The following is a 56,722-nucleotide window of genomic DNA, read 5'->3' on the forward strand; positions in this document are numbered from 1 at the left end:
CAAGAGCCTCCGCGTCGACCGCCGCACCTACAAGGCGACCATCAGCATCAACATCCTCTTGCCAGGACCGACCAGCCCTTAACTTCACGGCCTTGTCCTTTAGGGCGGGGAGCACGTCAAGTGAACCGTATGCAGAGGGAGCCTTGGCATCGCACCGTCAGAAGGCGTACCAGCGCGTTTCCGTGTTCCCGTCCCGGAGGGACGCCACCCGGCGCCGGAACTCGGCGAGGGCCTGCGCACGGGTAGGGGCGTGCTGGGCGACCCAGGCGCAGCTCGCCGTCTCGCGGGCACCGCGCAGGACGGCGCAGCCCTCCCAGTCGCGCACGTCCCACCCGTAGGCGGCCGCGAACGCCCCGTACGCCGCGGCGGGCAGGCCGTACCGGTCCCGGGCCAGGGCCATGACGACCAGGTCGTGCTCCCGCAGGTCCGTCGACACGGTCTCCAGGTCCATCAGGACCGGGCCGTCGGGGCCGACGTGCACGTTGCGGGGGAGGGCGTCGCCGTGGATCGGGCCCGGTGTCAGGTGCGGGGTGAGAGCGGCGACCTGGGCGGCGTAGCCGTCGCGCCGGGCCCGCAGGTACGCGGCGTCCGCCGGGTCGACGGCGTCGCCGGCCAGCCGCAGCCACCGCTCGACCCCGCCCAGCAGGTCGCGGGCGGGCAGGTCGAACGGTGGCGCCGGCAGGGCGTGGATGCGGCGCAGCAGGACCGCCAGGTCCTCCGGTCCGGCCGGCCGGACCGCGCCCGGCAGCCGGTGCCACACCGTCACCGGGTGCCCGTCCACCAGCCGCGGCTCCGGCTCCGCGGCCCGCACCGCCGGGATCCCGGCCTCCTCCAGCCAGAGCGCCACGGCGAGTTCCCGCCCGGCCCGCTCCAGCAGGTCCGCCTCCCGGCCGACCTTGACGACGAGGGCGCCGACGCCGAACACCGCGTTCTCGCCCAGGGAGAGCAGTTCACCCGCCGCTCCTCCGGCAGCCGGACCGAAGCCCGCGGCCGCCAGCACCTGCCTGGCCCGTCCCTCGTCCATACGCGCTCGCGCTCCCTCTCGGCTCCGGATCTTCGTGAGTCCGGTCAGTCTCGCACCGCCCCGTCCGACCGTAAATGAATTGTACGAGACGTCTCGTCTCGCTATGGTGATCGCATGACCTCAGCCAAGCCCGCACACATCGCCATGTTCTCCATCGCCGCCCACGGGCACGTGAACCCCAGCATCGAGGTGATCCGCGAGCTCGTCGCCCGCGGGCACCGGGTCAGCTACGCCATCCCGGCCTCCTTCGCCGACAAGGTGGCCGAGACCGGCGCCACCCCGGTGATCTGGAACTCGACCCTGCCGACCGACGACGACCCCGAGGCCTGGGGCACCGAGCTCATCGACCACCTCGAGCCCTTCCTCCACGACGCCGTGCAGGCCCTTCCGCAGCTCGCCGCCGCCTTCGAAGGGGACGAGCCCGATCTCGTCCTGCACGACATCACCTCCTACCCGGCGCGCGTACTGGCCCACCGGTGGGGGGTGCCCGCGGTGTCGCTGTCGCCGAACCTCGTGGCCTGGGAGGGCTACGAGGAAGAGGTCGCCGCACCGATGACGGCCGAGCTGCGCGCCTCCGAGCGCGGGCGCGCGTACTACGCCCGGTTCTCGGCCTGGCTCGCCGAGAACGGGATCGACGAGCACCCCGACCCGTTCGTCGGCCGCCCGCGGCGCAGCATCGTGCTGATCCCGCGCGCCCTGCAGCCGCACGCCGACCGGGTCGACCCGGCCGTCCACACCTTCGTCGGCGCCTGCCAGGGAGACCGGGGCGCCCAGGGGACGTGGGAGCGGCCGGCCGGGGCGGACAAGGTGCTGCTCGTGTCGCTCGGGTCGAGCTTCACCAAGCAGCCCGCCTTCTACCGGGCGTGCATCGAGGCCTTCGGGGGAGTGCCCGGCTGGCACGTCGTCCTCCAGATCGGCCGGTTCACGGACGTGGCGGAGCTGGGCGACGTCCCGGACAACGTGGAGGTGCACCGGTGGGTCCCGCAGCTGGACGTACTGCGCAAGGCCGATGCCTTCATCACGCACGCCGGGGCCGGTGGCAGCCAGGAGGGGCTGGCCACCGCCACGCCGATGGTCGCCGTACCGCAGGCCGTCGACCAGTTCGGGAACGCCGACGTGTTGCAGGCGCTGGGAGTCGCCCGGCACGTCCCCATGGAGGAGGCGGACGCCCGTACGCTGCGGGAGGCCGTCGAGGCCCTCGTCGCCGACCCCGAGGTCGCCCGGCGGGCCGCGGAGATCCGGGCGGAGATGGCGGGGGAGGGCGGTACGCAGCGGGCCGCCGACCTCGTCGAAGCTATGGTTCGGGCATGACCACATACGCGGCCCTGCTGCGCGGCATCAACGTCGGCGGGAAGAAGAAGGTTCCGATGGCCGAGCTGCGCGAGGTGCTCGAAGGCCTCGGGTACGAGGACGTGCGGACCTACGTGCAGAGCGGCAACGCCGTGTTCGGCTGCCGGGATGCCGACGAGGGCGTGCTGGCCGCGGAGATCGAGCGGGGCATCGAGGAGCGGTTCGGGTTCTCCGCGGCCTGTCTCGTGGTCGACGGGGCCCGTTTGCGGGCCGTGCAGGAGGCCTGCCCCTATCCCGCCGAGGAGCTGGAGGGGAAGCAGCTGCACGCCACCTTCCTCTCGGAGCAGCCCGATGAGGGGCGGTTCGCCGCGATCGACCGGGAGGCCTTCCTGCCGGAGGAGTTCGCCGTGGGGGAGCGGGTCGTCTACCTGTACGCGCCCGAGGGGCTGGGCCGGTCCAAGCTGGCCGAGGCCCTGTTCCGGCCGGCGGTGTTCAAGGGCATCAACGCCACCACCCGGAACTGGAACACGGTGGTGAAGCTCGTCGAGATGACCCGCTAGCTCCAGTCGATGTCGGACAGGCGCTCCAGCGGGGCCCGGTCCTCCACGGCCCGGGGGACGGCCAGGGTGTCCGCGTCGGCCATCGCCGTGGCGAACCGGATGTGGGTGCGCGCCTGGACCTCGGTGAGCTTGACCTGGAACACGCGGAACTCGTCCAGGTCCAGCGCCTCGGTCAGCACCAGGTTCTGCGTCAGCAGGAACGCCTTGCACTTCAGGGTGTCGTGCTCGGAGAAGACCAGCACCTTCCAGAACTCGCGCGGTATCTGTACGCCCCGGAAGAGGCGGTCGTCCTCCTGGAAGACCGGCCCGCCGAACACGCTCACCCGCAGCCCGTCGACCTCGACCTCCTCGAACACCGCGTCCTCGAGGTGCCCCCATATCCCGTTGCGGGCGCTCTGGTTGAAGTCGTCCATCTGCGGCGTGATGTTGGTGTAGAAGAACGATTCCCGGTTGGCCTTCTGCGCCTCGGCCAGCGGCCCCCACAGCAGATCGGCGCGGCGCGCGACGTGCCCCCGGTCGAGCCGGTTCTGCGCACCGCCCTTGTACAGGTCGTTGTCGACCTGCGCCGACAGCGGCAGGCGCGGGTCGGTCTTGAACCTGATGCCCCTGCGGTCGAGCTTCTTCAGGTTGCCGCCGTCGATGTTCCAGGCCACCCAGAACGCGAACCGGCGGCTCGAACTCAGCGCCAGCGAGAAGTGGGTGTAGGGGATGACCTCGGACCCGCCGAGCCGGACGGCGTCGTCCTTGACGGACGGGTTCAGCTTCGGGGGCGCTATCGCCACCGGGAGGAAGGCCGGGTCGTAGCCGGGGGCGGGCTCCACCTCCGGAGCCGGGCGCTGCAGGGTGATCTTCAGCTCGTCGAAGACCGCCCGGGGGAAGCAGGCCAGCGCCCGCTCCTCGGTGTCGGCCTCGGACTCGCCGCCGAAGTGCAGTCCCGCGAGCACGTCGCTCGGCCGTCCGGCGCGCGTCTTGAACATCCACGCCGCCCCCGAGTCGCCCCGCTTGCTGATCTCGCCGTCGGTCGCCGGGTTGCCGGGATCCGGGCCTATCTCGAAGCACTCGATCTCCTTGATGCCCACGCCCGTGCCGTAGTCGATGCGCACCTTGGCGAAGGGGCGGGTCACCACACCGTGCGTGACGCCCGTCGTGCGGCCGCACTTGACGACCTTGTCGTCGATCTGCGGCTCGCCCAGTCTGGCCGGGGTCACGTCGAGGTCGAGGATGCTCGGATCGCAGTCGCGGTCCGTGACCGTCGACACGGCGCAGTCGCCGGCGACACCCAGATGGGCGCGCACCAGCCGGCCCAGATGGTTGAGGGCGGTACGACTGTCGTCCTTGGTGCCCGGCTGCACGACGTGGTCGCCCCGCACCCCCGTGAGGCCGTTGAGGACGTGCCAGTTGCTCAGGAAGCAGGTCGAGCCGTCGTTCCGGTCGAAGACGACGCAGCCCAAGGTGCCCGCGCTGAGGTTGACGTTGCTGACGCTCACCCCGGGTCGCACGGGGTCGATGCGCCGCTGCCGGTCAGGGGTCTCCCCCTCGGCCACTACGAGGAAGTGCGGTGCGTAGCTGCGCTGCACGATGTCCGTCGGCACCCTGACCCCGTCGACGTCGATGAACGCGGGTATCTCCGCACTGTCCAGAAGACCGAGGCCCTCCGGCTCGACCTTCCGGTCGACCGTGAACTGCAGGGCCAGCTCCTTGCTCCGTTTGCCGTTCTTCTCCTTGTAGCCGATGCCGATCGAGGACACGTTCGGGTCGCTGAGATAACTCGACCCCCGCGTGCGGATGAAGTGCTTGAGCGAGCTGATCAGTTCGTCCTGCTCCTTCGCCGAGGGCTTCGGCCGGGCGGACGTGCGCTTCGTGGCAGCCATCGAAGGCTCCCTTCGGACAGGGAGTTCCGGGTGTGGGATGCCCGCCGGATCGCCCCGCGGTGACACACCGGCAGGGGCTCCCCGCTCCGTGCGTGCACTTCCAGCGTACGGCCGCCCTACGGGGCGAGCGCGTCGAGGACTTCGCGTTCCCGAGACGTGAGACGGATGGTTGCCGCGTCAAGGTTTTCGGCCAGATGGGCGGGCGAACCGGTGCCCGGCGTCGGGCACAGCACCGGCGACCGGTGCAGCAGCCACGCCAGCGCGACCTGGCCCGTGCTGGCCCCGTGCTCGGCGGCGACGGCGGTCAGCGCGGCCGCGCTCTCCCGGGTCAGGGAGCCGTCGCCCAGCGGGCGGTAGGGCAGGAAGGCGATCCCGCGTTCCTCGCACAGCTCCAGCACCGGAGCCGACCGGCGGTCCAGGAGGTGGAAGGGGTTCTGGACGGCCGCGATCGGGGCCAGCCCAAGCTCCAGAACCTGCCGCAGCTCGGACGCGGTGACGGTGTCCAGGCCGATGTGCCAGATCTTGCCCTCGGCTTGCAACTCGGCCAGCGCACCGAGCTGTTCGGCCACCGGCACCGTCGGGTCGATGCGGTGCAGCTGGTAGAGGCCGATGCTGTCCAGGCGCAGGCGCCGCAGGCTCGCCTCACAGGCCTGCCGCAACTGTTCCGGACGGCCGGCCGGATACCACCGGTCGGGACCGGTGCGCACCACCCCGCCCTTCGTCGCGATGACCAGCCGGTCCCGATACGGGTACAAGGCCTCGGCGATCAGCTCCTCGGCCAGGTGCGGGCCGTAGTTGTCGGCCGTGTCGATGAGGGTGACACCCCGCTCGACGGCCGTGCGGAGCAGGGCCCGGGCCTCGGCCCGACTCCCGCGCGGCCCCCAGTAGCCGGGCCCGACCAGACCCCCCGTGCCGAGTCCGAGCCGCCGCAGGGGAAGGTCGCCGCCGAGCCGGAACACGTAGTCCACCATGCCCCGACGGTAACGCAGGCCGCCGGATGTGCCAGGCTCCGCACATGCGCTACATCATCATCGGCGCCGGAGCGATCGGCGCGACCATCGGCGGACGGCTCGCCGAAGCAGGCCTGGAGGTCGTCCTCGCCGCGCGGGGCGCACACGCCCGGGCCCTGCGGGCCGACGGGCTGCGCCTCACCACCGCCGAGGGGACCCGGGTGCACCGGCTGCCCGTCGCGCAGGACCCGGCGGAGCTCGGCGAACTCCGACCGGACGACGTCCTGCTGCTGGCCGTGAAGACCCAGGACGCCATCGCCGCGCTCGACCTGTGGGGCGCCGCGGAAGTGGCCGGCGGCGGGACGGCGGCCCAGCGGCTTCCCGTGCTGTGCGCGCAGAACGGCGTCGAGAGCGAGCGCCTCGCCCTCCGCCGCTTCGCACGGGTGTACGGGGTCTGCGTGTGGCTGCCGGCCACGTTCCTGGAGCCGGGTGCGGTGAGCGCCCTCGGCACGCCCCGGACCGGCATCCTGCACATCGGCCTCGCCGTCGGCGGCGCGGACGGGCGGGCCCGGCGGATCGCCGCCGACCTGGAGGAGGCCGGCTTCGACGCCCCCGTGGTCGAGGACGTGATGCGGTGGAAGCACGCGAAGCTGCTCGGCAACCTCGGCAACGCGATCCAGGCCACCACCGGGCCCGAGCCCGACCCGGCCAAGGCGGCGCTGCACCGGCGGGCCCGCCGCGAGGGCGCGGCCGCCTTCGCGGCGGCGGGCATCGCCTACGCGTCGGAGGCGGAGGAGGCCGCGGCCTGGGACGGGCGTGCCGTGCAGCCGCCGGTGCTGCGGGGCGGGTCGTCCTGGCAGAGCCTGCAACGGGGGACCGGGTCGATCGAGGCGGACTACCTCAACGGGGAGGTGTGCCTGCTGGGGCGGCTGCACGGGGTGCCGACCCCGGTCAACGAGGTGCTGCGGCACGCGGCGAACATCTTCGCCCGCGAGGGCATCGCGCCGGGCTCGATGTCCATCGCGGACCTCACCGCCCTCGCCGACGAGGCCGCCGCCCGCCCCCACTAGCCGCCCTGCCGCCGGGCGGGGCGGCCGGTCAGGCCGAGAGGGCCGCGGGCCCGAGGTGCCGGACCCCGGCCGGGACCGCGGCGGCGGCCTCGTACCGGCGCAGCAGCAGACGGGCCAACTGCGGGGCGGCGCCGAGAACGCCGGCCACCACATCTGCGCCGGCCTCCCGCGCCCCGTCGACGATCCGGTCCGGCAGCCGTCCCGGGGCGATGACGTACGGCGCCACGGCGACGCGCCGGACGCCCTCGGCCCGCAGGGCCCGTACGGCGTCCTCCGTCCGGGGCAGAGCGGCGGAGGCGAACGCAGGCCGCACGGCGCACCAACCGGTGTGCCGCCACTCCCGCGCGGTTTCAGCGATCACTGCGATCGCCTCCGGGTCCGATGAGCCGGCGGACGCGAGCACCACACCGGTGGTGGCGCGGTCCGCCGGGGTGATCCCCGCCTCCTGCAGCCGGAGCTCCAGCGCTGCCGTCAGCAGCGGAGAGGGGCCCAGTACGTCGGCGACGCGGACCGTGAGGTCCGGCAGCCGGACCAGGGCCTCCGCGAGCGCCGCGGGGATGTCCGCCTTCGCGTGGAAGGCGCGGGTGAGCAGCAGCGGCAGTGCGACCACGTCGTGCACGCGGTCGGCGTGCAGCGCGGACAGCACCTGCTCGACCCGGGGGGCGTTGAAGTCCAGGAAGGCCGTCTCCACGCGCAGCCCCGGCCGCAGCGCCCGCACCCGCCGGGTGAGGGCGTGGACGGTCGCCGCGTGCCGCGGGTCGCGGCTGCCGTGGGCGATGACGAGGAGGACGGGGGCGGGGGCGGGGACCACGGCGATCAGCTCCGGGCCAGCAGGCCGCGGCTGCGCAGCACCCACCGCTCGACCGGGCTGAAGATCAGCAGGTCGATGGCGATGCCGACGACGAGGATCAGGATGATCGCGAGGAACACCCCGGGAAGGTCGATGTTGTTGCGGCCGTTCTCCAGCAGCTGGCCCAGGCCCAGGCCGAGGTCGGGGGAGGAGGCGATGATCTCGGCGGCCATCAGGGAGCGCCAGGAGAACGCCCAGCCCTGCTTCAGGCCGGCCAGGTAGCCGGGCAGCGCGGCCGGCAGGACCACGTGCCGGACGCCCTTGACCCCCGTCGCGCCCAGCGTCCGGCCGGCCCGCAGGAACAGCGGCGGGACCTGGTCGATGCCGGAGACGAGGCCGTTGGCGATGGAGGGGACGGCGCCCAGCAGGATCACCGTGAACATCATGGCGTCGTTGAGCCCGAACCAGAGGACGGCGGGCGGGACCCAGGCCACCGATGGCAGGGCCTGCAGGCCCGACAGGATCGGCCCGATCGCGGCGCGCACGAACGTGACCCGGGCGACCAGCAGGCCGAGCGGGGTGCCGATGGCGAGGGCGAGCAGGAAGCCGAGCATGCCGCGCGAGACGGAGGTCCAGACGACCTCGAACAGGGTGCCCTTGAGCCACATCTCGGCCAGGCTGTCCCACACCGCGGACAGCGGCGGCAGCTTGCTCTCCTCGGTGACCCCCGCCGAGACGAGGACCTGCCAGACGGCCAGGACCAGGGAGACCGCGAGGACCGGTGGGAGGACCTTCTTGAGGAGGACCTCCTTGACCGGGGTGCGGCGGACCTCGACGGCGTCGAGCGCGTCGAGGCCGGCTTCCAGGCCCGCGAGGTCGTCCGTCTTCGCCTTCGTTTCAGTGCTGGCCATGGCGGCGGATCTCCCCACGCAGGTGTTCGGTGATCTCGAGGGACAGCTCCGCGACGTCCGGGTCCTCGATGCGGCGCGGCTGCGGGATGTCGACGGTCCATTCCTTCGCGACCCGGCCGGGCCGGGAGGAGAGCAGGACCACGCGTTGGGCGAGGCGTACGGCCTCGCGCACGTTGTGCGTGACGAACAGGACCGACACGCTGGTCTCTTCCCAGATGCGGGTGAGCTCGCCGTGCAGGACGTCGCGGGTGATGGCGTCGAGGGCCGCGAACGGCTCGTCCATCAGCAGCAGCCGGCTGTCCTGGGCGAGGGCGCGGGCCAGGGCGACGCGCTGGCGCATGCCGCCGGACAGCTCGTGGACGCGCTTGCCGTACGCGCCGCCGAGCCGGACCAGTTCCAGCAGCCGCTCGGCCTCCGGCTTGCGGTCGGACTTGGGTACCCCGCGCAGCCGCAGGGCGAGTTCGATGTTCTTGCCCGCGGTCAGCCACGGGAACAGGGCGTGCTCCTGGAACATCAGCGCCGGGCGGCCGCCGGGGGTCGAGATCGACCCCACGGACGGCTCGTCCAGGCCGGCGACCAGGTTCAGCAGCGTGGACTTGCCACACCCGGAAGCCCCCAGGATGGTGACGAATTCGCCCGGCGCGACATCGAGGCTGATGTCGTCCAGGACGAGCTGCGATCCGGCCGGGCCGGAGAAGGACTTCGAGACGTGCTCGATCCTGGCGGCGGGGGCAGCCGCGGCCACGGCGCCCTCGGCGGCCTTGGCAAGCAGGGTGGCCATGGTCGTCACCTCCTGGGGGTTGTTCGTGCGGATTTACTTGGTGCCGAGACCGGCGTCGGAGACCTCGGGCTTGCCGGCGGCCTTGAGCACCTTGTTCAGGAGCGTCAGGTCGTAGATGCCGGCCAGGTCGGGCTGCTCGATGAGCTTGGCCTTCACCGCGTAGTCGGCCTGCGCCTTCAGGGTGGAGGCCAGCGGGTCGTCGGTGACGAGGATGCTCTTCCAGGCGGGGTCGATGACCTTCGCGTCGAGCTCCTTGCCGGTCTCGGCCTTCAGGGCCGCGTTTGCGGAGGCCTTGGCCTTGTCCGGGTTGGCGGTGATCCACTCGTTGGTCTTCACGGTGCCGCGGAGGACGGCTTCGACGACGTCCGGGTGCTCCTTGAGGAACTTCTGCGACACGATGATGTTCGTGATCACGAACTTCTTGTCGGGCCAGAGGTCGGTCTCGTCGAGAAGGACCGCGGCGCCGTCCGAGACCAGCTTGGAAGCGGTCGGCTCGGGCACCCAGGCGCCGTCGATGGAACCCTGCTTGAAGGCGTCCGGGGTCACCTTGTTGTCGGTGCGGACGACGGAGACGTCACCCTTGCCGGATTCCGGGTCGACCTTCCAGCCCTTGTCGGCGATCCAGTTGAGGAAGGCGACGTCCTGGGTGTTCCCCTTCTGCGGGGTGGCGATCTTCTTGCCCTTGAGGTCGTCCAGGGTTTTGATCTTGTCCGGGTTCACGACGAGCTTCACGCCGCCGGAGGCGGAGCCGGAGACGATCCGCAGGTTGGACCCCTTGGACTTGACGTAGCCGTTGATCGACGGCGAGGGGCCGATGAAGCCGATGTCGAGGGAGCCGCCGTTGAGGGCCTCGATCTCGGACGGGCCGGCGTTGAACGCCTGCGGCTTGATCTTGGTGCCGCCGAGCTCCTTGGCGATCAGGCCCTCCTGGAGGCCGACCAGGGCGGTGGCGTGCGTCAGGTTCGGGAAGTAGCCGATGCGGACCTCGGAGGCCGACAGCGCCTTGCCGGCGTCGGCCGCGGCACCGGCCTTCGTGTCGTCGGTCTTCTCGGCCTGGGAGCCGTAGCCGCACGAGGCGAGTGCGCCGATCAGGAGCGGGAGGGCGGCCGCGGCGGCGAGGCCCTTGCGCAGGGTCTTACGGGTGGTGGTCCGGGTGGTGGCAGGCACGGGAGGGCTTCCTCTCGTGACGTCGTCTCATGACGCACGTCTTCGCTTGTGGAGCAGGGTCGGATCGAGCTCGCGGTACTCGTGGGGGGTGAGGGCGCGCAGGCGGTGCGCGTACGTCATCGCGCACATCGCGCCACTCCTCCCTGGCCGCTGCCGAGGAGACCGCTGCCCACGCGGCCGCCCTCCTTGGCGAAGGTCGAAAAGACGTCGGCGGGCATGGCTTAGAAGTCCCACCCTTCGGTGTCCTGTGCGGCGTCGGCGTCGGCGCCGACACCGGCCTTGGCGGAGAAGGCCTCGCCGGCCATGCCCGCCGCGAGGGTGGTGCCGTCGGTCGGGTCGATGAGCAGGAACGATCCGGTGCGGCGGGAGTCGGCGTAGGTGTCGAGGGCGAGGGGCTCGGCGGTGCGTACGATGACCCGGCCGATGTCGTTGGCCACCAGTTGTCCGGGGGTGGGGTGCTGGGAGAGGTCGTCCAGCGTCAGGCGGGACGGGATCTCCTTGACGATCGCTTTGACGGTGCGGGTGGTGTGCTTCAGCAGGACCCGCGCGCCGACGGTCAGGGGCTGGTCGGCGACGTGGCAGACGGTCGCGACGACGTCCTGGGTGGTGGGGGGGACGGAGGTGGTCGGGGCGATCAGGTCGCCGCGGGAGATGTCGATGTCGTCCTTCAGGCGGAGCGTCACCGACTGGGGGGCCCAGGCGATGTCGACGCTCGTGCCGAGCGCGTCGATGCCCTCGATGATCGAGGTGCGGCCCGACGGTAGGACGGTCACGGGCTCGCCGACGCGCAGCACGCCGGAGGCGATCTGGCCGGCGTAGCCCCGGTAGTCGGGGTGTTCGGCGGTCTGGGGGCGGATCACGTACTGCACCGGGAAGCGTGCCGGGCAGGTGGCCAGGTCGTGGCTGACCGGGACGGTCTCCAGGTGTTCCAGCACGGTCGGGCCGCCGTACCAGTCCATGTGGGCGCTGGGCTCGACGACGTTGTCGCCGGCGAGCGCGGAAATCGGGATCGCGGTGATTTCCGGGACGCCGAGCTCGGAGGCGTACTCGGTGAACTCCTTGGCGATCGCTGCGAAGACGGCTTCCTCGTATCCGACGAGGTCCATCTTGTTGACGGCGAGGACCACGTGCGGGACGCGTAGCAGGGCCGCGACGGCGGCGTGCCGGCGGGTCTGCTCGACGACGCCGTTGCGGGCGTCGACCAGGACCACGGCCAGTTCGGCGGTGGAGGCGCCGGTGACCATGTTCCGGGTGTACTGCACGTGCCCGGGGGTGTCGGCGAGGATGAACCGGCGGCGGGCGGTGGCGAAGTAGCGGTAGGCCACGTCGATGGTGATGCCCTGCTCGCGCTCGGCCCGCAGGCCGTCGGTGAGCAGTGCCAGGTCCGGGGCGTTGTGCCCGCGGTCGGCGGACACCCGCTCCACGGCCTCCAGTTGGTCTTCCAGGACCGATTTCGAGTCGTGCAGCAGGCGGCCCACCAGGGTGGACTTGCCGTCGTCGACGGAGCCCGCGGTGGCGAAGCGCAGCAGCGTCGTCGCGCTCAGCTGCTCGGTGGTGCTGGACATGGCTAGAAGTACCCTTCGCGCTTGCGGTCTTCCATCGCGGCCTCGGACAGCTTGTCGTCGGCGCGGGTGGCGCCCCGCTCGGTGAGGCGGGAGACGGCGATCTCGGCGATCACCGCGTCGAGCGTGGTGGCGTCGGAGTCGACGGCGCCGGTGCAGGACATGTCGCCGACGGTGCGGTAGCGGATCAGCCGCTTCTCGACCGTCTCGCCGTCCTTGGGGCCGCCCCAGTCGCCGGCGGTGAGCCACATGCCGTTACGGGCGAACACCTCGCGCTCGTGGGCGAAGTAGATCTCCGGCAGGGCGATGTTCTCGCGGGCGATGTACTGCCACACGTCCAGCTCGGTCCAGTTGGACAGCGGGAAGACACGGACGTGCTCGCCGGGCGCGTGCCGGCCGTTGTAGAGCTGCCACAGCTCCGGGCGCTGGCGGCGCGGGTCCCACTGGGAGAACTCGTCACGCAACGAGAACACCCGCTCCTTGGCGCGGGCCTTCTCCTCGTCGCGGCGGCCGCCGCCGAACACCGCGTCGAAGCGGTGGTCGTGGATCGCCTCGGTCAGCGGGACCGTCTGCAGCGGGTTGCGGGTGCCGTCGGGGCGCTCGCGCAGCGTGCCGGCATCGATGTACTCCTGGACGGAGGCCACGTGCAGCCGCAGGCCGTGCTCGGCGGCCGTGCGGTCGCGGTAATCGATGACCTCGGGGAAGTTGTGCCCGGTGTCCACGTGCAGCAGCGCGAACGGCACCGGCGCCGGGGCGAACGCCTTCAGCGCCAGGTGCAGCATGACGATGGAGTCCTTGCCACCGGAGAACAGGATCACCGGCTTTTCGAACTCGCCCGCCACCTCGCGGAAGATGTGCACCGCCTCGGACTCCAGGGAGTCCAGGTGCGACAGGGCGTACGGCGCGTCCGCGTCGGCGGCGTCGTTGTGCAGGTGCGCGGCGGTGGTCATGCCAGCCCCTTCTCGGTGAGCAGCGTGAACAGGGACGCCGCGGACTCCTGGACGGTCTGGGTGTGCGACTCGATGCGCAGGTCCGGCGCGGCCGGGGCCTCGTACGGGTCGTCGACGCCGGTCAGACCGGAGATCTCGCCCGCCGCCTGCTTGGCGTACAGGCCCTTGACATCGCGGACGGAGCACACCTCGACCGGGGTGGCCACGTGCACCTCCAGGTACGTGGTGCCGGCGGTGGCGTGCCGCTTCGCGACGGCCCCGCGGCTGTCGGCGTACGGCGCGATCACCGGGACCAGCGCCTTGACGCCGTTGCTGGCGAGGAGTTCGGCGACGAAGCCGATCCGCTGCACGTTGGTGTGCCGGTCCACGCGGGTGAAGCCCAGACCCGCCGAGAGGAACTCGCGGATCTCGTCGCCGTCGAGGACCTCCACCCGGTGGCCCTCCCGGCGTAGCCGCTCGGCCAGCGCGTGGGCGATCGTCGTCTTGCCCGCGCTCGGCAGACCCGTCAGCCACACCGTGGCTCCCCGGTCCGTCACGCTCATCTGCTTCTCCGTAGGTTCCGTCATCAGCCGTGCAGTCCGCACTCGGTCTTCGCCCGGCCCGCCCAGCGGCCGGCCCGGGCGTCCTCGCCCTCGGCCACCCGGCGGGTGCACGGGGCGCAGCCGACCGAGGCGTAGCCGTCCATCAGCAGCGGGTTGGTCAGGACGCCGTGCTCCGCTACGTAGGCGTCGACGTCGTCCTGGGTCCAACGGGCGATCGGCGAGACCTTGACCTTCTGCCGCTTCTCGTCCCAGCCGACCACCGGGGTGTTCGCCCGCGTCGGGGACTCGTCGCGGCGCAGCCCGGTCGCCCAGGCGTCGTACCCGGTCAGGCCCTCTTCCAGGGGCTCGACCTTGCGCAGGGCGCAGCACAGGTCGGGGTTGCGGTCGTGGAGCCGGGGGCCGTGTTCGGCGTCCTGCTCGGCCACCGTCCGGCGGGGGGTGAGGGTGATGACGTTGACGTCCATCACGGCCTCGACCGCGTCGCGGGTGCCGATGGTCTCCTCGAAGTGGTAGCCCGTGTCGAGGAAGACGACGTCCACCCCGGGGAACGCGCGGGACGCCAGGTGGGCGACGACCGCGTCCTCCATGGAGGAGGTCACGCAGAACCGCGCGCCGAAGGTCCGCGCCGCCCAGGAGAGGATCTCCAGGGCGGGGGCGTCCTCCAGGTCGCGGCCGGCCTGCTCGGCCAGCTCCTTGAGCGTCGTGGTGGTCATATGTCCTCCCCTCCGGCGGTCCCGGGCCGCAGACCGCGGGCCAGCAGTCCCAGGTACTTCAGCTGGAAGGCCCGGTTGCAGGACCGGCACTCCCAGGCCCCGTGGCCCTGCTCGTTCGGGAACAGGTCCTCGTCGCCGCAGTACGGGCAGTGGAACGGGGCTGCGCGCTCGCTCATGACAGGGCCTCCTCCGACGCCCGGCCCACCCACTGGGCGAACCGCTCGCCGTCCTCGCGCTCCGCCTCGAAGCGCTGGACGACCCGCTCGACGTAGTCGGGCAGTTCGGCCGAGGTGACCTTGAGGCCGCGGACCTTGCGGCCGAAACCGGCCTCGAGGCCGAGCGCACCGCCCAGGTGGACCTGGTAGCCCTCGACCTGGTTGCCGTCCTCGTCGAGGACCAGCTGGCCCTTGAGACCGATGTCCGCCACCTGGATACGGGCGCAGGCGTTCGGGCAGCCGTTGATGTTGATGGTGAGCGGCTCGGTGAAGTCCGGCAGGCGGCGCTCCAGTTCGTCGATGAGCGAGGCGCCCCGCGCCTTGGTCTCGACGATGGCCAGCTTGCAGAACTCGATGCCGGTGCAGGCCATGGTGCCGCGGCGGAACGGGGAGGGCTTGACCCGCAGGTCCAGCGCCTCCAGGGCGGCCACGGCCGAGTCGACCTGCGCCTCCTCGATGTCGAGCACGATCATCTTCTGCTCGGCGGTGGTGCGCAGGCGGCCGGAGCCGTGCCGGTCGGCGATGTCCGCGATCTTGGTGAGGGTGGCGCCGTCGACGCGCCCGACGCGCGGGGCGAAGCCGATGTAGTAGCGGCCGTCCTGCTGCTGGTGGACGCCCACGTGGTCGCGCCACCGGCCGCTGGGCTGCTCGGGCGCGGGGCCGTCGGCGAGCTTCCGCTTCAGGTACTCGTCCTCCAGGACCTGGCGGAACTTGGCCGCGCCCCAGTCGGCGACGAGGAACTTCAGCCGGGCCCGGGTGCGCAGGCGGCGGTAGCCGTAGTCACGGAAGATCGAGATGACGCCCTCGTAGACGTCCGGGACGTCCTCCAGGGAGACCCAGGTGCCCAGGCGGACGCCGAGCTTGGGGTTGGTCGACAGGCCCCCGCCGACCCAGACGTCGAAGCCGGGGCCGTGCGCGGGGTGGTTCACGCCGACGAAGGCGACGTCGTTGATCTCGTGCGCCACGTCCAGCAGCGGGGAGCCGGAGACCGCGGACTTGAACTTGCGGGGCAGGTTGGAGAAGTCCTTGTTGCCGACGATGCGGCGGTGGATCTCCTCGATGGCGGGCGTGCCGTCGATGATCTCGTCCTTGGCGATGCCGGCGACGGGCGAGCCGAGGATGACGCGGGGCGTGTCACCGCAGGCCTCGGTGGTCGACAGGCCGACGGCCTCCAGGCGGCGCCAGATCTCCGGGACGTCCTCGATGCGGATCCAGTGGTACTGCACATTCTGGCGGTCGGTGAGGTCGGCGGTCCCGCGGGCGAACTCCTCGGAGATCTCGCCGATGACGCGGAGCTGCTCGGTGGTCAGCCGGCCACCGTCGATGCGGACGCGGAGCATGAAGTACTTGTCGTCCAGCTCCTCCGGCTCCAGGATCGCGGTCTTGCCGCCGTCGATCCCGGGCTTGCGCTGGGTGTACAGGCCCCACCAACGCATGCGCCCGCGCAGGTCGTTGGGGTCGATCGAGTCGAATCCGGTCTTGGAGTAGATCGTCTCAATGCGTGTCCGCACATTGAGACCGTCGTCGTCCTTCTTGAACTGCTCGTTGCCGTTGAGGGGGGTGTGGTGTCCAACGGCCCACTGACCCTCGCCGCGGTGACGGCCGGGCTTGCGGCGCGCGGCGGCGGGTGTTTCGGGGGTGGCGGCCATGGCGGTACGTCCTTCTTCGGCGGCTCGAAAGCAAGGGCAGGGGGGAGTCGGCGGCGCGGCCCCCGTGACGTCGCTGACGCTGAGCAGGTGCGGCCGACCGCCGCGCGGCTCCGGTTGTGCCGGAGGTCAGGGCGGGTGGTCTGCCTCAGGGGACTGGCGGGGTGACGGCGCATCCGCGACGACGCTGGGCGGTGCGCTGTGCGGCGGTGGCTGGTTCTGTCAGCTCGCCGGACAGATGGCGCTGGACATGCGGCCGAGGTCGACGTGCCGCCGACTCACCAAGGCTGTTCCAGCTCCATTCATGGCCGAAGCGTGTCACGCGGCGATTGGAGGAGTCCACTACTGTCCATGATGTGGACGATGTAGTCCCGCATTTCGAGACAGGGTGACGGGGGTCACGTACGGACGGGGCGCACGGGGCCGGTGGGTCCGGCCCCGGGCGGCGTGCGGGGGCGTGGCGGACGGGCTGCGGGCGTGGCGTGGAGCCGGGGCTACGCGCCGGGCCAGGGGCCCGGGGTCGGGGTGTCCTCCTTCTCCTCCGTCTCGGTCCTGAAGACCCTGAAGCCGCGCCGGAGGTAGTTGTCCATCGCGGTCGGGCCGTCCTGGCTGCAGGTGTGCACCCACACCCGGCGCGTCGGCTCGCGCTCGGCCCAGCGGTCCGCCAGCGACCAGGCCGCGGCCACGCCCACCGACAGCAGGTGCCCGCCGATGCGCCGGCCCCGGAAGTCGGGCAGCAGCCCGAAGTACATGATCTCCACCACGCCGTCGGCCTGCGGGTCGAGCTCGATGTACCCGGCGGGCGTCCCGCGGTCGTACGCCACCCAGGTCTCCACCCCGGGCCGCGCCAGGTGCTCGACCCACTCGGCGCGGGTCAGCGACAGCCGGTCCGTCCAGTGGATGTCACCGCCCACCGACGCGTAGAGGAAGCGGCTGAACTCGGGCGAGGGGACCTCCGCCCGCTGGACACGTATCTCGGATCCTGGTACGGCGGCCGGGGCGAGGTCCTCCGAGGAGGTCATTTCCAGGGACCAGGTGGTCAGGGTGATGGTGCTCATGCACGTCAGGGAACCACGCCGGACCCCGAACGGCCCAGGCGGGCCCTGACCACGGCCGGCGCGGTGGAGTGCGGCAGCAGCCCCGCCGGGTCCGCGGGCCGGATCAGCTCCACCTCCACGTCCTCCGCGAACCGGTACGGGCGGTGGGCCAGGACCCCCGCCAGGTGCCGCCGCACCCGCGACACCTCCGCCCGGACCGTCACCGTCCGCGTCGGGTCCCCGAACAGTTCCTCCGCCAGCTCGGCCGCCGTACGCCCCCGCGGGTTCTGCGCCAGCAGGAACAGCAGCTCGGCGTGGCGCGGGGTCAGTTCCAGCGACCAGCTCCCGGCGGCCCCGTACACCGTCGCCGTCCACGCGCGCGGCCGGCTCAGGTCCAGCACCACCCGGCTCGCCGCCGCCCCGACCGGCGGCGCCTCCGCGATGCGCAGCAGCCAGCCGCCCGGCAGCGGCTCCACCGCGCACTGCCCGAGCTGCGCCAGCCACACCCGCCCCGGACCGAACGCCTTCGGCAGCGGCACCCGCTCGGGCGGGGCGAACCCGGTCACCGCAGCCGTCCAGCCGTGCGGGTCCACCACCGCCGCCCGCCCCGGGTGCAGCCGGGCCAGCAGCGGCGCCGCCACCGCCCGCAGCCGCTCCAACGACTCCAGGTGCCGCACCTGCAGCTCCCGCTCCGCGAGCCGGGCCACCGAGCTCACCCAGGCGAGGGTGGCCGGGTGCATGGTGGCCAGCGGGCCGCTGACGTCCACCACGCCCAGCAGCCGCCCGTCCCGCGGGTCGTGCAGCGGAGCCCCCGCGCACGTCCACTCGTGGTGGCTGGAGACGAAGTGCTCCGCCGAGAACACCTGGACCGGCCGCCGGGCCACCAGGGCGGTGCCCACCCCGTTCGTGCCGACCACCGCCTCGTCCCAGTCGGCGCCCACCCCGAAGCCGAGCCGGTCCGCCGCCCGCAGGATCGGCGGTGCGCCCTCCCGCCACAGCAGCCGCCCGTCCGAGTCGGCGACGACCATGATGTGCAGGGCCGTGTCCAGGGCCGGCAGCAGCCCCTCGCGCAGGACCGGCAGCATCTCCCGCAGCGGCGACCCCTGCCGCCGCTCCTCCGTCTCCGCCGCCGACAGCAGTCGCGAGCGGGCGTCCCGGTCCGGGTGCACCCCGCGCGCGAGCATCCGGCGCCAGGACTCCGCGATCTCCGGGCGGGGCAGCGCCGGTGGCCGCTCCCCAGCCAACGCGGCCGCACGCACCCCCTTCAGCAGCCGCGTCGCCTCCCGGGTCTCCATGGCCGAGATGCGCGCCACATCGACCGTGCCTCCTGCGGTGTCGGCCACCGGAACCTCCCCGTGCGGAACAGGACGTGCGAGGGAACCCGCCCGGGTCGTCCCGGGCGTGCCCTTCCCCTGGCACACCCGGCGGACGGTTCCGTCTCAGAGGGTTGCAACGGTATGCAACTCTCGCCAAGTCCCGGTCACCCGACCGAAACTGTCCGCGCGCCGCGAGCGGCGTGACAGCTCCTCCTCGGGGCTTTCGGGCCAGCGGTGGTGCCGAGTCGGCGCGGCGCCACCGCTGGCCCGGTCAACGGGTCCGGATCCCGGCGGTGGCGTGGTTTGGGGACCCGCCTACCCCGTGATCCGCGCCCGTTCCACCACCGCCCCCAGGTCCAGGGTGTGCGGCAGCGTGCCGAAGGCCGCGCCCCGGTCGCCGCCCAGCCGCCCCGCGCAGAAGGCGTCCGCCACCTCCGGCGGGGCCCACCGCACCAGCAGCGACGCCTGCAGCACCAGGGCCATGCGCTCGGCCAGCCGTCGTGCCCGGGCCTCGATGCCCGTCAGGTCCGCCAGCTCCGTCAGCAGCCCCCGGACGGCCGCGTCCAGCCGGTGGTCGGCGCCGCTGGCCTGCCCGATCTCCCGCAGGAAGGCGTCCAGTGCCTGCGGTTCGCGCCGCAGCACCCGCAGGACGTCCAGGGCCTGGACGTTGCCCGCACCCTCCCAGATCGAGTTCAGCGGGGACTCGCGCAGCAGCCGGGGCAGGCCGGACTCCTCCACGTAGCCGTTGCCGCCCAGGCACTCCAGGGCCTCCGCCACCATCGGCGTGCAGCGCTTGGTGACCCAGTACTTCGCGACGGGCACCGCGATGCGCAGGAAGGCCCGCTCCCGGTCGGTGTCGGCGTCGCAGGCGGCGGCCAGCCGCAGGGCGAGGGTGGTCGCCGCCTCCGACTCCAGGGCCAGGTCGGCGAGCACGTTCTGCATCAGCGGCTGCTCGATGAGCGGTGCTCCGAAAGCAGAGCGGTGCTCCGCATGGTGGACGGCCTGGGTCAGCGCCTGCCGCATCAGCGCCGCCGACCCGAGCACGCAGTCCAGCCGGGTCGCCGCGACCATCTCGATGACGGTCCGCACGCCGCGCCCCTCCTCGCCGACCCGGCGCGCCCACGTGCCGTCGAACTCGACCTCGGCCGACGCGTTCGACCGGTTGCCGAGCTTGTCCTTCAGCCGCTGGATCGCGAACGCGTTCCGCGTCCCGTCCGGCAGCACCCGCGGCACCAGGAAGCACGTCAGGCCGTCCCGCCCCGTCCCGGCCGCCGCCTGCGCCAGCACCAGGAACCCGTCCGACATCGGCGCCGAGCAGAACCACTTGTGCCCGGTCAGCTCGTACTCGCCGGGCCCGCCCAGCGGCCGCGCCGCCGTCGTGTTCGCCCGGACGTCGCTGCCGCCCTGCTTCTCCGTCATCGCCATGCCGAGGAGCGCGCCCGCCTTCAGCCCGGCCGGCCTGAGCCCCTCCTCGTACACGTGCGAGGTCAGCCGCGGCTCCCACTCGGCGGCCAGCTCCGGCTCCGCCCGCAGCGCCGGCACGGCCGCGTGCGTCATCGACACCGGGCAGCCGTGCCCCGCCTCGGCCTGCGACCACACGAAGAACCCGGCCGCCCGCCGCAGGTGCCCCGCCGGCCGGGTCCAGGCGTCCGTGAGCCCGGCGCCCACCGCGTGCCCCAGCAGCCGGTGCCAGGCCGGATGGAACTCCACCTCGTCGATCCGGTTCCCGTACCGGTCGTGCGTCCGCAGCCGCGGCGGGTTCTCGTCGGCCTGCCGGGCCCACTCCTGCACCTGCGCGGACCCCGCCGCCCGCCCCAGCTCCGAGAGCTCCGCGCGCACCTCGGCGAGCAGTCCGGGCGGCGCGTCGCCCAGGTGGCGCTCCACGTTCTCGATGAGGGCCCGGTCGCCGGCGTAGACGTCGTATCCCGCCAGGGGAGGAGCCTGATTCGTCACGGTGTGGGTGGTGGCTGCCATGCGGATACCGTAAGGACGTGCAGCCAGCAGAAGAAACTCCCGGGCGGGTCTCCGGGCGACTCCACCGGGCCCGGGCCCTCTACCGCAACGTCTCCAAGCGCAAGATGGCGTGGCTGCTCCTGAAGGACACCGTGAACTCGTGCATCGAGTACCGGATCCTGGGACTGGCCGCGGAGGCGGCGTTCTTCACGCTGCTGTCGCTGCCGCCGCTCTTCCTCGGCCTGCTCGGCGTCCTCGGCTACGTCGACGGCTGGACCGGCGGCACCTTCGTGGCCTCCATCGAGGAGAACATCCTCCGCGCCGTCGGCACGGTCCTCTCCGACCGGGGCGTCAGCGAGATCGCCAAACCGATGCTGGACGACGTGACCTCGCGCGGCCGCCCCGACATCATCTCCCTCGGCTTCGCCTTCGCCCTGTGGTCCGGCTCGCGCGCCGTCAACGTCTTCATCGACACCATCACCGTCATGTACGGGCTCGACGGCCACCGCGGCATCGTCAAGACCCGGCTGCTGGCCTTCCTGCTGTACGTGATCGCCCTGGTGATCGGCGCGGTCGTGCTGCCGCTGATGGTGGCCGGACCGGACGCCGTGGTGCGGTGGGTGCCGTGGAGCGCGGAAGTGATCGCCGTGCTGTACTGGCCCACCGTCACGCTGTTGTCCATCGTCTTCCTCACCACGCTCTACCACGTGTCCGTGCCCGTGCGCTCGCCGTGGATCGAGGACGTCCCGGGCGCGCTCGTCGCGCTCGCCATGTGGGTGCTCGGCTCGTTCCTGCTACGGCTCTACCTCATCAACACCGTTGAGGGACCCACCATCTACGGATCGCTGGCCGCCCCGGTCGCCGTACTGCTGTGGATCGGCGTCTCCGCCTTCGCGGTCCTCGTCGGCGCCGCCGTGAACGCCGCCATCGACCGGGTCTGGCCGTCCGTGGCGACGGCCGCCGCCCGCGAGGCCAACGAGCGGGCCCGGGAGGCCGAGGCCGCCCAGCTGATCGCGCGGGCCGCCGCCTGGCGGGCGCTGGCCGAGGGGGAGTCCGAGGACGAGGACGAGGAGGACGGGGATGAGGACGGGGACGGGGACGGCGGTACCCCGTCGGAGTTCCCGGAGCGCTGGTCGAACTTCCTTCCGCCGGAGGACTACACGGCCCGCCTCCGCAAGCACTGACCTCCGCGGGCGAGCCGCACCGGAAAGCACCCCGGAAAACCAACACCGGAAAACAATTGGTGCGGCCGCTCGGGCACTTGCTACGGTGGTCCCGTTCCCGCCGCCCGGTGCGGGACCGTCGGCTCGTCGTACGACCAGGAGGTGAGTCCATTGATGACTGTCGCTGCGCAGAGTGCTGCCCGCACTCAGAAGACCATCAATGCCACCCCCGTGGTCTCCGGCTGACCTCACACCTCCTTCGCGCGCCACAGGCGCCTGCGCGGCCGGGGCCACCCTGTGAAGGGTTCCCCTTGACTCTCTCTTCCTTTCCCTCTTCTCCTTCTTCTCCGGCTTCTTCCGATTCCGCCGCTGCCGCCGCTGCCGCCGCTTCCTCCGAGCTGACCGCCCTCGGCTGGGACGCGGCCTGGGAGGCCGAGTTCGCCCCGTACGCCGCACAGGGCCTGCTGCCCGGCCGCGTCGTCCGCGTCGACCGCGGCCAGTGCGACCTCGCGACCGCCGGGGGCACCGTCCGCGCCGACACCGCCTTCGTCACCCCGCACGACCCCCTGCGCGTCATCTGCACCGGCGACTGGGCGGCGGTGGAAGCGGCCGGAAACCCGCGGTACGTCAAGGCGTACCTGCCGCGCCGCACCGCCTTCGTGCGCTCCACCTCCTCGCAGCGCTCCGAGGGGCAGATCCTCGCCGCCAACGTCGACCACGCGATCATCGCGGTGTCCCTCGCCGTCGAACTCGACCTGGGCCGCATCGAGCGGTTCCTGGCCCTGGCGTGGGAGTCGGGGGCGCAGCCGCTCGTCGTGCTGACCAAGGCCGACCTCGTACCGGACCCGGTCGCGCTGTCCCACCTGGTCCAGGACGTCGAGGCCACGGCGCCGGGCGTCCAGGTCCTGACCGTCTCCTCCCACACCGGGGAGGGCACGGACGTGCTCGCGTCGATCGTCGCCGACGGGACGAGCGTGCTGCTCGGCATCTCCGGCGCCGGGAAGTCCACCCTGGCCAACGCGTTGACGGGGGCCGACGTCATGGAGGTCCGGGCGACGCGCGACGTGGACGGCAAGGGCCGCCACACGACCACCACCCGCAACCTGCTCGCCCTGCCGGGCGGGGGCGTGCTGATCGACACGCCGGGGCTGCGCGGTGTGGGCCTGTGGGACGCCGGGACCGGTGTCGGGCAGGTCTTCTCCGAGATCGAGGAGTACGCCGCCGAGTGCCGCTTCCACGACTGCGCCCACGAGGCGGAGCCGGGGTGTGCGGTGCTCGCGGCCGTCGACGCCGGGGAACTGCAGGTGCGCCGCCTGGAGAGCTACCGCAAGCTGCAGCGGGAGAACCAGCGGATCGTCGCCAAGACGGACGCGCGGCTGCGGTCCGAGATCCGCCGCGACTGGCGCCTGAAGTCGGCCGAGGGGCGCGCCAACCACGCGGCCAAGCGGGGCCGCAGCATCTGACCGGCCGGCCCGGGCGGGCCGGACGGGGTGGAGCGGGGCGGTGCTGCCCTGCCGGTATCCGCCCCGCCCGGCCCCCTACGGGGCGTCCAGGCCCCAGGCGAAGACCCGGTCGGGGTGGATGCGGATCACCTCCGGGCTGAAGTGCGGGCCCAGGTCGTGCGGGCCGACCTCCAGCGTGGCGTGGCCGCGGATCTCGATGCCGCGGACCCGCCACGGACGGGTGCTCACCAGGTCGTCGACGACCAGCGCCAGCCGCGGGTTCCCCTGCAGGTTCCGCCACTTCTTCGTGGTGCCCATGGCGAGCCCGCCGACCAGGACCGTGCCGTCCTCCTGGGGGAAGAACCCGACCGGATTGGCCTGCGGCTGGCCCTTCGCGTCCACCGTCGCCAGCCGTCCGAGCCGCTGCGACCGGAGGTACGCCAGCTCCGCCTCGCTGAAACCCTTGAACTCCCTCATACGGCCACGGTCCCGCATCCGGCCCCGCGCCGCATCGGACCGAAGGTCCGACCGGGGGCAGCAGGACCCGCGGTACCGGTCCGTCCCGCCACCGCCCCCTTCCGCCGACCGGGCGACGGAGTCAGCCCGCCACCACCGTGCCCACCCACGCCCCCATCACCATCAGGCAGGCCAACAGCTCCACCAGCACGCTCGTCCCCACCGCCCGCATCACCGCCCGCACCGACGCCCACGCCTCGCCGTGCGTGCCGAGCCGCAGCCGCTCGCACAGGTAGATGCCGCCCACGAAACCCGGGACCGCGCCCACCACCGGCACCAGCACGAAGCCGAGCAGCGCGCCCACACCCGCGTACACCGCCATCCGGCGGGTCACCCCGACCCCCTGCAGCTGCCGCGGCGGCAGTTGCCACTTGACCACTTGCACCACCAGCAGCAGGGCCGTCGCCGAGACCAGCAGGGACCAGGCCGCCGCCGACCGCTCGCGCAGCGCCCACCACAGCACTCCCGCCCAGACCAGCCAGGTTCCGGGAACGCCGGGGACCAGCACCCCGGCCACCCCGAGCAGCAGCACCAGCCCCACCAGGAGCAGCTGTGGTAGATCCACGTGCTCAGCGTGCCCGACCGGGGCCTACCGGGCCACCCAGCCCCGCTCGCGCGCGTGCCAGCCCAACTGCAGCCGGGTCGTCACCCCGGCCAGCTCCATCAGCCCCTTGACCCGCCGCTGCACCGTCCGCAGCCCCAGCTCCAGGTGCTTGGCCACGCTCGCGTCCGTCAGCCCGGCCAGCAGCAGCGTCAGGATCTCCAGGTCCGTGGCGTCCGGCACGCCCGCCGACGCCTCCGCCGCCCCCGTCGCCCCGAGCCGCAGCGGCACCGCCTCCCGCCACACCGCCTCGAACAGGCCGACCAACGAGTCCAGCAGCCCCGACGCGTGCACCACCAGCGCCGTCGGCTCCGCCCCGCGCGCCGTCAGCGGGACCATCGCCAGGGACCGGTCCGCGATCACCAGCTTCGTCGGGACCCGGTCCGTGACCCGCACCTGCTCCCCGCGCGCCAGCGCCGTCGACGCCTCCCGGATCCCCGTCGGCCCGCCCAGTACGTCCTGGTCGACCACCACCCGGAACACGACGCCCCGCGCGGCGGCGGCCCGCTCCTCCTCCTCGTTGTCGGCCGCCGTCACCGCGTGCGGCCTACCGGTGACCAGCGCGCACACCTCGTGTGCCGCGCCCAGCTGGAGCTGCCGGAACCGGTGCGCCACGGCGCTCGCGCCCGTCACCACCTCCAGCAGGTCGTGCACCGTCGGCTCGGCCGCCTCCCCCCGGTACTCCTGCGCGAGCAGGGCCGCCGACAGTTCCGCCTGTTCCAGTTCGTGCCGCTGCCGCGCCAGCAGCGCCGCCAGCGCCACTCCCGGCGGGGCCGCCACCCAGCGTCCGGGCCGGGCCGAAGACTGTGCGGCCAGGCCGTGCCGCTCCAGATGGCGCAGCGCCCGCTCGGTCTGCGGCACCGGCAGCGCCAGCCGGTGCGCGAGATCCGGCACCTCCGACGCCCCCAGCGCCACCAGCGCGCGGTACGCCGCCTCCTGGCCCTCGTCCAGGCCTATCGCACTCAGCAACCCGTCCACCCCCCAGCTCTCGGCCCGCCGCCCCTGGCGGGAAGCGGCCACGGCGCAAACCCGCCGCGGACATCATCGCCGCAGCCGTTGCCGCAGCACCAACATCCGCCGCTCGGACGCGACGTGTGTGCACTGCTGCCCGGAAACCTCCGGGAGGGGGGTGATGCATCCGTTTCGTGGGGCGTGCGGTTCCGCCGTGGGAAGGCCGAGGGTGAACCGCCCCGGCGGTTCCGGAGGCCGGGCGGGCATACGGATGTGCGGAACGCGACGGGGCGTGCGAAGGGAGCGGAAGGGGACCCCATTTCGTGTATTCCGCGTTTTCCGCGGCAGCGGGGGGCCGAGAATAGCGGCATGAGTCAGCAGGGCGCGGACGACTGGTGGCAGAGGCTGTACGGGGACCCCGACGCGGGCGCGGCCCCCGACCCGGGGGACACCCTCGAAAGCCGCTATGACTCGGCGGCCTCCTTGACCTCCCCGCCGCCCCCGCCCGCACCGGTGGCGGCGCCGCCCGGGGTGCCGCCGCAGCCGGGCCCGCCGGACGAGGTGGCCCCGCCGGCGCGACCCGGTGCCGCGGCGGCCGGGCAGCGGACCCCCGCCGCGGGGCCGTCGCCCGCGGCCCCGCCCGGGACGGGGCTGCCCTCGCCGGGGGAGTCCGCCGTGGTCCCGGCGCAGGCGCTCCCGCCGGATGCGGCAGCCCCGCCGGCGCCGCCCGTGTCGGTACGGCCCGGGCCGCAGGCGCCCGCTCCCGTACCGCCCCCACCGGTACCTCCGCGCACCGTGCCGTCCCAGCCGGTTCGTCCGGACGGGGCGGCCGCCGGGCCCGGGTCCGGACGTGGCGGCCGGGAGCCGGACGGGCCGGTGGGGGCCGGGGGGTTCGGTGTGGCCCCGTGGGCCGGTCCGGGGCTGCCCCGGCCGCGGGATCCGCGCGAGGGCGGGACGACCGGATACGGGCTGGGCGACGTGACCGTGCCGCCCGTCCCGGCTGACGCGGACGCGCCCGCGACCCCGCCGACGCCCTCGTCCGCACCGCCGCCTCCGCCGCAGCCCGTACCGGAACCCCCGCGGCCCCCTGTCGCCCCGCCCGCCCCGCAGGCCGCCCCGCCCGCCCCGCAGGCCGCCCCGGCGACGTCCGCCCGGCCCGAGGTGCAGCACCTCGGGGACCGGGCGCCCACCTACGCCGCCGAGCCGGGCGCGCTGCCCCTCGCCGACCCGGCCGCGCTCGACACGCTGGTCCCGGACACCGTCCTGGAGGGCGCCCGCCACGGGGCCTGCACCCTGCGCGCCGCCTCGGTCCGCGGGGACTCCGCCCGCTACCGCGGCGAGGCCCGCCGGGACGTCCTGCTCACCGCCCGCTTCGGATCCGGCGACGACGCCCTCGTCCTGGTGGCCCTCGCCGGCGGCGACCGTGCTGCCGCCGGAGCCGCGGAGGCTGCGGCCGAGCTGTGCCACTGGATCGGCGCCGCCGTCGGCCGCAGCCAGCCGCGGCTGGCCGACGACATCCGGGCCGGGCGGCGCGACGCCCTCCGCTCCGGGCTCCAGCGACTCACCGACCGCGGCTACGGGCGGCTGCGGGCCCGCGCCGCCGAGCTCGGCCACCCGGAGGACGCGTACACGGCCGGGCTGCGCGCCCTGCTCCTGCCCATCGACCCCGAATGCCGTACCCGCGTCTGCTTCGGCGCCGGCCCCGGCGGGCTGTTCCGGCTCCGCTCCGGCGCCTGGCGGGACCTGGAGACCGCCGAGCCGCCGCCCGTGCCGGCCCGGCCCGACGGGGAGCCAGGCCCCGAACCGGGCCCCGACTTCCGGTTCCGCGCGGCCGTCGCCCGGCCCGGTGACGCCCTGCTGCTCTGCTCGGGCGGCCTGGCGGACCCGATGCGGGAGGAGGAGCTGCTGCCGGCCGAGCTCGCGGCCCGCTGGTCCGACGGGGAACCGCCCGGCCTGGCCGCGTTCCTCGCCGACACGCAGCTGCGCGTCAAGGGGTATGCCGACGACCGGACGGCCGCCGCGGTCTGGGAGTCGTGAAGCGCGTGCGTGTCCGACGCACGCACCGGACGGGCGGAACCGATGGGAGATTTCCTCACCCTCGTGCAGTACGGCCTGCCCGTCAAAGTAGTCCTGTTCGGTAACTCATCACCCGGAACGACCGCGTGGGGAATGCCGCTTTCCGGCCTTTCTGCGTACGGCCCGTGAACCGCCGCCCGGGCCGGGCGCGTCCTCGCGGGCACGGTTTCCGGACCCGGAGCGCCGTTCGTTCCACCGAACACCGGGGACGGGACGGTGACCGGATTCGGACTGTCCGACGGCGAGCAGGTGCTCGACGGCGGCGCGGCCGGGTGATCCGGATGGCTCGATCCCACCCCTGCGACGTGATGCGGGCGTGAGCCCGCAGGAGTGCGGGATACCCCGGCGGGCATGCATTCCCGTAGACCTGTTCGAGATCCAGGGATACGGGGGAGGGGCATCGCCGTGCGGGTGGAGGCGAAAACCGGGAAGCAGTGGCGCAGAGGGCGACCCCTCCAGCGGGAGCCGTCCGCCCCGGAGGCCGCGGTGACGGGCAGGGAGGCGGCCCTGGAGCTCCGCCGCAGTGTGCGCCGCGCCGACCTCAGGGCCGTCGGCGACGTCCGTAGGGCGCTCAGGGAGCTGATGCGGCACCGCTGCCGGGCCGACACCGCCGAGGCGGCCGAGCTCCTGGCCACCGAGCTCGTCACCAACGCGCTCGTCCACACCGACCAGGGCGCCGAGGTGTCGGCCCGGCTCTGCGCGGGCCGGCTGCGGGTGGAGGTCCGCGACCACGCCCCGGGCCGGCCCCCGCGCCCGTACGTACCGGCCGCCGACGACGGTACGCACGGGCGGGGACTCATGCTGGTGCAGGCGCTCGCCGACGCCTGGGGCGTGGACACGGCGGGCGCACCGGCGGCCGGCAAGGTGGTGTGGTTCGAGCTGCACGGTGTCGCCGAAGCCTGAACGGCGGAGGGCCCGCCTTGACCAGGCGGGCCCTCCGGGCTGTCCGGCCCCGTGCCCGACGACGGGCCGGCGGGGCCGGGGCGGGTGGCAGGAGCGTCAGCCGAACTGCTGCTCCAGGTCCTTGAGTTTGCGCTCCAGGGAGTCGAGCCGGGGGATCGTCTGGGTGTCGTCCTCGGCGGTCAGGTCGACCGTGCGCGGGCCGGACACGTCACCGAGGTCCGATCCGGTCACGGCCTGCAGGGAGAGGCGTCGGCGCGCGGCGGGCAGCTGTCCCTGATCCGCTATGGCCGGCTCCGCGCCGACCGGCGCGGAGCCCGTCGCGGAGGCCAGCCCCGCCATGTCCACCTGGCGCCCGCGCGAGCGCCCGAACACGAAGGTCCGGTTCTGCCGGCCCAACGCCTTCAGCCGGGCCCGGTTCAGCCGGTTCTGGTCCCGCCTGCGGTGGCGGTCCAGCTCCTTCTCCCGCTTGTCCTCCCGCACCTCCTCGACGGCTTCGTCCAGGGTGCGGACGCCCTCCAGCAGCATGAGCGACCACGCGCCGAACGTCTCGCGCGGCGCCCGCAGCCAGCGGACCATGCGGATCTGCGGCAACGGCCGCGGGATCAGGCCCTGCTCGCGCAGTGCCGCCCGGCGGGTCTGCTTGAGGGCCCGGTCGAACAGGACGGCCGCCGACAGCGACATGCCGGCGAAGAACTGCGGTGCCCCGTCGTGGCCGAGGCCGCGCGGCGCGTGCACCCAGTTGAACCAGGCCGCCGCGCCCGCGAACAGCCAGACCAGCATGCGCGAGCCGAGGGCCGCGTCGCCGTGGCTCGCCTCGCGCACGGCGAGCACCGAGCAGAACATGGCGGCGCCGTCGAGGCCGAAGGGGACCAGGTACTCCCAGCCGCCGGAGAGGTTCAGGTTCTGCCGGCCGAAGCCGACCAGCCCGTGGAAGGAGAGGGCGGCGGCCACCGCCGCACAACAGAACAGCAGGACGTAGGAGGCGGTTCCGTAAACGGCCTCCTTGCGGCGGCGCCGCTCCTCGCTGCGCTCCCAGGAATCCTCGGCCGCCGCCTTGTCGTTCTCCCGCTTGCCCCGGGCCAGTACCGCAACTGCCGCAAGTACGCCCAGGATCAACAGGCTGCCGGGCAGCAGCCAGTCCAGCGATATGTCGGTCAGTCTCATGCGGATGTCCCTCGCCTTTGCATCGACTTGCGGCCTACCGGGGCCATGGTGGCGCAGGAGATCGGCTCGGCATGCGGGTTTCCGGGCAAGTGGACGCCATCGGGGGGCCCGGCCCGCCGGATAGGGTGTTGTGGGTCGAACTCCCTTCCGCGTAGCGGGAGTTGTGTTCGATTACGGTCAGTCGGACGGGTGGGTTGGTGCGCGATCCGCTTGACGGCGCCGGGCGACTACGCCTCGGGGAGGAGTTCCCCTTCGAGGACGGTCTCCTCGATCAGGGGCCGGTTCCAGAGGGCGAGGAGCTCGTTGGCGACGGCCACCACGGTCCCGCGGTCCTGGCCGCGCTCCCGGACGGCGGCGGCCGACAGGCTGCGCGGTACGGCGCCGGCGTCCAGGAGGACGCGCCATTCCTGCGGCCCGAGCTCCAGGAACTCCAGCCCGGTGAGCTCTGCGATCTCCAGGGGGTCGGCGAGCGTGCCGGGGTCGGCGGTGAGGGTGCGCAGGCGCGGCAATCCCGTGAGGGGGGCGAGGCTGAACGGCGCGCCGTCCCCGGCCGCGATGGACAGGACTTCGAGCGCGGGATGGGCTGCGGCCCGGACGGTCGCCAGATCGCCGTCGCCGTCGCCGCCGACCTCGGCCACGGCCGGAAGACCCTCGTGGCGGCCCCGCGGCTGCTCCCGCGTCCGGCCCAGGACCAGGTCGGTGAAGGAATCGGCGACGAGTTCGGCGCCGAGGCTCCGCTCGTGGTCGACCAGGATGACCTGCCCCAGGTGTCCGCCCGGGCCGGGGGTCAGGTCGACCGCGATCTCGTCGCCGCCGTTGCTGCCGAAGACGATCCAGCCGGGCGAGCCGGCCAGACCCTGCACCGCGGCGTCGGGCGGGGTGACGACGGCGTCCTTCCCGTCGAGATTCCAGCAGGAATGGCGGGTGCCCGGCTCGACGCTGTTCAGGGACTCCAGGTCGCAGGCGTCGTAGTCGCCCGCGGTGGAGGTGCGGTCCGCCGCCTCGTAGTTGTCGCCCCAGTCCTCCCACCGGGCCCGGGTCACCCGGTAGAACACCTTGAGCTCGTCGGGGAGCGTGACGCCGAGACGGGCCTCGGCCGCGGCTATTTCCTCCTCCGTCGCGCCGATGGCGTCGGGCATCTGCTCGCGGAGCGTGCGTTCCAGCAGCTCCAGGTCGACCGAGGGGGCCGGGACGGCCCCGGGCACCGGATCGGGGAGGCGGCGCCACGGTTCGGGCACGGAGCCGTCGACCAGGACGAGCACCCCGAGGTCCGGGTAGCCGATGGCCGGTTCCACGGCCGGGCAGGGCCAGACCAGGCGGAGCGTGGTCCGTCCGGTCGGCTGGATCTCCGCCGAGAACGCGACCTCCTCGACACCGCCGCGCGCGAGCGCCCGCTGGACGTGCTCCACCGCCGCCGGCCGCTCCGACGACATCCCTCCTGGCAGCCAGAGGCTCCAGCCGGTCCGGCCGATGCGTCCCGCCACCCGGGCGGACCCGTCGGGACGGATCTCCGGGTAGCCGGCCAGCAGGAGCCGCAGCACGGGACCCCAGGGGGCGAACTCGTACAGGGAGGACAAGGGAGGGCGTCGATCGATCATGAGCAGACCGTACGTGCCGCCACTGACGCCCGACGCCGCCCGACGCCGCCCGACGCCGCCCGACGCCGCCCGACGCCGCCCGACGGCGCCGGGCGTCACATGGCGGACGCTCAGCCGGCGGCAGCGGCGCGGGCCGTGAGGCGGCTGACCCGGTCCGCGTCGCAGGTCCGGGGGCAGGTCACGCAGGTCTCCTCGGGCCGGATCGTGTAGAAGAGGCAGCAGCTGACCCGGTCCCGGGTCGCCAGCGGCTCGCCGCCCGGGCCTGTGAGCGTACGGAACCCGGCGCCCCCGGTGTACGGGGCCGTCGTGCCCGGGAGCAGGGCCTGCAGCTCGGCGATGGCCCGCTGCTCCTCGTCGAGCAGCTTCGCCGCGTACCACAGGCCGGCGACGAGCGAGTCGGTCGCCAGGCCCCACAGGGCGCGGTGCCTGCGCCGCGTGCGCGGGCCGAAACCGTCCAGCACCGGTTCGAGGTGCTGCGCCACCGCAGCGCGCACCTCGGCCCGCAGGGCCTCCCCGTCGGGCACGACCCGGGCCCCGGGGAGGACCGCCCCCGGATCGTCCGGCAGGCAGGCGAAGGACTCGGCGCGGACGCTGATCCGCCCGAGGGGCCGGTGGACGGCCACGTCCGCCGGGGTCAGCCGGGGCACCCGGCGCTGGAGGAACCACGGGACGGTGGTCAGCAGGCAGGCGCGCCACGCGTACCGGTGCAGCCCGAACGTGGCGACCACGTCGGGGCGCGCCTCGCGCCCGTAGTCCTGCAGCACCTGGGCCTTGTCCCAGGCCAGGAAGGCGTCCAAGGCCGGTCCGCCGGCCGCGAGCTCGTCCGCGCCGACCCACCCCGCACCGCGAGGGGCGGGTTCGTGCGCGGCGCGCTCGACCACGTGCAGGCCTTCGTACACCGCTGTCAGCCGTGCGTACGCGTCCGCCAGCGGGGAGGCGGGGGGCGCGGGTACGGGATCGGGGGCCGGGGCGGCTGCGAGGACGGGCGCGGGCATGCGTCATCACCGATCAGAGGTCGTGATCGACATAGGTAAGGCTTACCTTACCCGATCTGGGGCCGTCTGTATCAACACTTCCCGGACGGATTCAACTATTCTCCCGACAGGCCGAGACCCACAGGAGGACCGAGTGCACAAAGCGGCCCGTGTCGGGGTGTCGGCCCTGATCCCGACCCAGAAGGTGCTGCGCCACTCCGTACGCGGACAGGTGCTGGAGGCGCTGCGCGCCGCGCTGGTCGACGGCGAACTCGTACCGGGGGAGATCTACTCCGGGCCCGCACTGGGGGAGCGCTTCGGCGTCTCCGCGACGCCGGTGCGCGAGGCGATGCAGCAGCTGGCCCTCGAAGGGGCCGTGGAATGCCTGCCGAACCGTGGTTTCCGGGTGCTGGAGCGGACCCCGCGGGCGCTGGCCGAGCTCGCCGAGGTACGGGCGCTGATCGAGGTCCCGGTGATGCTGCGGCTGGCCCGTACGGTACCGGCCGGGACCTGGTCGGCCCTGCGGCCGGCGGCCGCCGCCACGGCGGAGGCGGCCGCGGCCGGGGACCTGGCCGGGTACGCGGAGGCCGACCGGGCCTTCCACCGGGAGGTGCTGGCGCTGGACGGCAACGACCAGCTGGTCCAGGTGGCCGAGGAGCTGCACCGGCGCTCCCAGTGGCCCGTCCCCGGCGCCCCGCGGACGCGCCGCGCGGACCTGGTCGCGGACGCCGCGGAGCACTCGGCGCTGCTGGAGGCGCTGATCGCGGGCGACCTCCCGGTGATCGAGTCGCTGGTCCGCGAACACTTCGCCGGCTCCGCCGCCGCCTGACGCCTGCCGTCGGCCCGCCGCTCGGGCGGGGGCCGGTCCGGCGGGCGCCGGTCCGGTCGGCTCCGCGCCCGACCCCTGGTTCACCCGTTCGTGCGCAGGCGCGCCGCCGCTTCCGGGGGCCTGCCCCTGCACCCCCGCGCCTCAAATCGCCGGCGGGGCTGGAGGTCGGCCGGTCGCCGTCGCTGACATGGGCGGAGCCCGGGTCGGGAGGCGGGGCCGCTCAGGTGGCCGGGGTCGGTTGGAGCTGGTCCGCCAGCCAGGTGGGGACGCCGCCCAGCAGGCGGAACAGGCGGCGGGCCTCGGCGCGGAGCCGGCTGGCCTCCGGCTCCGGTTCGACCTCCGCCAGCGCCGCCAGGGCCGGAGCGGTTCCGACCAGGAAGCCGAGCTCTTCGCGGATGCGGAGCGACTCCGCGAAGCCCTTGCGGGCCTCCGCGACCTCGCCGTCCCGCAGCGCCAGCGCGGCCAGGTGGCGCCACGTGAACGACAGCAGCAGGGTGTCCCCGTGCGCCGACGCCCCCGCATGCGCGCGCCGGTACGCCGGCCGCGCCGACTGCGGGGCGTCCGCCAGGTGCTCCGCGACCAGCCCCCGCCGCAGGTCCAGCAGCGGGCGGGTGCGAGAGTCCGGCGACAGCAGGGCGGCCGCGCGGCCGAGCGCCGCGCGGGCCTCGTCCGCCCGGTCGCGGACCCCGAGCACGGTGGCCGCGTACGCCAGGTGACCCCGCTCGCAGGCCGCCGCGCCGCGCTCGTCGTCGTCCGCGGCCACCGCCTCGGCGACGCGCAGCGCGTCCTCGGCCTCGGCCCAGCCCTGCCCGGTGAACAGGCACCGCTCGATCAGCAGCGCGGTGCGCTGCACGGCGGCGCCGGCGTCGTCGTCGACATGCGGGGCCAGCAGGGCCGCCGCATCGGTCCAGCAGCCGCGCGAGCGCAGCCGCCATATCGCCCGCTGGAGGGGGTCGTCCCCCCCGGTGGTTCCGGCACCGGACATGGCGGTGTCCGCCACATTGCCCTCCCCAAAGCAACAAGCAGCAAGCACGTCTTCGAGCCCTGGGGCGAAATGAGAGCACGGATCGGCAGGTTCGGCCAAGGGGTCGGGTGAACTCTTTCACAAAGTCCGGACGCTGCGTCAGCGCTTTGTGAACACGCCCCTCCCGCCCGTGTGACGGAACCGCTCAGCTCATCCGCAGTGCCAGGAAGAAGTCGAGCTTGTCCTCCAGGCGCGACAGGTCACGCGCCGTCAACTGCTCGATTCGCCCGACCCGGTAGCGCAGCGTGTTGACGTGCAGGTGCAGCCGCGTCGCGCACCGCGTCCAGGACCCGTCGCAGTCCAAGAACGCCTCCAGCGTCGGGATGAGCTCGGCCCGGTGGCGGCGGTCGTAGTCCCGCAGCGGGTCCAGCAGCCGCGCGGTGAACGCGCGCCGCACGTCGTCCGGCACGAAGGGCAGCAGGAGGACGTGCGAGGCCAGCTCGTGGTGCCCGGCGGCGCACACCCGCCCGGGGCGTGCCGCGGCGACCCGGCGGGCGTGCCGCGCCTCCTCCAGCGCCCCGCGCAGCCCCTCGGCGGAGTGCACGGCCGCGCTGACGCCCAGGGTGAGCCGGCCGTCGCCGTCCAGCCCCGCCTGCAGCGGGTCGCGCACGGTGGCCAGCAGCTCGTCGGCGTGCAGGGCGGCGTCCGGGCCCTTGTCCTCGCCCGGCTCCCCGGGGCGCGAGGGCAGCGGCACCAGCGCGATCGCCTCGTCGCCGGTGTGCGCGACCGCGATCCGGTCCGAGGGCTCCGGACCCGAGGCGGACGGGTCGACGAGGATCTCCTCCAGCAGCGACTGGGCCACCGGCCCGCCCGGGATGTCCCCGCCCTCCCAGTCCACCCGGGCCACGACGACCTGCCAGTGCGGGGCGGCGCCCAGCCCCGGCAGCAGCACCGGGGCCGCCACCCGCAGGCGCGCCGCGATCTCGGCGGGTGCGGCACCCGTCTGGACCAGCTCCAGCACCTCCTGCGCCAGCCGGCGGCGCACCGTGCGGGCCGCGTCGCGCCGGTCCCGCTCGACGGCGATCAGCTGGGTCACGCCCTGCAGCAGGTCCAGCCGCTCGGCCGGCCAGTCGCCCGCGTCCGCCTCGACCGCCAGCAGCCAGTCCGACAGCACGCTCTCGCGCACGTCGCGTCCGCCGGGGCCGGCCGGGCCGCGCCCCGCACCCCTGATCGGGAACAACGAGTAGGTAATACCCTGGATGGAGATCCGGTGCGGGCCCCTGCGCCCGGTGCGGACCGCCGCGAGGTGCTCGCCGGCCAGAGCCGCACAGATGCCCGGTGCCAGGGGTTCTCCCGCTCCGGCGATCTGCCGGCCTGTGGGGGACAGCACCCAGGCGCGCAGATCGAGGTCGGTGGTGAGCAGATCGAGCACCACGTCCGGTCCGCCGCCCGCGGGACCCGAGGTCATCAGGCGGCGGTGGCGGTCGACGACGGCCGCGAGGTCGCCGGCGCGCTCCCCGGAGACCTGCCGTACGACGTACTCGGTGATCGTGGCGAATGCAACGTCCTCGTTCACGGCGAACAGCGGCAGGCGGTGGCGTTCGCAGGCCGATACGAGATCGTCCGGGATGTCGCCCAGCTCGGCCTCGCCGGCGGCGAGCCCGGCGACGCCCGCGCTCGCGAGGATTCGTACGAACGGCTCGGAGTCGGCCGAATTTCTTCGCCACGCCAGGCCGGTGAGGACGAGTTCGCCCCCGGTGAGGTATCGGCTGGGATCCCTCAGGTCGGTCGTCATGACGCCGCGGACCGTCCGGTCGAGTTCTTCCTCGCCGCCCAGCAGCCGCAGCCCCAGCGCCTCGGTTTCCAGCAGTGCGCGCAGCCGCATGGTGTCGCCGCCGATCTGTCTCGAATGTTGCCGTTGGAAATCGGGCAGGTCGTGCATCCTGCCTTTCATACGAATCTACAAGACGAGGGAGGGCGCCAGCCAACTCCTTCATGGTTTCGGTGACTGCACCCGGGGGACGCCCGGCTTGTGTACTGGCTCCACACCGCGTTAACACCACGTGAACGACCAGTCGAGGGCCCGTCCGCCTCCTGGCTTGAAGTGAACGACCCGATTACAAGAAGAGAGCCACATATGGACTTCCTTCGCCCCGCCAGCTGGGAGGAGGCGCTCGCCGCGAAGGCCGAGTACCCGACAGCTGTGCCGATTGCGGGTGGCACCGACATCATGGTCGAGATCAATTTCGACCACCGCCGTCCGGAGTACCTCCTCGACCTGAACCGCATCGACCTGCTGCGGGAGTGGGAGGTGGGCGAGGAGGTCACCAGGCTCGGCGCCTCCGTCCCGTACACCCAGATCATGGAGAACCTGCGGGAAACACTGCCGGGTCTCGCGCTCGCCTCGCACACGGTCGCGTCCCCGCAGATCCGCAACCGCGGCGGTGTCGGCGGCAACCTCGGTTGCGCCTCGCCCGCCGGTGACTCCCACCCCGCCCTGCTCGCCGCGGGCGCCGAGGTCGAGGTCGAGTCCGTACGCGGCACCCGCATGATCCCGATCGACGCGTTCTACACCGGCGTCAAGCGCAACGCGCTCGCTGCGGACGAGCTCATCAAGACGATCCACGTCAAGAACGCCACCGGTCCGCAGCAGTACTCCAAGGTGGGCACGCGCAACGCGATGGTCATCGCGGTGTGCGCGTTCGGCCTGGCCCTGCACCCGCAGACCCGTACGGTCCGCACCGGCATCGGCTCGGCCGCGCCGACCCCGATCCGGGCGAAGGCCGCCGAGGAGTTCCTCAACGCCGCGCTCGAAGAGGGCGGGTTCTGGGAGTCCGGCAAGGTCATCACCCCGTCGATCGCCAAGCAGTTCGGTGAGCTCGCCTCCGGCGCCTGCAACCCGATCGACGACGTTCGCGGCACGGCGAAGTACCGCCGTCACGCGGTCGGCATCATGGCTCGCCGTCAGCTGGTCTGGACGTGGGAGCAGTACCGCGGCAGCAACGGCCGCTCGCTTGAAGGGGCTGCGTAACCATGCGCGTCAATTTCACCGTCAACGGTCGTCCGCAGCAGGCTGACGACGTCTGGGAGGGCGAGTCCCTCCTCTACGTCCTGCGTGAGCGCCTGGGCCTGCCCGGCTCCAAGAACGCCTGCGAACAGGGCGAGTGCGGTTCCTGCACGGTACGCCTCGACGGCGTGCCGGTCTGTTCCTGCCTCGTGGCCGCCGGCCAGGTCGAGGGCCGCGACGTCGTGACCGTCGAGGGCCTCGCCGACTTCGCGAAGCAGCGCGAGGAGCACGGCCACTCCTGCGGCACCGGCGCGTGCGGCGGCGGCGCCCAGGGCGTCTCCACCGACGAGGCCAGGCAGTGGACCGCCAAGGGCACCGACTCGCAGACCGGTGAGGGCGTGGAGCTCTCCCCGATCCAGCAGGCGTTCATCGACGCCGGCGCCGTCCAGTGCGGTTTCTGCACCCCGGGCCTGCTGGTCCAGGCCGACGCGCTGCTGGAGAGCAACGCCGACCCGTCCGACCAGGACATCCGTGAGGCCCTGTCCGGCAACCTCTGCCGCTGCACGGGCTACGAGAAGATCCTCGACGCGGTCCGCCTGGCGGCCGCCCGCCAGGGAGAGGCGGTCTGACCATGGCCAACACCCGCACCGCCCCGTCCGGTACGCCGACCAACGTCTCCCAGAAGCACAACCAGGGCGGCATCGGCGAGTCCACGCTCCGCCCGGACGGCACCCTCAAGGTCACCGGCGAGTTCGCGTACTCCTCGGACATGTGGCACGAGGACATGCTGTGGGGCCAGACCCTGCGCAGCCCCGTCGCCCATGCCGAGATCGCGAGCATCGACATCTCCGAGGCGCTGGCCATGCCCGGCGTCTACTCGGTCCTCACCTACGCGGACCTGCCGGCCGCGATGAAGAACTACGGCCTGGAGATCCAGGACACCCCGGTCCTCGCCAACGGCCGCGTACGCCACCACGGCGAGCCGGTCGCCCTCGTGGCCGCCGACCACCCGGAGACCGCCCGCCGCGCCGCCGCCAAGATCAAGATCGACTACCGGGAGCTGCCGGTCGTCACGGACGAGGCCTCCGCCCTCGCCCCCGGCGCGCCGCTCATCCACGAGGGCCGCGACGACCACCACGCCGGCCACGTGCCGCACCCGAACATCGTGCACCGCCAGCCGATCGTCCGCGGCGACGTGGAGGAGGCCCGCAAGCGGGCCGACGTGATCGTCGAGGGGGAGTACACCTTCGGCATGCAGGACCAGGCCTTCCTCGGCCCGGAGTCCGGCCTCGCCGTGCCCGGCGAGGACGGCGGCGTCGACCTGTACGTCGCCACCCAGTGGCTGCACTCCGACCTCCGTCAGATCGCCCCGGTCCTCGGCCTGCCCGAGGAGAAGGTCCGCATGACGCTCTCCGGCGTCGGCGGCGCGTTCGGCGGCCGCGAGGACATCTCGATGCAGATCCACGCCTGCCTGCTGGCCCTCGCGACCAACAAGCCGGTCAAGATGGTCTACAACCGGTTCGAGTCCTTCTTCGGCCACGTGCACCGCCACCCGGCCAAGCTGTACTACGAGCACGGCGCCACCAAGGACGGCAAGCTCACGCACCTGAAGTGCCGGATCGTGCTGGACGGCGGCGCCTACGCCTCCGCCTCCCCGGCGGTCGTCGGCAACGCCTCCTCCCTCTCCGTCGGCCCGTACGTCGTCGACGACGTGGACATCGAGGCCATCGCCCTCTACACGAACAACCCGCCCTGCGGCGCCATGCGCGGCTTCGGCGCCGTCCAGGCCTGCTTCGCGTACGAGGCCCAGATGGACAAGCTCGCGGCCAAGCTGGGCATGGACCCGGTGGAGTTCCGCCAGCTCAACGCGATGGAGCAGGGCACGATCATGCCCACCGGCCAGGTCGTGGACTCGCCCGCCCCGGTCGCCGAGCTGCTGCGCCGGGTCAAGGCCCGCCCGCTGCCGCCGGAGCGCCAGTGGGAGTCGGCCGGTGAGAGCGCCGACGTCCGCGCGCTGCCCGGCGGCCTGTCGAACACCACCCACGGCGAGGGCGTCGTCCGCGGCGTCGGCTACGCGGTCGGCATCAAGAACGTCGGCTTCTCCGAGGGCTTCGACGACTACTCCACCGCCCGGGTGCGCCTGGAGGTCATCGGCGGCGAGGCCGTCGCCATGGTCCACACGGCCATGGCGGAGGTCGGCCAGGGCGGTGTCACCGTGCACGCCCAGATCGCCCGCACGGAGCTCGGCGTCACCCACGTGACCATCCACCCGGCCGACACCCAGGTCGGCTCCGCCGGTTCGACGTCCGCCTCCCGGCAGACGTACATGACCGGCGGCGCCGTGAAGAACACCTGTGAGGCCGTGCGCGAGAAGGTCCTGGAGATCGGCCGCCGGAAGAACGGCTCCTACCACCCGGCGTGGGCCACCGCCGAGCTCCTCCTGGAGGGCGGCAAGGTCGTCACCGACGGCGGCGAGGTCCTCGCGGACATCGCCGAGCTGCTCGAGGGCGAGGACGCCATCGACATCGAGCTGGAGTTCCGCCACCGGCCGACCGTCGCCTTCGACCTGGTCACCGGCCAGGGCGACGGCCACGTCCAGTACACCTTCGCCGCGCACCGCGCGGTCGTCGAGGTGGACACCGAGCTCGGCCTGGTCAAGGTCGTCGAGCTGGCCTGCGCCCAGGACGTCGGCAAGGCCCTCAACCCGCTCTCCGTCGTCGGCCAGATCCAGGGTGGCACCACCCAGGGCCTCGGTGTCGCGGTGATGGAGGAGATCATCGTGGACCCGAAGACCGCGAAGGTGCGCAACCCCTCCTTCACGGACTACCTGATCCCGACGATCCTCGACACCCCGAGCATCCCGGTCGACTACCTGGAGCTCGCCGACCCGAACGCGCCGTACGGCCTGCGCGGTCTCGGCGAGGCCCCGACCCTGTCGTCCACCCCGGCCGTCCTCGCGGCGATCCGGGCGGCGACCGGCCTGGAGCTCAACAAGACGCCGATCCGTCCGGAAGCCCTCACCGGCACCCTCTAGGACGGCGTTCTCCGGGGGGGCCGGCGCGCCCCCCCCCCCCCCCCCCCGGGCGGTGCGACAGCGGAACGTCACACCTTCGGCGAAGCACCGCCCGGAGCACGGAGTCCGGAACGGGGGACCGCACCGCTCGCGGTCCGCCCCACCGGCAGTACCCCCGATGAGAAGAAGGCGGCGCCAGTACCCCGGCACCGTCACCAGTACCGCAAAACCCCCGCAGTACCCGCAGTACACGCATCGTGCAATCGCGTCGCCTCGGGCCGTCACCCCGGGTCGTGCAGCCAACGGCATTTCCCAAATCCCGCGTCCGAAAGAAATTGTGCGGGTGCCCCTTTGAACCTTGGGAGTTAGGCACCATGACCCAGTCGTCTGTGAAGCCCAAGACCACCGCGGAGGAGGCCGGCGACGGCTCTCGCAATCCCGCCGGGCGTTCTTGGCTCGACCGGTATTTTCACATCACCCATAGAGGGTCGAACGTCGGCAATGAAGTGCGTGGCGGAGTCACGACCTTCATGGCCATGGCGTACATCCTCCTGCTCAACCCGCTGATCCTCTCCGGCAAGGACGTCGCCGGGGACACCCTGAGCCAGAAGGCCCTGATCACGGCCACGGCGTTCGCCGCGGCCCTGACCACGTTGCTGATGGGCTTCATCGGCAAGGTCCCGCTCGCGCTGGCCGCCGGTCTCTCCGTCTCCGGTGTGCTGGCCTCGCAGGTCGTCCCGCAGATGACCTGGCCGCAGGCCATGGGCATGTGCGTCATGTACGGCGTCGTGATCTGTCTCCTGGTCGTCACCGGCCTCCGGGAGATGATCATGAACGCGATCCCGCTCGCGCTCAAGCACGCGATCACCATGGGCATCGGCCTGTTCGTCGCCCTCATCGGCCTGGTGAAGGCCGGCTTCGTGCACGAGAACCCCGCCCCGGGCGGCGGCCCGGTGGTCCTCGGACCGACCGGCGAGCTCGCCGGCTGGCCCGTGCTCCTGTTCTCCGTCACCCTGCTGCTGATCTTCATGCTCCAGGCCCGCAAGATCCCCGGTGCCATCCTGATCGGCATCATCACCGGCACCGTGCTCGCCGTCGTCCTCAACCTCATCGCCGACATCGACGACAAGGTCTGGGCCAGCGGTCCGCCGGTCCTGGAGGGCTCGGCCGTCTCGATGCCCGACTTCTCGCTCTTCGGCCAGGTCGAGTTCGGCGGCTGGGGCGAGGTCGGCGCGATGACCGTCGGCATGATCGTCTTCACGCTGGTGCTGGCGGGCTTCTTCGACGCGATGGCCACCATCATCGGTGTCGGCACCGAGGCCAAGCTGGCCGACGACAAGGGCCGCATGCCCGGCCTGTCCAAGGCCCTGTTCATCGACGGCGCCGGCGGTGCCATCGGCGGCTACACCGGCGGCTCCGGCCAGACCGTGTTCGTCGAGTCCGCGACCGGCGTCGGCGAGGGTGCCCGAACGGGCCTCGCCTCCGTGGTCACCGGCCTCTTCTTCGCGGCCTGCATCTTCTTCACCCCGATCACGCAGATCGTTCCCGGTGAGGTCGCCGCCGCCGCCCTGGTGGTCATCGGCGCGATGATGATGCAGAACGCCCGCCACGTGGACTGGGCCGACACCGCGACCTCGATCCCGGTCTTCCTGACCGTCGTGCTGATGCCCTTCACGTACTCGATCACGGCCGGTGTCGCCGCCGGTGTGATCTCGCACGTCGCGATCAAGATCGCGCAGGGCAAGGCCCGCGAGATCGGCGGATTCATGTGGGGACTGACGGCTGTGTTCATCGTCTTCTACGCACTGAACCCCATCGAGGGCTGGCTCGGGGTCCACTGACCCTGACCGAAGAGCACCGACCCTCCACGCACCCGATACTGGAACCCGAACCTCCGAGGAGGCCGCAATGCTGGACATCGCCGAAGAACTGAACCGGTGGGTCGAGCAGGGACGTGACTTCGCCGTCGCCACCGTCGTGGCGGTCGGAGGCAGTGCACCCCGGCAGCCCGGAGCGGCCCTCGCCGTCGACAGCGAGGGCACGGCCATCGGCTCGGTTTCCGGCGGATGCGTGGAGGGCGCGGTGTACGAGCTGTGCCGCCAGGCGCTGGAGGACGGCGAGACCGTCCAGGAGCGCTTCGGCTACAGCGACGACGACGCCTTCGCGGTCGGCCTGACCTGCGGCGGCATCATCGACATCCTCGTCACCCCGGTCCCCGTCGGCTCGCCGGGCCGCGAGGTGTTCGCCGCCGCCCTCGCCGCGGCCTCCCGCGGCGAGGCGGCGGCCGTCGCCCGGATCGCCGAGGGCCCGGACGAGCTCAAGGGGCGCGCCGTACTGGTCCGCGGCGACGGCGGCTTCGAGGGCGGCCTCGGCGGCCACCCCGAGCTGGACCGCACCGTCGCGGAGGAGGCGCGCGCCATGCTCGACGCCGGCCGGACCGGTGTGCTGGAGATCGGCGCCGACGGCCGGCTCTGCGGGGAGCCGCTGAAGGTCCTGGTCGAGTCGAGCGTGCCGCCGCCGCGGATGATCGTCTTCGGTGCCATCGACTTCGCCTCCGCCCTGGTGCGGATCGGCAAGTTCCTCGGCTACCACGTGACGCTGTGCGACGCGCGGCCCGTGTTCGCGACGAAGCAGCGTTTCCCCGAGGCGGACGAGATCGTCGTGGACTGGCCGCACCGCTACCTGGAGAGCACCGAGGTCGACGGCCGGACCGTGCTGTGCGTGCTCACGCACGACGCCAAGTTCGACGTCCCGCTGCTGCAGCTGGCCCTGCGGCTGCCCGTCGCGTACGTCGGCGCCATGGGCTCGCGCCGCACCCACGAGGACCGCAACCGGCGCCTGCGCGAGGTCGGCGTGACCGAGCTCGAACTCGCCCGCCTGCGCTCCCCGATCGGCCTGGACCTCGGCGCCCGCTCCCCGGAGGAGACCGCGCTGTCCATCGCCGCCGAGATCGTCGCCAACCGGCGCGGCGGCACCGGGGCGGCGCTGACCGGCGGGCACATCCCGATCCACCCCGACACCTCGAACACGGTGGTCGGCAGGATCGGCTCGGTGGCTTGAAGGGGCGGCCACCGGATCCCGAGCGACCGCCACCGGGTCGGCGTCCCGCAGGCGTGAGGTAACGGGCGCAGCCACAGGGGTTGCGTCCGTTCGCTGTACCCCCTATTTTACCCGCCGGTAACAGCGCCTGCCTGCAACGGAGTTGAGCGTATGTCCCGGACGAACCGCCCCGCCCGCACGCCCGTGCGCCGTACGCCCGTGCGCCGTATGCCGGTGCGCCGCACGCTCCTCGCCGGGTGCGCGCTGGCCGCGGCCGCCCTCGCGGCCGGCACCGCGACTCCGGCGGCCTCGGCGTCCGCGACCGCCGGCGCGGCCCCGGCCTCCGCCACCGCACCGGCGGAGCTGCGCGAGGTGCTGTTCGTGGGCAACAACTGGGAGGGCACCGCCGATGTCCTCGCCTCCACCGGCAACCTGGACCGCATCGGCCGGATCAACGTGATCCCCGACAAGGAGGAGCGCCTGCGGGAGATCTACCTGAACCCGATCAAGCTGGCCTTCTTCCTCGGGGTCCGGCACTCCGCCGGCGAGGGCCACGACCAGTTCGTCGACGACATGTACACCACTCCGGACGGCACCGCCGTGGTCGTCTCCCGCCCCAGCTTCGCCGACGTCGTCTCCCTCGACCTGCGCACCGGCCGGATCAACTGGCGCTTCCCGGTCTCCGGGTACCGCTCCGACCACATGGCGGTCTCGCCCGACGGCACCCGGGTCGCGGTCTCCGCGTCCACGTCGAACACCGTGCACGTCCTCGACATCGCGACCGGCCGCCAGGTCGGCTCCTTCGCCACCGGCGACAAACCGCACGAGAACACCTTCAGCCGCGACGGCCGGCTGATCTGGAACGCCTCCATCGGGGAGGTCAACACCGCCCTGGACGCGCCCTGGCTGGACTGGACGAAGGGCGACCGGAAGTTCACCGTGGTGGACGCGCAGACCTTCCGCACCCTGCGGGTCATCGACATGCGCGAGCGCCTCGACGCCGCCGGCCGCTCGGACCTGTCCGACTCGATCCGGCCGAACGCCTTCACCCCGGACGAGTCGAAGCTGTACTTCCAGGTCTCCTTCTTCAACGGCTTCGTCGAGTACGACGTCGCCGCCGACCGGATCACCCGGGTCAAGACCCTCCCGCAGAACCCCGCCACCAGCAGCGACCGCACCACCTGGGTCAACGACTCCCGCCACCACGGCATGTCCATGAGCCCCGACGGCAGCAAGCTGTGCATCGCGGGCACCATGGACGACTACGCCACCGTCGTGGACCGGGCCACCCTCGCCGAAGGCCCGCTGGTCCCCGCCGACAAGCCGTACTGGGCCACCGTCGACGGAGACGGCACCGGCTGCGTGATCTCCGAGAGCGGCTCCGACCGGGTCACCGCCATCGACTTCGCCACCGGCGCCAAGCGGGTGTCCGTCCCCGTCGGCGACCACCCGCAGCGGGTCCGGATCGGCCACGTCCCGGCCGGCTGGACGGGCCCTGCCAGGTGACCCCGGAGACCCCGGACGGCTCCGCAGGCCCCGGACGCCACTGACGCCGGTCCGGGGCCGTCCGCCCCCACCGCGGCGCGGCCAGGCCGGCCGCGGCGGGGTCAGGCCGGCCGCGGCGGGGTCAGGCCGGCCGCCCGACGGCGGCCGCCGACGCCCCGAACGCCGGCAACCCGAACGAGGGGCGACCCGGACCGGCCGGCACCCCGGCCAGGGCGGCGGCGCGGCGCAGGTCCTCCTCCCCGTAACGGCGCACGCTGCGGTGCCAGTGGAGGACGGCCGCCATCCAGTCCTGCAACTCCCGTACGTACGCGTCGAGCGAGGCCCGCGCCGTCCGGTCGAGGCCGTGGTCCTCGCACAGCACCGGGAGCTGGTGGTCGCGGATGTGCTCGAACTCCCGGATGCGCTGGTCGAGCAGGTCGGAGACGATCCGGAACGCCTGCGGGTAGTCGATGTCGAAGAAGTTCTGCGTGACGAGGACGTGGTTGTGCAGCTCGCCCTCGAACTCGATCTCCTTCTGGTACGAGAAGAGGTCGTTGACGAGGCACCCGACATCGACGGCGGCGCTCTCCAGCGAGCGCATCGCCCCGTTCCGCCAGAGCTCCGGCGGGACGCCCCCGTCGTCCTCGCGGCCGGCCCTGGCCAGGAACATCGTCAGATGGCTGCCGAAGGTGAAGCGGCGCATCTCCGCGTAGTCGACCGGGTCGGGGATCCGGTTCACGGCGGTGTTGCCGATCTCCCAGACCCAGCTGTCCAGCATCCCGGCGAGGTGGCGGCGGAACTCCTCCCGGGCCGCCCCGCCCAGCCCGGCCGCCGTCCGGGCCCACAGGTCCCTCAGGCTCCGCTCCATCACGGTGACCGGTTCCGGCGCGGCCTCCTCCGGGCGGAGCGGAACCATGGCGAGCAGCCGGTCCGTCGCCGCCCTGGCCGCGCCGGGCGACTTCGCCCGGCCGAAGGCCCTGGGGTAGTAGTCGTCCGCGTACGTGCCCCAGGCCAGCCACTGCGCGCTCAGGCACAGCGCCTCGGCCGTGGCATCGGGGTCGATGCCGGCCGAGCACAGGGCGAAGTCCGCGCCCTCCAGCACGTCCTGCGTCCAGACGGCCGAGCCCGGGTCGCCGGGCTGCGGCTGCAGCAGGCCCATGTCCCGGCACCAGCGGACCAGTTCGCGGCGGGCCGTGTCGAGGTGCGGGCTCAGGGTCAGCGGGAACGGCAGGGCGAGGTCGGGCAGCAGCGACGGGCCCACCTTCCGGTACGGCACGTGCGTGAAGCTGCGCCACCGCAGGCCCTCCGAGCGGGGTGTGAGGACGGAGCGCCGGTCGAGGGCGGCCGTACCCGGACCGCCGGGCAGGAACGGCAGGGCGAGCGGCCCGGCGCCCCGCGCCCCCTCGTTCATGTACCGGCTGGAGACCGTGTGCCACGCGTGGCCGCCGGACTGCCAGTCCTGTAGGCCCTTCGCGTACGCCAGGACCGCGGCCGCCTCGTCCGGGCCGAGTCCGTGCTGCACGGCGAGGGCGGGCACCTCGGCGAGTGCCGTGTACTCGAACTGCTGGAGCCGGGACGTCAGCAGGTCGTTCGACAGGTCGGCGGCCTCCTGGGTGGAGCAGCCGAGGAAGGTCTCCAGCACCAGCACGGCATTGGAGAGTTCGCCCTCCTGCTCCACCTCGCGCTGGTAGGAGAAGAGGTCGTTGCGGATGTGCACCGCGTCGGCGAACGCATCGCGCAGCACCTGGAGCGGGCGGGCGTGCGCGACCCGGGCCGGCACCTCGGCGGTCGCGTACTCGACCAGACCGGCGGACCAGGGCGCGCCGCCGACCTTGCGGCGCATCTCGATGTACTCCAGGGGGTTGGCCACCCGGCCCATGTTGATGTTGTGGAGCTCCCACATGGACTCGTCGAGGAGGTTCCGCGTGGACTCGGAGAACCGTTCCCTCCAGTCCAGCGACATGGTGGGCACGGTCCGCGTCCACAGGTCCTTCAGGCCCGCCTCGACCGGGTTGGACGGCTCGGGGAACCCGTCCGCGAGGTCCATCGGCATGAACGCGGCCAGCCCGTCGAGGTACTTCCGGGCGCCCTCGCGGTCCTGGGTGCGCTTGTAGACCTCCAGGAAGTGGTCGTCGAAGAAGAACACCCACACGTACCAGTCGGTGACCAGGTCCAGCACGTCACTGCCGCAGTCGGGGTGGGTGTGGGAGCACAGCAGCGCGTAGTCGTGCGCGGCGAGGTCCTCCTGCGTCCAGACCCCCGAGCCCTCCAGCATGCCGAAGTCGCGGGCCCACCGCGTGCTGTGGGCCCGCGCGACCTCCAGGTGCGGGTTCAGTCGGGCCGGATGGGGCACGTAGAAATCCGGCAGTCGGAACGGCTGCGTCACGGCGGGTCAGGCCTTTCGGTCCGAGGGCGCGGGAGGCCCGGACAGCGGCCCCCGCACGAGATCAGCACGGGCCTACCCGCGTTCTCCCCGGGACAAGGGCGAGTTCACCGCTTCAGGTGACGCGCCCGCCGATGCCGTGGCACGCCCCACCCGCGGAGGGTAGGCGACCGCCACCCGCAGGGCCGCGCATCCTCCGCGCGTCCGTGCGTCCGTGCGTCCGTGCGTCCGCGCGTCCGTGCGGCCTCCGCGGCGCGTACGCGGCACACCCGGGCGGAAGCTCCGGCGGAGTCGTCGCCCGACCGGGGACACGCCGCAAGCGCACGGCGCCCGGCCCACCGCGGGGTGGGCCGGGCGCAGGGTCGTCGGGCGGAGGGCGCGGGGCGGGTTACTCCGCCTCGGACTCCAGGTTGCCCTCCGTGTCCAGGTAGACCTGGCGCAGGGCCTCCAGGACCTGCGGGTCCGGCTTCTCCCACATGCCGCGGGACTCCGCCTCCAGCAGCCGCTCCGCGATCCCGTGCAGGGCCCAGGGGTTGGCGTCCTCCAGGAAGGCGCGGTTCTCCGGGTCCAGGACGTAGGTTTCCGTCAGCTTGTCGTACATCCAGTCCGCGACCACGCCCGTCGTGGCGTCGTAGCCGAACAGGTAGTCGACCGTCGCCGCCAGCTCGAAGGCGCCCTTGTAGCCGTGGCGGCGCATCGCCTCGATCCACTTCGGGTTGACCACGCGGGCCCGGAAGACGCGGGACGTCTCCTCCACCAGGGTGCGGGTCTTGACCGTCTCCGGGCGGGTCGAGTCGCCGATGTACGCCTCCGGCGCCGTGCCGCGCAGTGCGCGGACCGTGGCCACCATGCCGCCGTGGTACTGGAAGTAGTCGTCCGAGTCGGCGATGTCGTGCTCGCGGGTGTCCGTGTTCTTCGCGGCGACCGTGATGCGCTTGTACGCCGACTCCATCTCGGCCCGGGCCGGGCGGCCCTCCAAGCCGCGCCCGTACGCGTAGCCGCCCCACACCGTGTAGACCTCCGCGAGGTCGGCGTCCGTACGCCAGTCGCGGGAGTCGATCAGCTGCAGGATGCCCGCCCCGTACGTGCCCGGCCGCGAACCGAAGATACGGGTCGTCGCGCGCCGCTCGTCGCCGTGCTCGGCCAGGTCCGCCTGCGCATGGGCCCGGACGAAGTTCTGCTCCGCCGGCTCGTCCAGGGACGCCACCAGCCGCACCGCGTCGTCCAGCAGGCCGATCACGTGCGGGAAGGCGTCCCGGAAGAAGCCCGAGATGCGCAGCGTGACGTCGATGCGGGGGCGGCCCAGCTCGTCGAGCGGGATCGGCTCCAGGCCGGTCACGCGCCGCGAGGCCTCGTCCCAGACCGGGCGGACGCCCAGCAGGGCCAGGGCTTCCGCGACGTCGTCGCCCGCCGTGCGCATCGCGCTCGTACCCCACAGGGAGAGGCCGACGGAGGCCGGCCACTCGCCGTTGTCCGTGCGGTAGCGGGTCAGGAGGGAGTCGGCCAGCGCCTGCCCGGTCTCCCACGCGAGGCGGGACGGGACGGCCTTCGGGTCCACCGAGTAGAAGTTCCGACCGGTCGGCAGCACGTTCACCAGGCCGCGCAGCGGCGAGCCGGACGGGCCCGCCGGGACGAACCGGCCGTCGAGGGCCGCCACCACGTGCGCGATCTCGTCGGTCGTGCCCGCCAGCCGCGGCACCACCTCGCGGGCCGCGAAGTCCAGGACCGCCGCCACGTCCGCCGAGCGGCCTGCGGCGACGGTGGCCACCGCGGCCGGGTCCCAGCCGGCGTCCTCCATCGCCTGCACCAGTGCCCGGGCCGTTTCCTCCGCCTCGTCGGCGGACGTACGGGTGGCCGCGGACTCGTCCAGGCCGAGCGCTTCGCGCAGGCCGGGCAGGGCCGTCGTACCGCCCCAGATCTGGCGGGCGCGCAGGATCGCCAGGACCAGGTTGACGCGGGACTCGCCGGCCGGGGCGCCGCCCAGCACGTGCAGGCCGTCGCGGATCTGGGCGTCCTTCACCTCGCACAGCCAGCCGTCGACGTGCAGCAGGAAGTCGTCGAAGCCGTCGTCGTCCGGGCGCTCCTCCAGGCCCAGGTCGTGGTCCAGCTTCGCGGCCTGGATCAGCGTCCAGATCTGCGCGCGGATCGCGGGCAGCTTCGCCGGGTCCATGGAGCTGATCTGGGCGTACTCGTCCAGGTGCTGTTCGAGGCGGGCGATGTCCCCGTACGACTCCGCGCGAGCCATCGGCGGCACCAGGTGGTCGACCAGGGTGGCGTGCACGCGGCGCTTGGCCTGGGTGCCCTCGCCCGGGTCGTTGACCAGGAACGGGTAGACGAGCGGCAGGTCGCCGAGCGCGGCGTCGGGCGCACACGCCGCCGACAGGCCGGCGTTCTTGCCCGGCAGCCACTCCAGGTTGCCGTGCTTGCCCAGGTGGATCATCGCGTCGGCGCCGAAACCGCCGTCCTCGGCGCGGGCCTGGATCCACCGGTACGCGGCCAGGTAGTGGTGCGACGGCGGCAGGTCCGGGTCGTGGTAGATCGCGATCGGGTTCTCGCCGAACCCGCGCGGAGGCTGGATCAGGATCAGCAGGTTCCCGCGGCGCAGCGCCGCGAGGACGATGTCGCCCTCCGGGTTCTGCGAGCGGTCCACGAACATTTCGCCGGGCGCCGGACCCCAGTGCTCCTCGACCTGCTCGCGCAGCTCGGCCGGCAGCTCGGCGAACCAGCGCCGGTAGTCGGCGGCCGGGATGCGGACCGGATTGCGGGCGAGCTGCTCCTCGGTCAGCCAGTCCTGGTCGTGGCCGCCGGCCTCGATCAGGGCGCGGATCAGCTCGTCGCCGTCACCGGAGACCAGGCCCGGGATCTCCTCGGCGGGGCCGAAGTCGTAGCCGGCGTCGAGGAGGGCGCGCAGCAGCACCATCGCGCTGGCCGGGGTGTCCAGGCCGACCGCGTTGCCGATCCGCGAGTGCTTCGTCGGGTAGGCGGAGAGGACCAGCGCGATCTTCTTGTCGGTGCGGGCGATGTGCCGCAGCCGGGCGTGGCGCACGGCGATCCCCGCGACCCGGGCGGCCCGCTCGGCGTCCGCGACGTACGCGGGCAGGCCGTCCTCGTCGAATTCCTTGAAGGAGAACGGGACGGTGATCAGACGGCCGTCGAACTCGGGGACGGCGACCTGCGTCGCGGCGTCGAGCGGCGACAGGCCCTCGTCGTTCTCCTCCCAGGCGCTGCGCGAACCGGTCAGGCACAGGGCCTGCAGGACCGGCACGCCCAGGCGGGCGAGCGCGCCCGCGTCCCAGGACTCGTCGTCGCCGCCGGCGGAGGCGGTCGCGGGGCGGGTGCCGCCGGCCGCGAGCACGGTGGTGATGACCGCGTCGGCCGCCTCCAGGGTGGCCAGCAGCTCCGGCTCCGGGGTGCGCAGGGAGGACACGTACAGCGGCATCGGAGAACCGCCCGCCGCCTCGATCGCGTCGCACAGGGCGTGCACGAAGGCCGTGTTGCCGCTCATCTGGTGGGCGCGGTAGTAGAGCACCGCGATCCGCGGGCCGGCTGCCACCTCGCCCGACGGTTCCGGGCGCTCCAGGGCACCCCAGGTGGGGGCGGCGGCGGGCGGCTCGAAGCCGTGCCCGGTGAGCAGGACGGTGTCGGAGAGGAAGCGGGCCAGCTGCTCCAGGTTGGCGGGGCCGCCGTGCGCGAGGTACGCGTGCGCCTCGGCCGCGATGCCGATCGGCACCGTGGACGCCTCCATCAGCTGTGCGTCCGGGGCCTGTTCGCCGGTCAGGACGACGACGGGGCGGGTCTGCTCCGGGGCCAGCAGCAGGTCCAGGCCGTCCTGCCAGGCGCGCAGCCCGCCGAGGAGGCGTACGACGACCAGGTCGACGCCGTCGAGGAGGCCGGAGAGGTCGTCGAGGGGAAGGCGGGAGGGGTTCGCGAAGCGGTACGGCACCGGGCCGTCCGCGGCCGCTCGGGCGCTGAGCAGATCGGTGTCGGACGTCGACAGCAGCAGGATCATGCGGCGGCAGGCCTTCCTCGGGGTTTCCGCGCCCCGGGCAGTGAGGACGGCGGGAGTTCCTGGCTCACCCGGGTCGGCGGCTGCTCTGCCGGGTTCACAGTGGCGGGACCGCGCCGGAATCGCACCGGGCTTCCTCCCCTGTCGCCGTCCTCGGCGATGAGCGGGCCGAATGGCACGCCGAAGGTCATCTTAGGTGCCGCCGCCCCCGGCCGGGAGTGGGGGTCGCAGCGCGGGCTGCGGCCGGGCCGGGGAACCCCGCGAGGCCTGACGTCCCTGGTGACCGGGGGTACGGGCGGCCCCTGACGGAGCGCGCGGCGGCGGATCCGGCGGGCGTACGCCGGGGGTGCGGCGGGAGCGGAACGGGGCGCGAGCCGGCCGGGGCGGGGGCGGGGGCGGGGCGGTGGTTGCGGGGGCGGGGTGGGGGCGGGCGGACATCCGGGGGAGCAGCGGCCGGGCGTACGGCGGGGGGCGCGGGGGCGCGGGGGCGTGGGGGCGTGTGGCGGTCCTGGCGGGGGAGTAGGGACGTGCGCGGGGCGGCGGCGCGGCGGGCATGTCGTGGGGCAGCGGCCGGAGATGGGCCCGAGGCCGGGCGGGGGAGCCGGGTGGGGGTGCCGGGCGGGGGTGCCGGGCCGGGTCGGTGACAGCCGCAGGTCGGGGGTGGTGACGGCCACAGGTCGGGGGTGGTGACGGCCACAGGTCGGGAGCCCGGATTCGTGGGTATGCTCGCCGCCATGCCCACACCCCCCTCCGCCCCCGCAGCACGGGACGAACCCGTCATACGGGAGCGCGGTGACGCCTGCCCCGGCGCACTGCGCCTCCACGCGGCCGACGACGGGTACCTGGCCCGGGTGCGGATCCCCGGTGGCATGCTCGGCGAGGACGCGGCCCTGCTGCTCGCCGACGCCGCCGACCGGCTCGGTGACGGACACATCGACCTCACCTCGCGCGGCAACGCCCAGCTCCGCGGGCTCGGGGCGAGCTGCGGCGGCGAACTGGCCGGGGTGCTGGACCGCGCCGGGCTGCTGCCCGCGCCCACCCACGAGCGGGTCCGCAACATCGTTGCCTCGCCGCTGACCGGCCTGGACCTGCCGGCGTTGCCGGACGTGGCCCCGTGGGTGGCCGAGCTGGACCGGCTGCTGTGCGCCGACCCCGACGCGGCCGCCCTGTCCGGCCGCTTCCTGTTCGCCCTCGACGACGGCCGCGGCGACGTGGCCTCACTGGACGCGGACGTCACCGTCATCGCCCGCGATGCCGAACGTGCCCTCCTGTACGTCGCGACCCCGCCGGCTGCGCCGACCGTGCCGACCGTGCCGACCGCCCCGGTCGCGCAGACCACCGACCGAGCCGCTGCCGACCGTGCCGGTGCCGGCGGTGCGGTGTCCGGCGGTTCGGCTGTCGACCGTGCGGGTCGTCCCGTCGGCGAGTCCGGAGAATACGGAACGGCCGGCGGTCCTGCGGGCGTTGCCGGGTCGGCGGTGGTCGAGGCCGACAGCGGTCCGGGGTCCGGCGTCGGGGGGCAGAACGGTCCGCTCGTCGGCTCCGCGGTCGGGGACGGGTCCGGAACGGCCCACAGGTCCGCGGGCAGTGCGGCGCAGGCGGTGCTCGTGGCCGCGGCCGATGCGCCGCGTGCCGCAGTGGCCGCTGCCCGGTACTTCCTCGACGCGGCCCGCGCGGCCGGTACACGGGCCTGGCGGGCCGTGGAACTGCCGGCCGAACACGCCTTGAACGCTGCCGACCTGGCGGCCCGTCTGGAGGAAGCCGGGATCCCGGCCACCATCGTGCCCGTACCGGCCGCCGCCCCGGACCAGGCCCCGGCCCCGGACCAGGCCCCGGACCAGGCCCCGGCCCGGGACCAGGCCGCGGCCCGGCCGGACGGGCCGGGGCCCGAGCCCGGGATCGTAGGGGGTCCCGGCGGGGCCGCCGCGCTCAGCGTCCTCGCGCCCCTCGGGCGGCTGACCACCGCTCAGTGGCGGCTCCTGGCCGGGCTGACCGGCCGGATGCGGCTCACGCCCTGGCGCGGGGTCGTCGTTCCCGGGCTGCCTGCCGACCGGGCCCCGCAGGCCTTGGCCGGGCTCGCCGACGCCGGGCTCGTCACCGCCTCCGACGACCCCTGGCGCTCCGTCACCGCCTGTACCGGACGCCCCGGTTGCGCCAAGTCCCTGGCCGACGTCCGCGCCGACGCCCGGGCCGTCGCCGCCCGCGCGACCGGACCCCTGCCCGTGCACTGGTCGGGCTGCGACCGCCGCTGCGGCCACCCCCGCGGCGCCGCGTGGGTCGACCTCGTCGCCACCCCCGCCGGCTACGACCTCTCCGCCCCCGGCTCCCCACCGCAGCGCGGCATCGAGACTTCCGACCACCTGGCCGCGGCCCTCGCGTCCGCACGCCGCACCACCTCCCACGACGACGCAGCGAAGAAATGAGCGAGTACACGGTGTTTGAGTACGAGAAGGACGGCGCGGAGATCTACCGCCAGTCCTTTGCCACGATCCGAGCCGAGGCGGACCTCTCCGGGCTGCCCGCTTCCGTCGCGCAGGTCGCGGTACGCATGATTCACGCCTGCGGAATGACCGACCTGACCCGGGACCTCGGCTACACGCCGGACGTCGTCCTGCGCGCTCGCGCCGCCCTGCGCGCCGGGGCACCCATCCTCTGTGACGTGCAGATGGTCGCCAGCGGCGTCACCCGCAAGCGGCTGCCCGCCGACAACGAGGTGGTCTGCACCCTCTCCGACCCGGCCGTCCCCGCCCTCGCGCAGCGCATGGGCACCACCCGCAGCGCCGCCGCCCTCGAAGTGTGGCGCGACCGCGGCCTGCTGGAGGGCTCCGTGATCGCCGTCGGCAACGCGCCGACCGCCCTGTTCCGGCTGCTGGAGATGATCGAGGAGGGCGCCCCGCGCCCCGCCGCCGTCATCGGTGTGCCCGTCGGCTTCATCGGCGCCGCCGAGTCCAAGGAGGCCCTGGCCGTCCACCCCTCCGGCCTCGACCACCTCATCGTCCGCGGCCGGCGCGGCGGCAGCGCCATCGCGGCCGCCGCCCTCAACGCGATCGCGAGCGAGGAAGAATGAGCACCACCGGCACCACCGGCACCAGCAGCGCCAACGGCCGCCTGTACGGGGTGGGGCTCGGTCCCGGCGACCCGTCGCTGATGACCCTGCGGGCCGTCGAGGTGATCGGCGCGGCCGACGTCGTCGCCTACCACAGCGCCCGCCACGGCCGTTCCATCGCCCGGTCCATTGCCGCCCGCCACCTGCGCGCGGACCACATCGAGGAGCCGCTGGTCTACCCGGTCACCACCGAGACCACCGACCACCCCGGCGGCTACCAGGGCGCGATGGAGGAGTTCTACGAGGCCTCCGCCGCCCGCCTGGCCGCCCACCTGGACGCCGGCCGGACCGTCGCGGTCCTCGCCGAGGGCGACCCGCTCTTCTACGGCTCGTACATGCACATGCACAAGCGGCTCGCCGACCGTTACGAGGCCGAGGTCATCCCCGGCGTGACCTCGGTCAGTGCCGCCGCCGCCCGCCTGGGCACCCCGCTCGTGGAGGGCGAGGAGGTGCTCACCATCCTGCCCGGCACCCTGCCCGAGGAGGAGCTCACCGCGCGCCTGGCCGCCACCGACTCCGCGGTCGTCATGAAGCTCGGCCGGACCTTCCCGGCCGTGCGCCGCGCCATGGAGGGCAGCGGCCGCCTCGGCGAGGCCCGCTACGTCGAGCGCGCCACGATGGAGGGGGAGCGGACCGGCGTCCTCGCCGACACCGACCCGGACACCGTCCCGTACTTCGCCGTCGCCGTAGTGCCCAGCCGGGTCGGCAATCCGGGCAGCGTGCCGTCCGGGCCCGGTGAGGTCGCCGTCGTCGGTACCGGGCCGGCCGGGCCGCTGTGGCTCACCCCCGAGACGCGCCGGGCGCTGTCCGACGCCGAGGTCCTGATCGGCTACACCACGTACCTGGACCGCGTCCCCGCCCGGCCGGGGCAGATCCGGCACGGCTCCGACAACAAGGTCGAGTCGGAGCGCGCCGAGTTCGCGCTCGACCTGGCCCGGCGCGGCAAGCGGGTCGCCGTGGTCTCCGGCGGCGACCCGGGGGTCTTTGCCATGGCCACTGCTGTTTTGGAAGTCGCCGCGCAGCCCGAGTACGAGGACGTCCCCGTACGGGTCCTGCCGGGCGTGACCGCGGCCAACGCCGCCGCCGCCGCAGCCGGGGCCCCGCTCGGCCACGACTACGCCACCGTCTCCCTGTCCGACCGGCTCAAGCCGTGGGAGGTCATCGCGGAGCGGCTGCGCGCGGCCGCCGCGGCCGACCTGGTGCTCGCCCTGTACAACCCGGGCTCGCGCAGCCGGACCTGGCAGGTCGCCAAGGCGCGCGAGCTGCTGCTGGAGCTGCGCTCGCCGCAGACCCCCGTGGTCGTCGCCCGCGACGTGGGCGGGCCGGAGCAGTCCGTCCGCATCGTCACGCTGGGCACGCTGGAGCCCTCCGAGGTCGACATGCGCACGATCCTCCTCATCGGCTCCTCGCAGACGCAGGTCACGGAGCGCCCGGACGGCTCGTCCGTCACCTGGACCCCGCGCCGCTATTCCTGAGCGGGCACGACCGAAGGGCCTGGGGCGCCGCCGTGCTCCCCAGGGCCCTTCGGCTTCGCCGGTGGCTCTGCAGCTGTAGGGCGGCGGGTGAGGGCCGTGTCTCGGCGGGGCGGGGTCGGTGGGGTGTCCGGGGGTTTCCCGGTAGCCCATGGTCCTTCCGGTTCGGGCCCGTCAAGGGCGCTCCTTCGTCGCGTCGCTGCGCGATGGCCTTCGGCCACCCCTGACCGACCGGCCCGCCCCGAAACGCCCAAGAGCCACCGGGACGCCCCCGAGGGAACGGCCGGGAGGTTTTCGTTTCAGGAGCGGCCGTGGTCGCAGAGGGGCGGGCATCGTTCCCGTCGCTGTTCTGGATCCGGCTGGGTGAGCGGGAGGTGGGCCGCGGCCCGCCCAACCTGCATGCGGCAGTGATCGGATGACCGCCCGGTGTCCCCGAGCGGCGGTCGGACGCCTCAGATCGCTACGTGCTCCTCCGTCGTTCGGCGGCTGGCGGCGGCTGGTGGGTGACGGATCCGGTCGTGCGGCGCAGCCTTCAGGAACGGGCTGCGTGCTCGTACAGCCAGGCGGCCGCGGCCGCCGCGGTGCCCGCCTCCGGGACGCCCTCGGGGACCGGGGGGCGGCGGACGACGAGGACGGGGATGCCGGCTTCGCGCGCCGCGGCCAGCTTGGGGGCGGTGGCCGAGCCGCCGCTGTCCTTGGTGACCAGGAGGTCGATCCGGTGCCGGGCGAGGAGTTCTCGTTCGTCGTCCAGGGTGAACGGGCCGCGGGACAGGAGGACTTCCAGGCGGGGCGGTACCGGGCCGGCCGGGGGGTCCACGGAGCGCACGAGGAACCACGGCTCGGTCAGGTGTGCGAAGGTGTGCAGGCCCGTCCGGCCCGTGGTGAGGAAGACCCGGCCGGCCCCGAGACCGGGGAGGAGGGCCGCCGCCTCGTCCAGGTCCGACGCGAACGTCCAGTCGTCGCCGGGGCTCGGGACCCAGCCGGGGCGGCGCAGCGCCAGCAGCGGGACCCCCGAAAGGGCCGCCGCCCGGGCCGCGTTGAAGCTCATCCGCTCCGCGAACGGGTGGGTGGCGTCCACCAGGTGGGTGACCCGGTGGTCGGCGATCCAGGCCGCGAGGCCCGCCGGCCCCCCGAACCCGCCGATGCGGACCCCGCCCGGCGGGAGCACGGGCGCGGCGACCCGCCCGGCCAGCGAGGTCGTCACCCGGAACGGGGACGGGAACGGGAACGGGTGTGTGGGCGTGGTGGGTTCGGTGGGTTCGGTGGCCAGCGCCTCCGCCAGGCGGCGGGCCTCGGTGGTGCCGCCCAGGACGAGGACGTGCGGGCCGGTGGGCGGCTCAGCAGACATGCCGGTCGCGTTCGGGGGAGTACAGGTGGCTGTCGCGGAACTGCTCGGCACCGAGCGTACGGCCCACCACGATGACCGCCGTGCGGACCAGGCCCGCCTCCTTCACCTGGCCGGCGATGTCGGCCAACGTGCCCCGCAGGACCAGCTCGTCGGGGCGGCTCGCCATCGCCACCACCGCCACCGGGCAGTCGGCCCCGTAGTGCGGCAGCAGTTCGTCGACGACCCGGTCCACGTAGCGCGTGGCCAGGTGCAGCACCAGCAGCGCACCGCTGCGGCCCAGGGTGGCCAGGTCCTCGCCGGGCGGCATCGGCGTGGCCTGCTGGGCGATCCGGGT

Annotated in this window: 45 protein-coding genes, 1 pseudogene and 1 riboswitch (1 of these 47 cut by a window edge); of the genes and pseudogenes, 17 read left to right on the forward strand and 29 right to left on the reverse strand. The window is 73.5% G+C overall.

All coding sequences use genetic code 11. The features are described 5' to 3' along the window. Window positions 1-157: 157 nt before the first annotated feature. Window positions 158-1,024, reverse strand: a complete 867-nt coding sequence (locus tag ACFVGY_RS24685; protein ID WP_385680810.1) for a phosphotransferase enzyme family protein — start codon at window positions 1,022-1,024, stop codon at window positions 158-160. Window positions 1,025-1,103: 79 nt separating this feature from the next. Between ACFVGY_RS24685 and mgt the strand changes: the two are divergent. Both mgt and ACFVGY_RS24695 read left to right on the forward strand, forming a co-directional pair. Next, window positions 1,104-2,335 (forward strand): annotated as a pseudogene (gene mgt, locus ACFVGY_RS24690) (macrolide-inactivating glycosyltransferase). Continuing rightward, window positions 2,332-2,874: a DUF1697 domain-containing protein gene (locus tag ACFVGY_RS24695; protein ID WP_385680812.1), complete on the forward strand. Its 543-nt coding sequence runs from the start codon at window positions 2,332-2,334 to the stop codon at window positions 2,872-2,874. Before mgt ends, ACFVGY_RS24695 begins: the two are co-directional and overlap by 4 nt. Here ACFVGY_RS24695 and ACFVGY_RS24700 read toward each other — a convergent pair. Together ACFVGY_RS24700 and ACFVGY_RS24705 are read right to left on the reverse strand one after the other, a co-directional pair. Further along, window positions 2,871-4,745 (reverse strand): DNA/RNA non-specific endonuclease, encoded by a 1,875-nt coding sequence (locus tag ACFVGY_RS24700; protein WP_385680814.1) that lies wholly within the window; start codon window positions 4,743-4,745, stop codon window positions 2,871-2,873. The genes ACFVGY_RS24695 and ACFVGY_RS24700 overlap by 4 nt on opposite strands. 116 nt (window positions 4,746-4,861) lie before the next feature. Beyond that, on the reverse strand, window positions 4,862-5,716 hold the full coding sequence (locus tag ACFVGY_RS24705; RefSeq protein ID WP_385680816.1) for an aldo/keto reductase: 855 nt from the start codon (window positions 5,714-5,716) through the stop codon (window positions 4,862-4,864). 44 nt (window positions 5,717-5,760) lie between these two features. Between ACFVGY_RS24705 and ACFVGY_RS24710 the strand changes: the two genes are divergently transcribed. Continuing rightward, a complete protein-coding gene (locus tag ACFVGY_RS24710; protein ID WP_385680818.1) occupies window positions 5,761-6,765 on the forward strand; it encodes a ketopantoate reductase family protein in 1,005 nt (334 codons plus the stop codon). Window positions 6,766-6,793: 28 nt separating this feature from the next. Here ACFVGY_RS24710 and ACFVGY_RS24715 read toward each other — a convergent pair whose 3' ends face one another. The 14 genes from ACFVGY_RS24715 to ACFVGY_RS24780 form a co-directional block, all read right to left on the reverse strand. Continuing rightward, window positions 6,794-7,576, reverse strand: coding sequence for a sirohydrochlorin chelatase (locus ACFVGY_RS24715; RefSeq protein ID WP_385680911.1), 783 nt, complete (start codon window positions 7,574-7,576; stop codon window positions 6,794-6,796). 5 nt (window positions 7,577-7,581) lie between these two features. After that, a complete protein-coding gene (locus ACFVGY_RS24720) occupies window positions 7,582-8,466 on the reverse strand; it encodes an ABC transporter permease (RefSeq protein ID WP_385680820.1) in 885 nt (294 codons plus the stop codon). Continuing rightward, the gene (locus tag ACFVGY_RS24725; protein ID WP_385680822.1) at window positions 8,453-9,247 is read right to left on the reverse strand and encodes an ABC transporter ATP-binding protein; all 795 of its coding nucleotides are present in this window, start codon (window positions 9,245-9,247) and stop codon (window positions 8,453-8,455) included. The genes ACFVGY_RS24720 and ACFVGY_RS24725 overlap by 14 nt, the downstream gene beginning before the upstream one ends. Before the next feature lie 33 nt (window positions 9,248-9,280). Then, window positions 9,281-10,414, reverse strand: a complete 1,134-nt coding sequence (locus ACFVGY_RS24730) for an aliphatic sulfonate ABC transporter substrate-binding protein (RefSeq protein WP_385680824.1) — start codon at window positions 10,412-10,414, stop codon at window positions 9,281-9,283. A gap of 221 nt (window positions 10,415-10,635) precedes the next feature. Further along, window positions 10,636-11,979, reverse strand: a complete 1,344-nt coding sequence (locus ACFVGY_RS24735) for a sulfate adenylyltransferase subunit 1 (RefSeq protein WP_385680826.1) — start codon at window positions 11,977-11,979, stop codon at window positions 10,636-10,638. A gap of 2 nt (window positions 11,980-11,981) precedes the next feature. After that, window positions 11,982-12,926: a sulfate adenylyltransferase subunit CysD gene (gene cysD / locus ACFVGY_RS24740; protein WP_385680828.1), complete on the reverse strand. Its 945-nt coding sequence runs from the start codon at window positions 12,924-12,926 to the stop codon at window positions 11,982-11,984. Beyond that, window positions 12,923-13,468, reverse strand: coding sequence for an adenylyl-sulfate kinase (gene cysC, locus ACFVGY_RS24745; RefSeq protein ID WP_385680830.1), 546 nt, complete (start codon window positions 13,466-13,468; stop codon window positions 12,923-12,925). Before cysC ends, cysD begins: the two co-directional genes overlap by 4 nt. A gap of 23 nt (window positions 13,469-13,491) precedes the next feature. Beyond that, window positions 13,492-14,181, reverse strand: coding sequence for a phosphoadenylyl-sulfate reductase (locus ACFVGY_RS24750; RefSeq protein ID WP_385680832.1), 690 nt, complete (start codon window positions 14,179-14,181; stop codon window positions 13,492-13,494). Continuing rightward, on the reverse strand, window positions 14,178-14,357 hold the full coding sequence (locus ACFVGY_RS24755) for a hypothetical protein (RefSeq protein WP_385680834.1): 180 nt from the start codon (window positions 14,355-14,357) through the stop codon (window positions 14,178-14,180). Before ACFVGY_RS24755 ends, ACFVGY_RS24750 begins: the two co-directional genes overlap by 4 nt. Next, entirely contained in the window at window positions 14,354-16,045 is a 1,692-nt protein-coding gene (locus ACFVGY_RS24760) for a nitrite/sulfite reductase (protein WP_385680836.1), read from the reverse strand. The genes ACFVGY_RS24755 and ACFVGY_RS24760 overlap by 4 nt, the downstream gene beginning before the upstream one ends. 219 nt (window positions 16,046-16,264) lie before the next feature. Continuing rightward, window positions 16,265-16,348 (reverse strand): putative leader peptide, encoded by an 84-nt coding sequence (locus ACFVGY_RS24765; RefSeq protein ID WP_312845914.1) that lies wholly within the window; start codon window positions 16,346-16,348, stop codon window positions 16,265-16,267. A gap of 188 nt (window positions 16,349-16,536) precedes the next feature. Beyond that, window positions 16,537-17,100 carry a GNAT family N-acetyltransferase gene (locus ACFVGY_RS24770; protein ID WP_385680838.1) on the reverse strand — a complete coding sequence of 188 codons (564 nt, stop codon included), beginning with the start codon at window positions 17,098-17,100 and terminating at the stop codon, window positions 16,537-16,539. Window positions 17,101-17,105: 5 nt separating this feature from the next. Continuing rightward, a complete protein-coding gene (locus ACFVGY_RS24775; RefSeq protein ID WP_385680914.1) occupies window positions 17,106-18,374 on the reverse strand; it encodes a GAF domain-containing protein in 1,269 nt (422 codons plus the stop codon). Between the two features lie 336 nt (window positions 18,375-18,710). Further along, window positions 18,711-20,369 carry an acyl-CoA dehydrogenase family protein gene (locus ACFVGY_RS24780; RefSeq protein ID WP_385680839.1) on the reverse strand — a complete coding sequence of 553 codons (1,659 nt, stop codon included), beginning with the start codon at window positions 20,367-20,369 and terminating at the stop codon, window positions 18,711-18,713. A gap of 17 nt (window positions 20,370-20,386) precedes the next feature. Here ACFVGY_RS24780 and ACFVGY_RS24785 point away from each other — a divergent pair, with 17 nt between their 5' ends. Further along, on the forward strand, window positions 20,387-21,532 hold the full coding sequence (locus ACFVGY_RS24785) for a YihY/virulence factor BrkB family protein (RefSeq protein ID WP_385680841.1): 1,146 nt from the start codon (window positions 20,387-20,389) through the stop codon (window positions 21,530-21,532). A gap of 377 nt (window positions 21,533-21,909) precedes the next feature. Beyond that, the gene (gene rsgA, locus ACFVGY_RS24790) at window positions 21,910-22,974 is read left to right on the forward strand and encodes a ribosome small subunit-dependent GTPase A (protein ID WP_385680916.1); all 1,065 of its coding nucleotides are present in this window, start codon (window positions 21,910-21,912) and stop codon (window positions 22,972-22,974) included. 75 nt (window positions 22,975-23,049) lie between these two features. Here the strand turns inward: rsgA and ACFVGY_RS24795 are convergent, their stop codons facing one another. From ACFVGY_RS24795 to ACFVGY_RS24805, 3 genes are all read right to left on the reverse strand, one after another. Beyond that, window positions 23,050-23,430, reverse strand: coding sequence for a PPOX class F420-dependent oxidoreductase (locus ACFVGY_RS24795; RefSeq protein WP_385680842.1), 381 nt, complete (start codon window positions 23,428-23,430; stop codon window positions 23,050-23,052). A 121-nt stretch (window positions 23,431-23,551) separates the two neighbouring features. Then, window positions 23,552-24,034: a DUF456 domain-containing protein gene (locus tag ACFVGY_RS24800; RefSeq protein ID WP_385680844.1), complete on the reverse strand. Its 483-nt coding sequence runs from the start codon at window positions 24,032-24,034 to the stop codon at window positions 23,552-23,554. A gap of 24 nt (window positions 24,035-24,058) precedes the next feature. Next, window positions 24,059-25,039 carry a helix-turn-helix domain-containing protein gene (locus ACFVGY_RS24805; RefSeq protein ID WP_385680918.1) on the reverse strand — a complete coding sequence of 327 codons (981 nt, stop codon included), beginning with the start codon at window positions 25,037-25,039 and terminating at the stop codon, window positions 24,059-24,061. A gap of 351 nt (window positions 25,040-25,390) precedes the next feature. On the opposite strand from ACFVGY_RS24805, the gene ACFVGY_RS24810 reads away from it, so the two are divergent. Together ACFVGY_RS24810 and ACFVGY_RS24815 are read left to right on the forward strand one after the other, a co-directional pair. After that, entirely contained in the window at window positions 25,391-27,058 is a 1,668-nt protein-coding gene (locus ACFVGY_RS24810) for a protein phosphatase 2C domain-containing protein (RefSeq protein ID WP_385680846.1), read from the forward strand. 564 nt (window positions 27,059-27,622) lie between these two features. Then, window positions 27,623-28,000, forward strand: coding sequence for an ATP-binding protein (locus tag ACFVGY_RS24815; RefSeq protein WP_385680920.1), 378 nt, complete (start codon window positions 27,623-27,625; stop codon window positions 27,998-28,000). Window positions 28,001-28,096: 96 nt separating this feature from the next. Here the strand turns inward: ACFVGY_RS24815 and ACFVGY_RS24820 are convergent, their stop codons facing one another. The 3 genes from ACFVGY_RS24820 to ACFVGY_RS24830 form a co-directional block, all read right to left on the reverse strand. Then, window positions 28,097-29,164, reverse strand: a complete 1,068-nt coding sequence (locus ACFVGY_RS24820) for a DUF2637 domain-containing protein (protein ID WP_385680848.1) — start codon at window positions 29,162-29,164, stop codon at window positions 28,097-28,099. A gap of 227 nt (window positions 29,165-29,391) precedes the next feature. Next, window positions 29,392-30,762 carry an SMI1/KNR4 family protein gene (locus ACFVGY_RS24825; protein ID WP_385680849.1) on the reverse strand — a complete coding sequence of 457 codons (1,371 nt, stop codon included), beginning with the start codon at window positions 30,760-30,762 and terminating at the stop codon, window positions 29,392-29,394. Window positions 30,763-30,872: 110 nt separating this feature from the next. Continuing rightward, window positions 30,873-31,757 carry a (2Fe-2S)-binding protein gene (locus tag ACFVGY_RS24830; RefSeq protein ID WP_385680851.1) on the reverse strand — a complete coding sequence of 295 codons (885 nt, stop codon included), beginning with the start codon at window positions 31,755-31,757 and terminating at the stop codon, window positions 30,873-30,875. 133 nt (window positions 31,758-31,890) lie between these two features. On the opposite strand from ACFVGY_RS24830, the gene ACFVGY_RS24835 reads away from it, so the two are divergent. Then, on the forward strand, window positions 31,891-32,565 hold the full coding sequence (locus tag ACFVGY_RS24835; RefSeq protein WP_385680853.1) for a GntR family transcriptional regulator: 675 nt from the start codon (window positions 31,891-31,893) through the stop codon (window positions 32,563-32,565). A gap of 220 nt (window positions 32,566-32,785) precedes the next feature. Here the strand turns inward: ACFVGY_RS24835 and ACFVGY_RS24840 are convergent, their stop codons facing one another. Next, window positions 32,786-33,565, reverse strand: coding sequence for a hypothetical protein (locus ACFVGY_RS24840; RefSeq protein ID WP_385680855.1), 780 nt, complete (start codon window positions 33,563-33,565; stop codon window positions 32,786-32,788). Between the two features lie 169 nt (window positions 33,566-33,734). Next, window positions 33,735-35,414, reverse strand: a complete 1,680-nt coding sequence (locus ACFVGY_RS24845; protein WP_385680922.1) for a PucR family transcriptional regulator — start codon at window positions 35,412-35,414, stop codon at window positions 33,735-33,737. A 252-nt stretch (window positions 35,415-35,666) separates the two neighbouring features. On the opposite strand from ACFVGY_RS24845, the gene ACFVGY_RS24850 reads away from it, so the two are divergent. The 6 genes from ACFVGY_RS24850 to ACFVGY_RS24875 all read left to right on the forward strand — a co-directional run bounded on the left by ACFVGY_RS24850 (window position 35,667) and on the right by ACFVGY_RS24875 (window position 44,094). Continuing rightward, on the forward strand, window positions 35,667-36,560 hold the full coding sequence (locus ACFVGY_RS24850) for an FAD binding domain-containing protein (protein WP_385680857.1): 894 nt from the start codon (window positions 35,667-35,669) through the stop codon (window positions 36,558-36,560). A gap of 2 nt (window positions 36,561-36,562) precedes the next feature. After that, entirely contained in the window at window positions 36,563-37,165 is a 603-nt protein-coding gene (locus ACFVGY_RS24855; protein ID WP_385680858.1) for a (2Fe-2S)-binding protein, read from the forward strand. A gap of 2 nt (window positions 37,166-37,167) precedes the next feature. After that, window positions 37,168-39,570: a xanthine dehydrogenase subunit D gene (pucD, locus tag ACFVGY_RS24860; protein ID WP_385680860.1), complete on the forward strand. Its 2,403-nt coding sequence runs from the start codon at window positions 37,168-37,170 to the stop codon at window positions 39,568-39,570. 353 nt (window positions 39,571-39,923) lie between these two features. After that, window positions 39,924-41,390: an NCS2 family permease gene (locus ACFVGY_RS24865; protein WP_385680862.1), complete on the forward strand. Its 1,467-nt coding sequence runs from the start codon at window positions 39,924-39,926 to the stop codon at window positions 41,388-41,390. Window positions 41,391-41,457: 67 nt separating this feature from the next. After that, window positions 41,458-42,609: an XdhC family protein gene (locus ACFVGY_RS24870; protein ID WP_385680864.1), complete on the forward strand. Its 1,152-nt coding sequence runs from the start codon at window positions 41,458-41,460 to the stop codon at window positions 42,607-42,609. A 207-nt stretch (window positions 42,610-42,816) separates the two neighbouring features. Then, complete coding sequence (locus tag ACFVGY_RS24875) at window positions 42,817-44,094, forward strand: YncE family protein (protein ID WP_385680924.1); 1,278 nt, start codon at window positions 42,817-42,819, stop codon at window positions 44,092-44,094. Window positions 44,095-44,215: 121 nt separating this feature from the next. Here the strand turns inward: ACFVGY_RS24875 and ACFVGY_RS24880 are convergent, their stop codons facing one another. Next, on the reverse strand, window positions 44,216-46,459 hold the full coding sequence (locus tag ACFVGY_RS24880) for a germacradienol/geosmin synthase (RefSeq protein WP_385680866.1): 2,244 nt from the start codon (window positions 46,457-46,459) through the stop codon (window positions 44,216-44,218). A 385-nt stretch (window positions 46,460-46,844) separates the two neighbouring features. Then, on the reverse strand, window positions 46,845-50,465 hold the full coding sequence (gene cobN / locus ACFVGY_RS24885; RefSeq protein ID WP_385680868.1) for a cobaltochelatase subunit CobN: 3,621 nt from the start codon (window positions 50,463-50,465) through the stop codon (window positions 46,845-46,847). 53 nt (window positions 50,466-50,518) lie between these two features. Then, a riboswitch (cobalamin riboswitch) is annotated at window positions 50,519-50,601 on the reverse strand. Window positions 50,602-51,196: 595 nt separating this feature from the next. Here cobN and ACFVGY_RS24890 point away from each other — a divergent pair. From ACFVGY_RS24890 to ACFVGY_RS24900, 3 genes are read left to right on the forward strand one after another with little or no spacing between them, the layout of a single operon-like run. Further along, window positions 51,197-52,885 carry a hypothetical protein gene (locus ACFVGY_RS24890; RefSeq protein ID WP_385680869.1) on the forward strand — a complete coding sequence of 563 codons (1,689 nt, stop codon included), beginning with the start codon at window positions 51,197-51,199 and terminating at the stop codon, window positions 52,883-52,885. A gap of 11 nt (window positions 52,886-52,896) precedes the next feature. Continuing rightward, entirely contained in the window at window positions 52,897-53,529 is a 633-nt protein-coding gene (locus tag ACFVGY_RS24895) for a precorrin-8X methylmutase (protein WP_385680925.1), read from the forward strand. Next, window positions 53,526-55,043, forward strand: a complete 1,518-nt coding sequence (locus tag ACFVGY_RS24900; protein ID WP_385680871.1) for a precorrin-2 C(20)-methyltransferase — start codon at window positions 53,526-53,528, stop codon at window positions 55,041-55,043. The genes ACFVGY_RS24895 and ACFVGY_RS24900 overlap by 4 nt, the downstream gene beginning before the upstream one ends. 529 nt (window positions 55,044-55,572) lie before the next feature. On the opposite strand, the gene ACFVGY_RS24905 is transcribed toward ACFVGY_RS24900, so the two are convergent. Both ACFVGY_RS24905 and cobM read right to left on the reverse strand, forming a co-directional pair. Beyond that, a complete protein-coding gene (locus ACFVGY_RS24905) occupies window positions 55,573-56,388 on the reverse strand; it encodes a cobalt-precorrin-6A reductase (protein WP_385680873.1) in 816 nt (271 codons plus the stop codon). Continuing rightward, window positions 56,378-56,722, reverse strand: partial view of a precorrin-4 C(11)-methyltransferase gene (gene cobM / locus ACFVGY_RS24910; protein ID WP_385680874.1) — the 3' portion only. 405 nt of this gene lie beyond the right edge of the window; 345 of the gene's 750 nt are visible here — the last part of the coding sequence; its start codon lies beyond the right edge, outside the window; the stop codon is at window positions 56,378-56,380. Before cobM ends, ACFVGY_RS24905 begins: the two co-directional genes overlap by 11 nt.

Origin of the sequence: Streptomyces sp. NPDC127106 (assembly GCF_042677605.1) — a bacterium.
Lineage (GTDB): Bacteria > Actinomycetota > Actinomycetes > Streptomycetales > Streptomycetaceae > Streptomyces.

What these genes read in the sequence shown, in the direction of transcription:
- ACFVGY_RS24685 (WP_385680810.1), bottom strand. Translation starts at nt 1,024, where the DNA reads ATGGACGAGGGACGGGCCAGGCAGGTGCTGGCGGCCGCGGGCTTCGGT.
- ACFVGY_RS24695 (WP_385680812.1), top strand. Translation starts at nt 2,332, where the DNA reads ATGACCACATACGCGGCCCTGCTGCGCGGCATCAACGTCGGCGGGAAG.
- ACFVGY_RS24700 (WP_385680814.1), bottom strand. Translation starts at nt 4,745, where the DNA reads ATGGCTGCCACGAAGCGCACGTCCGCCCGGCCGAAGCCCTCGGCGAAG.
- ACFVGY_RS24705 (WP_385680816.1), bottom strand. Translation starts at nt 5,716, where the DNA reads ATGGTGGACTACGTGTTCCGGCTCGGCGGCGACCTTCCCCTGCGGCGG.
- ACFVGY_RS24710 (WP_385680818.1), top strand. Translation starts at nt 5,761, where the DNA reads ATGCGCTACATCATCATCGGCGCCGGAGCGATCGGCGCGACCATCGGC.
- ACFVGY_RS24720 (WP_385680820.1), bottom strand. Translation starts at nt 8,466, where the DNA reads ATGGCCAGCACTGAAACGAAGGCGAAGACGGACGACCTCGCGGGCCTG.
- ACFVGY_RS24725 (WP_385680822.1), bottom strand. Translation starts at nt 9,247, where the DNA reads ATGGCCACCCTGCTTGCCAAGGCCGCCGAGGGCGCCGTGGCCGCGGCT.
- ACFVGY_RS24735 (WP_385680826.1), bottom strand. Translation starts at nt 11,979, where the DNA reads ATGTCCAGCACCACCGAGCAGCTGAGCGCGACGACGCTGCTGCGCTTC.
- cysD (WP_385680828.1), bottom strand. Translation starts at nt 12,926, where the DNA reads ATGACCACCGCCGCGCACCTGCACAACGACGCCGCCGACGCGGACGCG.
- cysC (WP_385680830.1), bottom strand. Translation starts at nt 13,468, where the DNA reads ATGAGCGTGACGGACCGGGGAGCCACGGTGTGGCTGACGGGTCTGCCG.
- ACFVGY_RS24750 (WP_385680832.1), bottom strand. Translation starts at nt 14,181, where the DNA reads ATGACCACCACGACGCTCAAGGAGCTGGCCGAGCAGGCCGGCCGCGAC.
- ACFVGY_RS24755 (WP_385680834.1), bottom strand. Translation starts at nt 14,357, where the DNA reads ATGAGCGAGCGCGCAGCCCCGTTCCACTGCCCGTACTGCGGCGACGAG.
- ACFVGY_RS24760 (WP_385680836.1), bottom strand. Translation starts at nt 16,045, where the DNA reads ATGGCCGCCACCCCCGAAACACCCGCCGCCGCGCGCCGCAAGCCCGGC.
- ACFVGY_RS24765 (WP_312845914.1), bottom strand. Translation starts at nt 16,348, where the DNA reads ATGAATGGAGCTGGAACAGCCTTGGTGAGTCGGCGGCACGTCGACCTC.
- ACFVGY_RS24770 (WP_385680838.1), bottom strand. Translation starts at nt 17,100, where the DNA reads ATGAGCACCATCACCCTGACCACCTGGTCCCTGGAAATGACCTCCTCG.
- ACFVGY_RS24775 (WP_385680914.1), bottom strand. Translation starts at nt 18,374, where the DNA reads ATGGAGACCCGGGAGGCGACGCGGCTGCTGAAGGGGGTGCGTGCGGCC.
- ACFVGY_RS24780 (WP_385680839.1), bottom strand. Translation starts at nt 20,369, where the DNA reads ATGGCAGCCACCACCCACACCGTGACGAATCAGGCTCCTCCCCTGGCG.
- ACFVGY_RS24795 (WP_385680842.1), bottom strand. Translation starts at nt 23,430, where the DNA reads ATGAGGGAGTTCAAGGGTTTCAGCGAGGCGGAGCTGGCGTACCTCCGG.
- ACFVGY_RS24810 (WP_385680846.1), top strand. Translation starts at nt 25,391, where the DNA reads ATGAGTCAGCAGGGCGCGGACGACTGGTGGCAGAGGCTGTACGGGGAC.
- ACFVGY_RS24820 (WP_385680848.1), bottom strand. Translation starts at nt 29,164, where the DNA reads ATGAGACTGACCGACATATCGCTGGACTGGCTGCTGCCCGGCAGCCTG.
- ACFVGY_RS24825 (WP_385680849.1), bottom strand. Translation starts at nt 30,762, where the DNA reads ATGATCGATCGACGCCCTCCCTTGTCCTCCCTGTACGAGTTCGCCCCC.
- ACFVGY_RS24830 (WP_385680851.1), bottom strand. Translation starts at nt 31,757, where the DNA reads ATGCCCGCGCCCGTCCTCGCAGCCGCCCCGGCCCCCGATCCCGTACCC.
- ACFVGY_RS24845 (WP_385680922.1), bottom strand. Translation starts at nt 35,414, where the DNA reads ATGCGGCTGCGCGCACTGCTGGAAACCGAGGCGCTGGGGCTGCGGCTG.
- ACFVGY_RS24850 (WP_385680857.1), top strand. Translation starts at nt 35,667, where the DNA reads ATGGACTTCCTTCGCCCCGCCAGCTGGGAGGAGGCGCTCGCCGCGAAG.
- ACFVGY_RS24855 (WP_385680858.1), top strand. Translation starts at nt 36,563, where the DNA reads ATGCGCGTCAATTTCACCGTCAACGGTCGTCCGCAGCAGGCTGACGAC.
- pucD (WP_385680860.1), top strand. Translation starts at nt 37,168, where the DNA reads ATGGCCAACACCCGCACCGCCCCGTCCGGTACGCCGACCAACGTCTCC.
- ACFVGY_RS24865 (WP_385680862.1), top strand. Translation starts at nt 39,924, where the DNA reads ATGACCCAGTCGTCTGTGAAGCCCAAGACCACCGCGGAGGAGGCCGGC.
- ACFVGY_RS24870 (WP_385680864.1), top strand. Translation starts at nt 41,458, where the DNA reads ATGCTGGACATCGCCGAAGAACTGAACCGGTGGGTCGAGCAGGGACGT.
- ACFVGY_RS24875 (WP_385680924.1), top strand. Translation starts at nt 42,817, where the DNA reads ATGCCGGTGCGCCGCACGCTCCTCGCCGGGTGCGCGCTGGCCGCGGCC.
- cobN (WP_385680868.1), bottom strand. Translation starts at nt 50,465, where the DNA reads ATGATCCTGCTGCTGTCGACGTCCGACACCGATCTGCTCAGCGCCCGA.
- ACFVGY_RS24890 (WP_385680869.1), top strand. Translation starts at nt 51,197, where the DNA reads ATGCCCACACCCCCCTCCGCCCCCGCAGCACGGGACGAACCCGTCATA.
- ACFVGY_RS24900 (WP_385680871.1), top strand. Translation starts at nt 53,526, where the DNA reads ATGAGCACCACCGGCACCACCGGCACCAGCAGCGCCAACGGCCGCCTG.
- ACFVGY_RS24905 (WP_385680873.1), bottom strand. Translation starts at nt 56,388, where the DNA reads ATGTCTGCTGAGCCGCCCACCGGCCCGCACGTCCTCGTCCTGGGCGGC.